62 protein-coding genes, 6 tRNA genes, 1 rRNA gene, 1 other RNA gene, 1 riboswitch and 2 other annotated features (1 of these 73 running past the window's edge) are annotated in these 57,671 nt (G+C 34.7%); of the genes, 5 read left to right on the top strand and 65 right to left on the bottom strand.

All coding sequences use genetic code 11. The features are described from left to right. The 6 genes from MWH25_RS03190 to MWH25_RS03165 all read right to left on the bottom strand — a co-directional run. Nucleotides 1–269 carry the 5' end (the start) of an N-acyl-D-amino-acid deacylase family protein gene (locus MWH25_RS03190; protein WP_248625725.1) on the bottom strand. 1,279 nt of this gene lie to the left of the window's left edge, so only the first 269 of its 1,548 coding nucleotides appear in the window; the start codon lies at nt 267–269; its stop codon lies beyond the left edge, outside the window. A gap of 129 nt (nt 270–398) precedes the next feature. Continuing rightward, a complete protein-coding gene (locus MWH25_RS03185; RefSeq protein ID WP_248625723.1) occupies nt 399–827 on the bottom strand; it encodes a MerR family transcriptional regulator in 429 nt (142 codons plus the stop codon). A 26-nt stretch (nt 828–853) separates the two neighbouring features. Continuing rightward, nucleotides 854–1,678: a pur operon repressor gene (gene purR / locus MWH25_RS03180; RefSeq protein WP_248625721.1), complete on the bottom strand. Its 825-nt coding sequence runs from the start codon at nt 1,676–1,678 to the stop codon at nt 854–856. Nucleotides 1,679–1,766: 88 nt separating this feature from the next. Beyond that, nucleotides 1,767–2,543, bottom strand: a complete 777-nt coding sequence (locus tag MWH25_RS03175; RefSeq protein ID WP_248625719.1) for a nucleotidyltransferase family protein — start codon at nt 2,541–2,543, stop codon at nt 1,767–1,769. A gap of 12 nt (nt 2,544–2,555) precedes the next feature. Beyond that, entirely contained in the window at nt 2,556–3,437 is an 882-nt protein-coding gene (gene ispE, locus MWH25_RS03170; RefSeq protein ID WP_248625716.1) for a 4-(cytidine 5'-diphospho)-2-C-methyl-D-erythritol kinase, read from the bottom strand. Nucleotides 3,438–3,636: 199 nt separating this feature from the next. Further along, complete coding sequence (locus tag MWH25_RS03165; RefSeq protein ID WP_248625714.1) at nt 3,637–4,866, bottom strand: hypothetical protein; 1,230 nt, start codon at nt 4,864–4,866, stop codon at nt 3,637–3,639. A 307-nt stretch (nt 4,867–5,173) separates the two neighbouring features. On the opposite strand from MWH25_RS03165, the gene MWH25_RS03160 reads away from it, so the two are divergent. After that, nucleotides 5,174–5,689, top strand: coding sequence for a L,D-transpeptidase family protein (locus MWH25_RS03160; protein ID WP_248625712.1), 516 nt, complete (start codon nt 5,174–5,176; stop codon nt 5,687–5,689). A gap of 121 nt (nt 5,690–5,810) precedes the next feature. Beyond that, nucleotides 5,811–7,484 carry a ribonuclease J gene (locus MWH25_RS03155; RefSeq protein ID WP_248625710.1) on the top strand — a complete coding sequence of 558 codons (1,674 nt, stop codon included), beginning with the start codon at nt 5,811–5,813 and terminating at the stop codon, nt 7,482–7,484. 301 nt (nt 7,485–7,785) lie between these two features. Here MWH25_RS03155 and MWH25_RS03150 read toward each other — a convergent pair whose 3' ends face one another. After that, nucleotides 7,786–9,393 carry a DUF3794 and LysM peptidoglycan-binding domain-containing protein gene (locus tag MWH25_RS03150; RefSeq protein ID WP_248625708.1) on the bottom strand — a complete coding sequence of 536 codons (1,608 nt, stop codon included), beginning with the start codon at nt 9,391–9,393 and terminating at the stop codon, nt 7,786–7,788. Nucleotides 9,394–9,648: 255 nt separating this feature from the next. Here MWH25_RS03150 and MWH25_RS03145 point away from each other — a divergent pair, with 255 nt between their 5' ends. After that, a complete protein-coding gene (locus MWH25_RS03145; RefSeq protein WP_248625706.1) occupies nt 9,649–10,053 on the top strand; it encodes a hypothetical protein in 405 nt (134 codons plus the stop codon). 23 nt (nt 10,054–10,076) lie between these two features. Here the strand turns inward: MWH25_RS03145 and MWH25_RS03140 are convergent, their stop codons facing one another. The 10 genes from MWH25_RS03140 to MWH25_RS03095 all read right to left on the bottom strand — a co-directional run bounded on the left by MWH25_RS03140 (nt 10,077) and on the right by MWH25_RS03095 (nt 17,762). Continuing rightward, nucleotides 10,077–10,466 carry a hypothetical protein gene (locus tag MWH25_RS03140; protein ID WP_248625704.1) on the bottom strand — a complete coding sequence of 130 codons (390 nt, stop codon included), beginning with the start codon at nt 10,464–10,466 and terminating at the stop codon, nt 10,077–10,079. Between the two features lie 462 nt (nt 10,467–10,928). Continuing rightward, on the bottom strand, nt 10,929–11,579 hold the full coding sequence (locus MWH25_RS03135) for a hypothetical protein (RefSeq protein WP_248625702.1): 651 nt from the start codon (nt 11,577–11,579) through the stop codon (nt 10,929–10,931). Between the two features lie 174 nt (nt 11,580–11,753). Further along, nucleotides 11,754–13,223, bottom strand: coding sequence for a hypothetical protein (locus MWH25_RS03130; protein WP_248625700.1), 1,470 nt, complete (start codon nt 13,221–13,223; stop codon nt 11,754–11,756). 203 nt (nt 13,224–13,426) lie between these two features. After that, complete coding sequence (locus tag MWH25_RS03125; RefSeq protein WP_248625698.1) at nt 13,427–15,283, bottom strand: COG1361 family protein; 1,857 nt, start codon at nt 15,281–15,283, stop codon at nt 13,427–13,429. After that, nucleotides 15,280–15,711, bottom strand: a complete 432-nt coding sequence (locus MWH25_RS03120) for an alpha-helical endospore appendage domain-containing protein (RefSeq protein ID WP_248625696.1) — start codon at nt 15,709–15,711, stop codon at nt 15,280–15,282. The genes MWH25_RS03125 and MWH25_RS03120 overlap by 4 nt, the downstream gene beginning before the upstream one ends. Before the next feature lie 220 nt (nt 15,712–15,931). Beyond that, nucleotides 15,932–16,249, bottom strand: a complete 318-nt coding sequence (locus MWH25_RS03115) for an alpha-helical endospore appendage domain-containing protein (RefSeq protein ID WP_248625694.1) — start codon at nt 16,247–16,249, stop codon at nt 15,932–15,934. Between the two features lie 130 nt (nt 16,250–16,379). After that, nucleotides 16,380–16,673 carry an alpha-helical endospore appendage domain-containing protein gene (locus MWH25_RS03110; RefSeq protein WP_248625692.1) on the bottom strand — a complete coding sequence of 98 codons (294 nt, stop codon included), beginning with the start codon at nt 16,671–16,673 and terminating at the stop codon, nt 16,380–16,382. A 169-nt stretch (nt 16,674–16,842) separates the two neighbouring features. Next, nucleotides 16,843–17,172, bottom strand: a complete 330-nt coding sequence (locus tag MWH25_RS03105; RefSeq protein WP_248625689.1) for an alpha-helical endospore appendage domain-containing protein — start codon at nt 17,170–17,172, stop codon at nt 16,843–16,845. 33 nt (nt 17,173–17,205) lie between these two features. Next, nucleotides 17,206–17,424, bottom strand: coding sequence for a hypothetical protein (locus MWH25_RS03100; protein ID WP_248625687.1), 219 nt, complete (start codon nt 17,422–17,424; stop codon nt 17,206–17,208). Between the two features lie 38 nt (nt 17,425–17,462). Next, the gene (locus tag MWH25_RS03095; RefSeq protein WP_248625685.1) at nt 17,463–17,762 is read right to left on the bottom strand and encodes an alpha-helical endospore appendage domain-containing protein; all 300 of its coding nucleotides are present in this window, start codon (nt 17,760–17,762) and stop codon (nt 17,463–17,465) included. Nucleotides 17,763–17,962: 200 nt separating this feature from the next. On the opposite strand from MWH25_RS03095, the gene MWH25_RS03090 reads away from it, so the two are divergent. Further along, entirely contained in the window at nt 17,963–18,430 is a 468-nt protein-coding gene (locus MWH25_RS03090) for a DUF3794 domain-containing protein (RefSeq protein WP_248625684.1), read from the top strand. A gap of 54 nt (nt 18,431–18,484) precedes the next feature. Here the strand turns inward: MWH25_RS03090 and MWH25_RS03085 are convergent, their stop codons facing one another. The 18 genes from MWH25_RS03085 to MWH25_RS03005 form a co-directional block, all read right to left on the bottom strand. Then, the gene (locus MWH25_RS03085) at nt 18,485–19,234 is read right to left on the bottom strand and encodes a hypothetical protein (protein WP_248625681.1); all 750 of its coding nucleotides are present in this window, start codon (nt 19,232–19,234) and stop codon (nt 18,485–18,487) included. Nucleotides 19,235–19,265: 31 nt separating this feature from the next. Continuing rightward, nucleotides 19,266–19,517, bottom strand: a complete 252-nt coding sequence (locus MWH25_RS03080) for a hypothetical protein (RefSeq protein ID WP_248625679.1) — start codon at nt 19,515–19,517, stop codon at nt 19,266–19,268. Nucleotides 19,518–19,680: 163 nt separating this feature from the next. Next, nucleotides 19,681–20,616 carry a hypothetical protein gene (locus tag MWH25_RS03075; protein WP_248625677.1) on the bottom strand — a complete coding sequence of 312 codons (936 nt, stop codon included), beginning with the start codon at nt 20,614–20,616 and terminating at the stop codon, nt 19,681–19,683. A 51-nt stretch (nt 20,617–20,667) separates the two neighbouring features. Further along, entirely contained in the window at nt 20,668–21,033 is a 366-nt protein-coding gene (locus MWH25_RS03070) for a hypothetical protein (RefSeq protein ID WP_248625675.1), read from the bottom strand. Nucleotides 21,034–21,197: 164 nt separating this feature from the next. Next, on the bottom strand, nt 21,198–21,443 hold the full coding sequence (locus MWH25_RS03065) for a hypothetical protein (protein WP_248625673.1): 246 nt from the start codon (nt 21,441–21,443) through the stop codon (nt 21,198–21,200). A gap of 110 nt (nt 21,444–21,553) precedes the next feature. Continuing rightward, on the bottom strand, nt 21,554–21,937 hold the full coding sequence (locus MWH25_RS03060) for a hypothetical protein (RefSeq protein ID WP_248625671.1): 384 nt from the start codon (nt 21,935–21,937) through the stop codon (nt 21,554–21,556). A 263-nt stretch (nt 21,938–22,200) separates the two neighbouring features. Further along, nucleotides 22,201–22,326, bottom strand: a complete 126-nt coding sequence (locus tag MWH25_RS12870; protein WP_282706871.1) for a hypothetical protein — start codon at nt 22,324–22,326, stop codon at nt 22,201–22,203. A 222-nt stretch (nt 22,327–22,548) separates the two neighbouring features. Beyond that, nucleotides 22,549–23,274, bottom strand: coding sequence for a CAP domain-containing protein (locus MWH25_RS03055; RefSeq protein WP_248625669.1), 726 nt, complete (start codon nt 23,272–23,274; stop codon nt 22,549–22,551). Between the two features lie 80 nt (nt 23,275–23,354). Next, a complete protein-coding gene (locus MWH25_RS03050; protein WP_248625667.1) occupies nt 23,355–24,368 on the bottom strand; it encodes a S1 family peptidase in 1,014 nt (337 codons plus the stop codon). Nucleotides 24,369–24,566: 198 nt separating this feature from the next. Next, the gene (locus tag MWH25_RS03045; RefSeq protein WP_248625665.1) at nt 24,567–24,833 is read right to left on the bottom strand and encodes a Veg family protein; all 267 of its coding nucleotides are present in this window, start codon (nt 24,831–24,833) and stop codon (nt 24,567–24,569) included. Between the two features lie 100 nt (nt 24,834–24,933). Next, nucleotides 24,934–25,788 carry a 16S rRNA (adenine(1518)-N(6)/adenine(1519)-N(6))-dimethyltransferase RsmA gene (gene rsmA / locus MWH25_RS03040; protein WP_248625663.1) on the bottom strand — a complete coding sequence of 285 codons (855 nt, stop codon included), beginning with the start codon at nt 25,786–25,788 and terminating at the stop codon, nt 24,934–24,936. Between the two features lie 10 nt (nt 25,789–25,798). Further along, nucleotides 25,799–26,332: a ribonuclease M5 gene (gene rnmV, locus MWH25_RS03035; protein WP_248625661.1), complete on the bottom strand. Its 534-nt coding sequence runs from the start codon at nt 26,330–26,332 to the stop codon at nt 25,799–25,801. Between the two features lie 11 nt (nt 26,333–26,343). Further along, nucleotides 26,344–26,955, bottom strand: coding sequence for a TatD family nuclease-associated radical SAM protein (locus tag MWH25_RS03030; protein ID WP_248625659.1), 612 nt, complete (start codon nt 26,953–26,955; stop codon nt 26,344–26,346). Between the two features lie 110 nt (nt 26,956–27,065). Further along, entirely contained in the window at nt 27,066–27,830 is a 765-nt protein-coding gene (locus MWH25_RS03025; RefSeq protein WP_248625657.1) for a TatD family hydrolase, read from the bottom strand. A gap of 8 nt (nt 27,831–27,838) precedes the next feature. Then, nucleotides 27,839–29,764, bottom strand: coding sequence for a methionine--tRNA ligase (gene metG / locus MWH25_RS03020; RefSeq protein WP_248625655.1), 1,926 nt, complete (start codon nt 29,762–29,764; stop codon nt 27,839–27,841). Nucleotides 29,765–29,864: 100 nt separating this feature from the next. Continuing rightward, nucleotides 29,865–30,075 (bottom strand) — a binding site (T-box leader). A 470-nt stretch (nt 30,076–30,545) separates the two neighbouring features. Then, a complete protein-coding gene (locus tag MWH25_RS03015; protein ID WP_248625653.1) occupies nt 30,546–31,799 on the bottom strand; it encodes a methyl-accepting chemotaxis protein in 1,254 nt (417 codons plus the stop codon). A 358-nt stretch (nt 31,800–32,157) separates the two neighbouring features. Next, complete coding sequence (locus tag MWH25_RS03010; RefSeq protein WP_248625651.1) at nt 32,158–34,002, bottom strand: ATP-binding protein; 1,845 nt, start codon at nt 34,000–34,002, stop codon at nt 32,158–32,160. A 12-nt stretch (nt 34,003–34,014) separates the two neighbouring features. Further along, nucleotides 34,015–35,079, bottom strand: coding sequence for a DNA double-strand break repair nuclease NurA (locus tag MWH25_RS03005; protein ID WP_248625649.1), 1,065 nt, complete (start codon nt 35,077–35,079; stop codon nt 34,015–34,017). Nucleotides 35,080–35,280: 201 nt separating this feature from the next. Between MWH25_RS03005 and MWH25_RS03000 the strand changes: the two genes are divergently transcribed. Continuing rightward, nucleotides 35,281–35,532, top strand: coding sequence for an AbrB/MazE/SpoVT family DNA-binding domain-containing protein (locus tag MWH25_RS03000; RefSeq protein WP_248625747.1), 252 nt, complete (start codon nt 35,281–35,283; stop codon nt 35,530–35,532). A 55-nt stretch (nt 35,533–35,587) separates the two neighbouring features. Here the strand turns inward: MWH25_RS03000 and rsmI are convergent, their stop codons facing one another. The 30 genes from rsmI to rrf form a co-directional block, all read right to left on the bottom strand. After that, nucleotides 35,588–36,442 (bottom strand): 16S rRNA (cytidine(1402)-2'-O)-methyltransferase, encoded by an 855-nt coding sequence (gene rsmI / locus MWH25_RS02995; protein WP_248625647.1) that lies wholly within the window; start codon nt 36,440–36,442, stop codon nt 35,588–35,590. Continuing rightward, complete coding sequence (locus MWH25_RS02990; RefSeq protein WP_248625645.1) at nt 36,435–36,689, bottom strand: GIY-YIG nuclease family protein; 255 nt, start codon at nt 36,687–36,689, stop codon at nt 36,435–36,437. The genes rsmI and MWH25_RS02990 overlap by 8 nt, the downstream gene beginning before the upstream one ends. Before the next feature lie 8 nt (nt 36,690–36,697). Then, nucleotides 36,698–37,450: a tRNA1(Val) (adenine(37)-N6)-methyltransferase gene (locus tag MWH25_RS02985; protein ID WP_248625643.1), complete on the bottom strand. Its 753-nt coding sequence runs from the start codon at nt 37,448–37,450 to the stop codon at nt 36,698–36,700. A 4-nt stretch (nt 37,451–37,454) separates the two neighbouring features. Continuing rightward, entirely contained in the window at nt 37,455–37,784 is a 330-nt protein-coding gene (locus tag MWH25_RS02980) for an initiation control protein YabA (protein WP_248625641.1), read from the bottom strand. A gap of 54 nt (nt 37,785–37,838) precedes the next feature. Beyond that, the gene (locus MWH25_RS02975) at nt 37,839–38,657 is read right to left on the bottom strand and encodes a PSP1 domain-containing protein (RefSeq protein WP_248625639.1); all 819 of its coding nucleotides are present in this window, start codon (nt 38,655–38,657) and stop codon (nt 37,839–37,841) included. A 6-nt stretch (nt 38,658–38,663) separates the two neighbouring features. Beyond that, nucleotides 38,664–39,650 carry a DNA polymerase III subunit delta' gene (gene holB / locus MWH25_RS02970; RefSeq protein ID WP_248625637.1) on the bottom strand — a complete coding sequence of 329 codons (987 nt, stop codon included), beginning with the start codon at nt 39,648–39,650 and terminating at the stop codon, nt 38,664–38,666. A gap of 18 nt (nt 39,651–39,668) precedes the next feature. Next, nucleotides 39,669–40,112 carry a YaaR family protein gene (locus MWH25_RS02965; RefSeq protein ID WP_248625635.1) on the bottom strand — a complete coding sequence of 148 codons (444 nt, stop codon included), beginning with the start codon at nt 40,110–40,112 and terminating at the stop codon, nt 39,669–39,671. 1 nt (nt 40,113) lies between these two features. After that, the gene (gene tmk / locus MWH25_RS02960; RefSeq protein ID WP_248625633.1) at nt 40,114–40,746 is read right to left on the bottom strand and encodes a dTMP kinase; all 633 of its coding nucleotides are present in this window, start codon (nt 40,744–40,746) and stop codon (nt 40,114–40,116) included. Nucleotides 40,747–41,054: 308 nt separating this feature from the next. Then, nucleotides 41,055–42,512: an IMP dehydrogenase gene (guaB, locus tag MWH25_RS02955; protein WP_248625630.1), complete on the bottom strand. Its 1,458-nt coding sequence runs from the start codon at nt 42,510–42,512 to the stop codon at nt 41,055–41,057. Between the two features lie 229 nt (nt 42,513–42,741). Then, nucleotides 42,742–42,843, bottom strand: a riboswitch (purine riboswitch). A gap of 484 nt (nt 42,844–43,327) precedes the next feature. Further along, complete coding sequence (locus tag MWH25_RS02950) at nt 43,328–44,248, bottom strand: thiamine pyrophosphate-dependent enzyme (RefSeq protein WP_248625628.1); 921 nt, start codon at nt 44,246–44,248, stop codon at nt 43,328–43,330. A gap of 12 nt (nt 44,249–44,260) precedes the next feature. After that, nucleotides 44,261–45,442: a transketolase C-terminal domain-containing protein gene (locus MWH25_RS02945; protein ID WP_248625626.1), complete on the bottom strand. Its 1,182-nt coding sequence runs from the start codon at nt 45,440–45,442 to the stop codon at nt 44,261–44,263. Between the two features lie 20 nt (nt 45,443–45,462). After that, nucleotides 45,463–45,747 (bottom strand): 4Fe-4S binding protein, encoded by a 285-nt coding sequence (locus tag MWH25_RS02940; RefSeq protein WP_248625624.1) that lies wholly within the window; start codon nt 45,745–45,747, stop codon nt 45,463–45,465. Then, entirely contained in the window at nt 45,747–46,319 is a 573-nt protein-coding gene (locus MWH25_RS02935) for a 2-oxoacid:acceptor oxidoreductase family protein (protein ID WP_248625622.1), read from the bottom strand. The genes MWH25_RS02940 and MWH25_RS02935 overlap by 1 nt, the downstream gene beginning before the upstream one ends. A 143-nt stretch (nt 46,320–46,462) precedes the next feature. Beyond that, nucleotides 46,463–46,681: a DUF2508 family protein gene (locus tag MWH25_RS02930; RefSeq protein ID WP_248625620.1), complete on the bottom strand. Its 219-nt coding sequence runs from the start codon at nt 46,679–46,681 to the stop codon at nt 46,463–46,465. A gap of 318 nt (nt 46,682–46,999) precedes the next feature. Continuing rightward, a complete protein-coding gene (gene recR / locus MWH25_RS02925; protein ID WP_248625618.1) occupies nt 47,000–47,599 on the bottom strand; it encodes a recombination mediator RecR in 600 nt (199 codons plus the stop codon). Between the two features lie 10 nt (nt 47,600–47,609). Beyond that, complete coding sequence (locus tag MWH25_RS02920) at nt 47,610–47,918, bottom strand: YbaB/EbfC family nucleoid-associated protein (RefSeq protein ID WP_248625616.1); 309 nt, start codon at nt 47,916–47,918, stop codon at nt 47,610–47,612. A gap of 43 nt (nt 47,919–47,961) precedes the next feature. Beyond that, a complete protein-coding gene (dnaX, locus tag MWH25_RS02915; RefSeq protein ID WP_248625614.1) occupies nt 47,962–49,629 on the bottom strand; it encodes a DNA polymerase III subunit gamma/tau in 1,668 nt (555 codons plus the stop codon). A gap of 135 nt (nt 49,630–49,764) precedes the next feature. After that, nucleotides 49,765–50,028: signal recognition particle sRNA large type (ffs, locus tag MWH25_RS02910), an RNA gene on the bottom strand. 93 nt (nt 50,029–50,121) lie between these two features. Further along, a tRNA-Ser gene (locus tag MWH25_RS02905) sits at nt 50,122–50,213 on the bottom strand. Nucleotides 50,214–50,236: 23 nt separating this feature from the next. Then, a complete protein-coding gene (tadA, locus tag MWH25_RS02900) occupies nt 50,237–50,692 on the bottom strand; it encodes a tRNA adenosine(34) deaminase TadA (protein ID WP_248625612.1) in 456 nt (151 codons plus the stop codon). Nucleotides 50,693–50,739: 47 nt separating this feature from the next. Further along, a tRNA-Arg gene (locus MWH25_RS02895) sits at nt 50,740–50,816 on the bottom strand. Between the two features lie 92 nt (nt 50,817–50,908). After that, nucleotides 50,909–51,002: transfer RNA gene (locus MWH25_RS02890), tRNA-Ser, on the bottom strand. A 28-nt stretch (nt 51,003–51,030) separates the two neighbouring features. After that, nucleotides 51,031–51,122 (bottom strand) — tRNA-Ser (locus MWH25_RS02885). A gap of 406 nt (nt 51,123–51,528) precedes the next feature. Then, nucleotides 51,529–51,622: transfer RNA gene (locus tag MWH25_RS02880), tRNA-Ser, on the bottom strand. A gap of 30 nt (nt 51,623–51,652) precedes the next feature. Continuing rightward, nucleotides 51,653–51,744, bottom strand: a tRNA-Ser gene (locus MWH25_RS02875). Nucleotides 51,745–51,845: 101 nt separating this feature from the next. Continuing rightward, nucleotides 51,846–53,129, bottom strand: a complete 1,284-nt coding sequence (gene serS / locus MWH25_RS02870; RefSeq protein WP_248625610.1) for a serine--tRNA ligase — start codon at nt 53,127–53,129, stop codon at nt 51,846–51,848. A 17-nt stretch (nt 53,130–53,146) separates the two neighbouring features. Then, on the bottom strand, nt 53,147–54,730 hold the full coding sequence (serA, locus tag MWH25_RS02865; RefSeq protein ID WP_248625608.1) for a phosphoglycerate dehydrogenase: 1,584 nt from the start codon (nt 54,728–54,730) through the stop codon (nt 53,147–53,149). Further along, nucleotides 54,730–55,896 (bottom strand): pyridoxal-phosphate-dependent aminotransferase family protein, encoded by a 1,167-nt coding sequence (locus MWH25_RS02860; RefSeq protein ID WP_248625606.1) that lies wholly within the window; start codon nt 55,894–55,896, stop codon nt 54,730–54,732. Before MWH25_RS02860 ends, serA begins: the two co-directional genes overlap by 1 nt. Before the next feature lie 48 nt (nt 55,897–55,944). Continuing rightward, nucleotides 55,945–56,165 (bottom strand) — a binding site (T-box leader). 57 nt (nt 56,166–56,222) lie between these two features. Then, nucleotides 56,223–57,122 (bottom strand): signal peptide peptidase SppA, encoded by a 900-nt coding sequence (sppA, locus tag MWH25_RS02855; protein ID WP_248625604.1) that lies wholly within the window; start codon nt 57,120–57,122, stop codon nt 56,223–56,225. Nucleotides 57,123–57,252: 130 nt separating this feature from the next. After that, a 5S ribosomal RNA gene (gene rrf, locus MWH25_RS02850) occupies nt 57,253–57,369 on the bottom strand. Nucleotides 57,370–57,671: the final 302 nt, after the last annotated feature.

Genomic DNA, 57,671 nt, shown 5'->3' with positions numbered 1-57,671 from the left:
GTTATCGAAGAACCACAATTTCCTGTGACTTCTGTAGTTATCCCTTGATAAATCTTACTGCTGGCTGATGGATTGACCAAGATTGATAATTCACCATGGGAATGAATGTCAATAAACCCAGGTGCTACAATTAAATTTTCGGCATCGATATATTTAGCAGCAGTATCATCAAATTTACCTATATCAACAATTTTATCCTGCTTGATAGCAATATCGGCCTGATACCTTGGTTGACCAGTTCCATCTACCACCACACCATCTTTTATCACTAAGTCAAATATATTACCACCTCATTAGATAAGAAAACTTCATAAACCACCATTTCACTAGCCAGTGTTTTTATGAAGCCTTCTATTCTGGTAGTATATCCTTATGCTTTTCTAATTAAAAATAAAACCCTACTCTTCTTCTTTTTTTTCTTGTTCCTTCTTTCTTTGATCCAATAACTCCATTAATTGGGCTCTGTTAGAAACAGGATATAATGAAGTCAACCCTCGCTGCCCTTGACTAAATTTAGTCAAGGGACGACTATTATAAATAGGAGTAGCTTCTTTTTCAACCTTTTTTTCTGTTTTCTTTTCTTTTTCTGTAACTGTTCCTAATTTTTCCTTAACCCCTGCTATATTCAATCCTATATCTAATAATTCTTTAATTTCATTTAATCTCTCTATATCATCTTGAGAATAAATTCTTTGATTTCCTTCAGTCCGTGCAGGCTTAATCAAATCAGATTCTTCATAATAACGAATCTGTCTACCAGTTAACCCAGTCATCTCTTTTACAACACCAATAGAATATAAAGGAGTACTCGAATCTACATCAGCCATAATTATTTATTCCTCCTTAATTTAAATTATTCTAAACCCAAGACCCAATCACTCGGCTTAACAACTATCTTTTCTTGCTGCTGATCTATCTCTTCTAGTACAACTAAAGAAGTATAGTCTTCAACCAATTTATCTTGAGGAGTAATAGTTTCAACTAATACTCCCATACCCAAAACATCAGCTTTAAACTCCTCCATCAAATCTAGCATCCCCTTAGCTGTTCCACCAGCTTTCATAAAGTCATCAATAATAATCACTCTAGAACCTTCTGGTAAAGCTTTTCTAGCTAAAGACATCGTCTTTATCTTCCTAGAAGAGCCAGTTAAATAATTGATACTGACTGCTGAACCCTCCGTAACCATACTATCTTTTCTGATATTAACTAATGGTAAATTTAAAGCCCTAGCAACCATTAAAGCAATTGGAATCCCTTTGGTCTCAATAGTAATTACATATTCAGCCTCTAATTCAGCAAATTTGGTTATGAAAATTTTCCCAACATCATTCATTAAACTGGGATTAAAGATGAGATCTGTCATATAAAGATACCCACCTGGTAAAATCCGTTCTGGATCGGAAAGTTGATTACATAACTCATTAACTACATCTTTTATATCATTAATCCCTTTATTAGGAATAAATCTAACTCCTCCTGCTGCACCAGGAATTGTTTCTATTTCACCCATCTTCTCTGCCGCAAAAACCCTTCTAACTATTGCTAAATCTTCACTGATAGTTGACTTTGCTGCATCAAAGCGTTCAGTAAAATAGTTTAAAGAGAGTAATTTATACGGATCCTCAACTAAAATTTTGGTTACAGCTACAATTCTTTCACTTCGCCGCATCTTCATTCTGAAATAATGACACTCCTTCCGAACGTTCTATTTTAAATAAAAGTTAATCTTCATTTTATCATTGATTACTTCCTTTGTAAATACTTCAGTTAATATTTGAACTCAAATCCTGGTAAAAATCTCGAGCCAAGACTAAATGCTCAGGGCGATCAATGTCAAATCCAATTTCTGGATAATCAGCTATTACTGCTTTACCTTGATAGCCTATTAATTTAGCAACCTCTTCTTCAATTAATTCTATCGAGAGCCTTCCCGTCAATAGTTTAACAATAAACTTAAAGCCTAATAAATAGGCTAACTTCCAAGGTTTCTTTCGCCAAGTCAAAATCTTAGCTAACAACTTTTCTAGCCTCAAAAGGATTGGCCCATTTACTAAAAAGATATTACCTCCTGTAAATCTCCCTTCCATTAACTTGAAATAAGTTCTGGTATTATCAGAAAAGAAGATTTGACTAGATTCTTGAGGAATAATTGGGTAATAAAAGGCTGCTTGATCGGCTTCACATTGGGCTAAAAAGGACTCAATTGCCTCTACTGTAATTAGTGGAATATCTGAGCTTAAAACTAAACTATAAGGCTTATCTGTCTGTCTTAATCCCAACTTAATATTCTCTAATAGTGTATTCTGATTAGTTGTAAATAGTTCTACATTATCTCCTAATTCTACGTTACCTTGGGCCAACTCAACAGGCCCCACTAAAATTATTCTATCTATCAATTCTACTTGTTGTAATGTGTTGACTACATAATCAACCATCGGTCGCTCATTAACCCTAATTAATGCTTCATAATTTTCTTTACTTACCTCAGCTAACTCCCCATTATTAACAGCTCCTGCTAACACAATAGCATCTAGCCCCATCATACTTCCTCCTTAATTAAATTGAATAGCCTGGTTTACTGTTTTAGCTACCATAATTTTATAATCAGCATTCAATTCTTCTTCTAATTCAGCCTTAGCTTGCTCTGCCCGCTCTTGCTCTGCCACAAATCCTAAAACTGTAGGTCCACTACCTGCCATCAAGGCTTTATCAGCCAACTGTTCCATTTTACTCTTTAATTTTGCAACTTCAGGATGGATATCTAACGTAACAGTCTCCAATACATTCGTTAAATTATCAATTATTAGATCAGTTTCCCCCACTCTTAATCCCGCTATAACTTTTGCCGTTTGAGGATGGCGTGTCACCTGATTTAATTTGAAATTCTGATAAATCATACCTGTAGAGACTTCCAAAGGTGGATTAACAATTACTAAATAAAGCTCTAAACTGGATGCTAGCTTCTCTAATTCAGTACCGATTCCAGTCGCTAATTGGGTACCTCCTTCTAAACAAAAAGGTACATCAGCTCCTAGCTTGGCCCCTCTGAGTATTAAGTCAGCCATCGATAAATCCAAGTCCCATAACCGATTAATAGCTACTAAGGTAGCAGCAGCATTAGTACTTCCTCCAGCTAAACCAGCTGCTACGGGAATCTGCTTATCAACCTTAACTTTAATCCCCCCACTCAAATCAAATTCGGTAAACAGCATCTGAGCAGCTTGATAGATCAAATTATCCTGATTAGTAGGTACTTGGGGATGATTTACCTCAATCTCAATTCCCTCTTTCACTTTCGTAAATCTTAATCGATCAGCTAGATCAACCGATTGCATAATCATCTCTACCTCATGATAACCATCTTCCCTTTTAGCTAAGACATCTAATGTTAAATTTATTTTAGCGTTAGCAGTTAGATCTAATTTGTTGGACATCTTCTTCACCTCTTGACTATATTGTTCTTATATTTATAATATTTAACCATTAAAAATTAAATTCCTGCCCTAGCATGATCAATTTACAATTCACAATTTACAATTGACAATTAAACCCTTAAAACCAAGCTACTTTAAGGCTTTTATAATTATAAATTGTACATTCTGTCAATTATCCATTGATCTGATGTCAATTGATCTAAAATAACGTAGTTGGCTCCATACTCTTGTTAATCCTCTTTTTTAATCCAGCTCGGAGCATAAAACTGGGTAATCCATAACTATAACCTGCAGCTATTGCAAATAGAGCTGACATTATCTTATTATCTGTAAAACCTTGATTAGCTATAATAGGTAATTCATCTTCTCCATCAAATAAAACTAAATTTCTATCTGTTAAATAAACTACTGGCTTAGCTTGAGCAATTCTTCTTTGAATAATCAAATTATCGGACTCTAAACTACAAAATAATAAATCTTGCCCTTCTAACTCCTCAATCAACCTGACTAACTGACTATCGTCAGCATTTAAAATGATCGTTCCTGCTTCTTTAACTTCTGTCAGCAACAAAGAATCGACCGTTAAATCTTCTGTTATTCCATTGATTAGTACAAGATCACTTGCTTGATAGATTAAACCATTCTGCTCAATCTCAGTTAGAGTCCTTGAAAAGACTGCTACTTCAACCTCTCGATCACTCAATATTCTCTTCACTCCCAAACTAAAGCTCGCTACATCTTTATTTTGCTTTAACTTGCTAGCTTCAATTCCTGACTCCTGTAAAATTGTAGTTAGAAAATCAATAGTCAAGTCCTGCTTATCCTGTTCTAGTATTGAAAAGATCGGAATCTGATCAGGGACCAACAAATCTATAATCTCCTGCCCAATTCGCTCACTATCTTGAATATAATCACTTAAGTCAATCTTAGAAGTAGGTTTGACTTCTATAATAACTGGCTCCATTTTTTCTGTTATTAGCAAGCCGATCTCAGCTATCTGCATTCCTAAAAAATCAGTTACCTTAATAGCTAAATCTCTATCTTGTAATGGAACCTTGGTTAGATCTATTCTTTTAGTATCATCTTCAGCTAAATCAGATTCTTTTTTGATCCCTGCTACCACTTTAGAATTGATTACTAATAAATTATAATATCTATCTCTAATCTGTTCCTCGAATAGTTCCTTAGAATCTGTTTTAAATTGTTGATGAACTGGAAATCCATGTTGCCTTAATAAATTTTCTACTCTGACTTTACCACCAATTAAACTTTCAGCTAAATAAGAGTTCCCTTCCGTAATCAACCCCTGGGTCAACTTTGCATACCTACCATATCCTAACTGAAAGAGGTTTTCTCCTCTGTCTAACTCCAACACTGGAACATCATTTTTATCTGCTGCTTTAATTATTACCTTACTGGCAAAATCCATCTTGCCTCCCTCCTTCCAAAAGTATTTTATCCAAAATTTAGAAATGTATTCTAGCATTTTAACCTTTCTTATTCCACTTGAATATAAATATAGTAGTCTAAATTTAAAATTGAGTAGCCACTAATCTACACAAATTAACACTGATAAAAGATTAATAATTAATATGAAAATCTAGATTTTATTAATAAAATTATCTGCTGATAACATTGCTTTTAAAGTCTAAAAACAAAGGTTTTTGTTTTTAAGTTTTTTAACTGTTAATTATCAATTGTAAATTGTCAATTGATTTTTAGAAAGGAGGGATTTGATGGCAAAAATTCTAATCATCTTAAACGAACGTAAGTTATATCTGCTTCAAGACAATCAGGTTACTAATAGTTTCCCTGTTGCAATTGGTAAACCAGCTACCCCGACTCCTCCAGGTAACTACAGAATCATTAACAAAATTAAAAATCCTTCTAATCCTGCCTTAGGAACTCGCTGGATGCAATTTACCACTCGGATGCATGGCATTCATGGTACCAATAACCCAGCTTCAATTGGTACAGCTGCTTCTTTAGGCTGTGTTAGAATGTATAATCATGATGCAGAGTACCTCTATAGCCAAGTAAAAGTTGGTACTCCAATTGAAATCAAACAACAGCAAACAAGAAATCCAGATAATCCAGATAACAACTTGACCTACTACACTGTTCAACCAGGTGATAGTCTATATCAGATTGCTAAAAAGTTCAATACAACTGTCCAAGAACTTGTTCGATTGAATAATCTTAGTAATCAGGATTTAATCTATCCGGGCCAAAGACTCAAAATCCCAAATTAATTTAACAATTATAACCCCCAAGTCTAAAGTGTAATTAATATCAGTTATTGTTTTCACCAATTACTAATTACTATAATAGAAAAACTAATTAAAGAAAATAATAAACTAGAGGTGAGCAAAGATGAAACAAAAAGAGATTTCAATTATTCCACTCGGTGGAAGAGAAGAAATCGGAAATAATATGATCTTAGTTGAATACAATGATCAAATTCTGGTCTTAGATTGTGGGGTTATGTTTCCTACCAAGCAAACACCAGGGGTAGATTTAATAATCCCTAATATGTCATATCTAATTGAAAATCAAGAACGGGCCAAGGCTGCATTGATCAGTCATGCTCATGAAGACCATATCGGCTCGATTCCTTTCTTACTACAGGAGATTGATCTACCAATCTATGGAACCAAATTCACTACCAAGATGATCGAAAAGAAACTAAAGGATAACCATGTTGACAAAACCGATCAGTTACAGACTATCAAACCAGGTCACACAATAGATTTAGATCCCTTTCAAATTGAATTTATCACGCTAACTCACAACATTCCAGGGGCAGCAGCTATCAGTATTAAAACACCACTAGGAACTATTCTTTATACGGGAGATTTTAAATTTGATCATAGTCCAATCAATGAAACAACCGACTTTAATAGTCTAACTAAGCTAGGTGCAGAAGGTGTTCTAGCTTTATTGTCAGATAGTACCAATGCGGAACAACAAGGTTATTCACTGTCAGAAAAAGCTGTCCAAGAGACTATTAACGACATCTTCTCTACAGTAAAGGGTCGCATTTTAATCAGTACTTTCTCTTCACAGCTCGACCGTATCCAACAGATTATTGATGCAGCCACCCAAACTGGACGGAAAATTGCCCTCTTGGGGCGGAGTATGCACGAAAATACTAAACTAGCTGTAAAATTAGATTACCTTGATCTACCAGAGAAACAACTGATCAATAGTCGAGAGAGCAGTAACTTTGCTGATGATGAACTTGTCCTATTGATGACCGGTAGTCAGGGTGAACCAATGGCTGCTTTAAGTAGGGTTGCTCGTAAGGAACATAAGCAGGTAAAGATCAAGCCTGGTGATACTGTAATCTTATCTGCTACTCCAATCCCAGGTAATGAAATAGCAGTCGGTAGTACAATCAATCAACTCTTTGCCCAAGGGGCCAAGGTGATTTATGGTAGAGACTTAAGCCTTCATGCTTCAGGACATGCTTACCAAGAAGAGTTAAAGATGATGCTTGATCTGATCAGACCTGAATATTTTATTCCTGTCCATGGCGAATATCGCCATCTCTATCATCATGCTCTGTTGGCCCAAGAAGTCGGTATCCCTAATGACCAGATCTTTATTACTAAGAATGGCTCTAGGTTAAATATCAACTCTGAAGAAGCCTATTTTTCTTCGGATTCTGTCCCTGCTGATAGAGTCTATATTGAAGGAGGAGGAGTTGGTGATCTAGATCAAAAATTATTGACTGAGCGTAATAATCTAGCAGAAAATGGATTAATGATCATAGCTTTATCCATCTCTGAACAATCAGGTGAGCTATTGCTCGATCCTAAGATTACTACTAAAGGGTTTAATTATTACCAGAATTCCAAAAAGTTTTTGACTGAAGTTAAGTCTCAATTAAAAAAGATTTTTAAGAAAGCATACCAAGAGGATAAAACCCATCTCGCTACCTTAAAAAAGAAGGTTAGAGAGTTTTTGAGTGCTTATGTTTATCAACAGACCAAACGCTCTCCGATAATCTTGCCGCTGATTATGAAGGTACCAAGCACCAATTGATATTAAGTGTCACTTTGCCACTTAATATCAGTTGACAGTGAACAGTTGACGGTTGACAGTTAAGAACATTAACATCTTAAAATCAAAAAGTATATAAACTTGTAGGCATAGAACTTTTCAGGAACTTTTTTTAGTTTTGAATTTTAACTGTAAACTGTAAACCGTAAACTGTCAACTCAATATTGTGGCACAAAAGTGCCACAATATTGTAATACAGCTACAAAAAAAATAAATCAAGCAAGGGAGATCTTTGATCTCCTCTACTTGATTCTTAGCATTACTCTCTATTTTTAACTAAATCTTAACCCAACGGTGGCTTTGGCGGTTCTTTAGGATCATCAATGATACACTTTGGAATGACTAGCTTTTGACCTACCTGCAGTTGATCAGGATTCACAATATCATTGGCATCAACAATCGCAGCTATTGTCGTTCTATAACGCTTAGCTATCTTATATAAGGTATCTCCAGGTTGAACTACATAAACAACTCGGGATGGTCTATCACAAACAGGTTCATCCACAACTGGAGAAACGACTACTATATCGGTTACAATCGTAAGTTGTCTGAAGTTAGTTACTTTAGCAAATTTAAGCAAGGTAGCAGTCAACTCTACTGTTCTAGGCCCTAAACGAGCAGCTCTAACTCGCTTAAGTCTAACATCAACATAACTGGACATTCCAACTTCGGCTCCAGGTATACCAACAAAATTAGTAAAGTCGAAATCATCCTTGAAGAAATGAACAGGTTGGTCCTCTAAATCTGCTACATACAAGACCTTCCCTTGAATTATTGCTTCAATAGCAACTCCTCCATCTTCTACTCGACCGGTTGGATCACGTAGCTGAGCATTTGCTTCTAGAACCCGTTCTATATCGGGCTTACCATTTGGAACAATCAGTTGCTCAGTAACTGTATCGGTAACTGTATCTTCTCCAACTACTTCTTCTACCCTAAGTAACTCCTCTTCTATTTCTACCTTATCACTTAAGACATCCGTTATAACCTTAATCTGTCGTGGTTCAGTTACCTTAACAAAGATTTCAATCAAAGCTTCTACTTCTACTACAGTACCTTCATTCCGTAACCTAAAATCAAAACGCTTCAAAATAACATCCACAAAGGCCGACATATCAGGGCTGACACCAGGTAGATCAACAACTTCAGAAAACTCAATTACTCCCTCAGCAAAGTGAACCGATTGATCTTCTTCTGTGGAAACATAGACAATACCACCTTCAAAGGTTCCGTCGATAATAACCCCGTCTTCAGTTATATCAACTTCAACTTCATCTACTAAATCGACATCAACTTTTAATACTCTCTCCACCGACGGTTTCTCAGGGGGAACATCAATCGTTCCTCTGACAATTATCTGTTCTAGCTCTTCAGCAATCACATTTTCTATTCGTAATAATTCCCTCTCAATTAACTCTTCCTTAATCCCCTTCACATCAGTAATAATAGTAATCTGGCGATAATCAGTCACCTTAGCAAACTTTCTAATTACAACAGTAACCTCTACTGTTCGTTCATCAACAAAATCATAACTGGCTCGAATAATATTAGCATCACCGAAAGCAGCCATTCCCTCTTCTGCTTCTGGAATATCTATAAAATTAGTAAATTCAATAGTTCCCTCAAAATAATGGACGGGCTGCTGAGGATCCTCTTCAGGAACATCTGCAACATAAATTACCCCTACATCAATTACCCCTTCTAAAATAACTCCTCCATCTTCTGCTTCTGTTGTAACAGTTCTGAGCGAAGTATCAACTTCTAAAATTCGCTCTATATCTGGTTTCTGATCAACAGGGATCTGTACCTCCCTGGTAATTGACTCTCTAACTGTATCTTCACCAATTACATATTCTACCCTGACCATTTCCTCTTTAAAATTAATTGCCATTATCTTCCTCCTTTCTGTTAGCTAACTAGTCTAGCTTTCATATATAATATATGCAACCAAATTTAAAATGTGCACAACTTTCTTTTTACAATTATTGGATAATCATTTTCCTACTCTTTGCATAAGTATATTATATAAGACTTAGTCTAAAGTTAAGTCTTAGTTTAAGTAATCCATTTAAAAACAGCCAGAATAAAAATTAGTGTTTTAATTGTGCATTGTCCATTGTGAATAATCAAAAAAGGAGGGAGTTTAATGCCATCGAATTATCCTGATCATATCTTACCTTATCCTTTAGTCCAATATATCCCTTTGACAGTACGAACCAGAGAATTTAATACAGGTTGGGCCAATAATTATAGACATCGATTATTTATTTTTGATAATCAGCAGCAAGCTCAAAAAAAATTAAACATGTATAATATCAGTTATCCTAAAGGCTTAAAATTTACCAATCAACTACTTTTATTATTTCTTAATGGTAGGGTTAAGGAAATATTTTACCGTGCTTACCATGCCCAAACAATTATTGAGCTGAATGAAGATAGCTATCACTTATTTACTATCCCTAAACAATACTTTTATAAAGACACTATCATCTTTAACCTCTTTTTAGCAGAAGGTACAAAAGTATTAAATGAAAGATATCAATTGAGCTAAATAGCTCAATTGATATCTCAATCTTATCCTAGATAAATCTCAGGGTTAGTATTAATCTCATCTCTACCTAATTCTTGATTGCCTAATGTAATTACGCCTTCTACTGTATCTTCAGTAAACTGTCCACTTTGAACTAATTTCTCAATATTAAATAAAGCAATAACCTCTTCTTGCTCCTTGTTATCTAGCTTTGAAGCAGAAACTCCTACCCCAGATACTGGTGCTCCCTTTTTAGAAACTCCAAAGAATTTTAGCTCATCTGCTTCCAAGTCATAATTATCGATTTTAACCGATAGATAGCCTGGAATCTGTTCTCTACTCATCTCAAATAAATAACCACATTCAATATCACTTTTATTACTAACAGTTAAGTTTCTTGGAGCTACTGAATTACTTTTTTTCAAGACCTTCATTATAACCCTCCTTAATCTATTAACCTTTATAATAATATTATTCTTTTAACTGAGGTAAAGTTAAACCTTTTGTGATTTTTTTACTTTCACTATATTCCTTTCTTCTTACTAGTCATTTTATGCAATTATCAAACTTGATATAATTATAATTTTGAAAAATTTAAAATATTAAAAGCTTCACTACTATTGATAACGAAGCTTTTGCTTCAATCATCTAACTTTTTAAATTTTAAACAAGATCTGGTGGGCCCGGAGGGTCAGAAAAAGGTATATTGGCAGCCCAGTAACCTGACATTCACTTCCCCCTTTCTAAATAAATATCTTTGACTATAGTAATATACAAAATATTTATTCTAGTCATTAAACCCACAATTCTTTTTAAATTAATACATAATATGTTAAATATTTCTTTTATGTGACAAACAAAAACCTAGAGGTACAATTCCTCTAGGTTTAAAAGCATTAACCGCTAAATTGGCAGGCCGGAAGTTGAAATTCTCCTTTAATCTTAATCAACTTCACATTAGGACATTCTGTTTCTGGCCCTTCTATCACTTCTGTCTCAGTTACATCTATTTTACCTTCAACATCCAGTGGATCGAAGCCAGCACAAGGATCATCCTTACATTCATCATCATCAACAACAGCACCTACAATATTATTTACGCAAACAGTATCAGTACAACAGATTGAAACCTGCTCATCTGCTTGACGTTCAGCTGGAACAGTAGGATTGATAATCCTACCACCTTTATCTCCTTCAACTGCATCTGAAATACTGATAATATATTCAATACAACCTACTATCTTGACTATGAATACATCTACATCAAGTGTGATTGATTTATCATTGACCTTAACTGTACATCCAACTGTATCCTTTTCTAAACAGCAAGTTAATTTATCTTCAACATTGAAAGCAAACTCATAATTTCTTCCATCATTTACCTCAACTATATCAAAATTTGCTGGCACCTCAATAAAGCAACAGAATTCAACTGTATCATCTATTGGAATCTCATTATTATTTGAACAGTCGTTATTTTGGGCGAGCAACCCCTCCTTAGCTATCTTTTCAATCTCTTCTTCATTCATTCCAGTTTCATCTACCATCTTGTCACCTCCTCTTTTAACTTAAATAATCACTTAATAATACAAACTCACAAATTTGGTCAACCTACTCTTTTCTAATAACATAAGTTAGTGATAAAATATTATTCAAGCTTATCTACTAACTAATATATTATGTTATAGAAAAAGAATCGTGACTCCCTTCAACTGCCTACTTTAACAGTCTCCAACAATTAAGTTACCATCATGATCTACCAGACCACTATCATGGGCCAACTCTTCTGGCTCGCCTTCCTTAGGCGTAATCTCCATTCTAAATTGATCTGCATCTGGCCCTTCTCCTCCATCTATAACTTCAAATCTAAATTCTACTTCACCAACAATATCATCTTCTCCAGGGATAGACTTAGTTGCTTGACCTTGACCAGTAATTACAATTTCATTAGGTTTGTGTGGTTTTGGCTTTTTTCTAAATGGATCAGGACACTCAATCTCAAACGTTTCTGGAAAAGTTTCTAATCTTAATCGAGTTCCCGCACGGGTAACTAAATAACTTAAGGAGCTATCTTCAATAACCCCACAGTCGGGACATACCCCTGGCGTTAGTAGCGGCACAGCTCTTCCTCCAAAGAATAGATCATCTTCATTAGTTACTTCTCCACTACCACCACCTCTTAAACTACATTCACATTCTCGATCAGGTGGAGGTGGTACATCATTAAATTGATGGGTTGGAAGTTGAAATTCCCCTTTAATCTTAATCAACTTCACATTAGGACATTCTGTTTCTGGCCCTTCTATCACTTCTGTCTCAGTCACATCTATTTTACCTTCAACATCCAGTGGATTAAAACCAGCACAAGGGTCATCATTACATTCATCATCACGAACAACAGCACCTACAATATTATTTACACAAACAGTATCAGTACAACAGATTGAAACCTCCTCATCTGCTTGACGTTCAGCTGGAACAGTAGGGTTGATAATCCTACCACCTTTATCCCCTTCAACTGCATCGGAAATACTGATAATATATTCAATACAACCTACTATCTTGACTATGAATACATCTACACCAAGTGTGATTGTTTTACAATTAACCTTAACTGTACATTCAACTGTATCCTTTTCTAAACAGCAAGTTAATTTGTCTTCAACATTGAAAGCAAATTCATAATTTCTTCCATCATTTATCTCAACTATATCAAAATTTGCTGGTACCTCGATAAAGCAACAAAATTCAACTGTATCATCTATTGGAATCTCATTATTATTTGAACAGTCGTTATTTTGGGCGAGCAACCCCTCCTTAGCTATCTTTTCAATCTCTTGTTTACTTATTCCACTTTCATCTACCATCTTGTCACCTCCTTTCTTAATTTTTTGATTATGATTCTTTAAATCAATCTTTTGTGATATAGGAACACCTTTATCTATTTCAGTTTTATTTTCTTTGACATCACCTCCTTCCATAGGACTTTGATTGGGGTAATTATGTAAATTTATAAAAAATTGATTATATACAATCTGATCATTCTTTATAGAATCAGTATCCACTTCTGTTCTAACTTGTTCTTTATTGCCAACAATCATTTCTTCTAAAAATTCTTTTAATTCTATTAAATCTTCCTGTTCTAGATTAAATAATTGGTTAATAATATTGAACAGGTTTATAAGATTCATCAACCTACTCCTTTCTAATGGAGATAAGTCAGTAAACAAAACATTATTTAAATTTGTTTGCTATTTATAATATGTTATTAAAGAAGATTTGTGATTCTCTTTTAGTCTACAGCAAATATTTAAAGGGAGCTTAGGCTCTTCTGCCTAAACCCCTTTTAACTCAATACCAAATATATTTTCAAATTAAAAGTAATTAAATAATTCTATGGTACATCTATTGTCTGAGACTCACCTAGAGCTAGACTAGGAAAAGTGGCAATTACTCCTAATACATCATCAACTATCTCTATATCGGTCAATGTTACATTACCTATATTAGTTACTATAAATCTAAATATCGGATCAACATCTGGTGGTAAGGTTGGCCCTGGAGGTGTATCTGCCTCAATAAATGTCTCTCCACCATCAACTGAAACTAGTTTTTGAATTTGAATAGCTGGTTCTACTTCAACTACACCAACGTAATGAGCTGGGTCATCATCGGTTACGGTGATATCCTCATAATCACCTGTTACTGTTGCAAGATTGCTTTGTTGACCTTCAGCCCAGGTACCTGTTACATGAACTGTAATCGATTCCCCTGGTTCTAATGTTGTTATTGGAATCGTAATCGGGCCTAGCACACTATCCGTTAATGTGACATTTTCTAGTGGCACATCTCCTATATTTCTTACAAAATATCTAAAGACTGGGTCTATTCCTTCTGGGATAGTTGGCCCTGGTGGAGTATCTGCATCTAAGAATGTTGTACCTCCGTCTGGTGATACAAACTTTTCTACGTCTATTACTGGATCTCCTACAACTTCTGGACATAGTGCACAGCGAACAAATCTAACATTATCAAAATCTATAAAAGGACTAATAAACTGACTGCAGCCTTGTGCATTATCAAAGTTTATTTCAGTATAATTATCTTGTTCATCACGATCCGTACCTACCGTTGGTATATCCTCGCCAATATATTGGCCTTCGTCCACTGGAGCAGGAAAATCATCGTCTGTTTCTGCATCTCCAATCGTATTAAGATCCCAAAATCCTACACCATTTATCACTAAATTATTTGCATCAAATACTTGATCTGAACTCCCATCAGGACTACCACCGAACTCTTCTTCTGGATGGGCCTTAACAAAGATTACGCTTAAGTCATCGGGACATTCTAGTCCTTCTCCAACCATAATAGAAGAGTTGCTCATGTTCATATTAGCTTCTCCACGTATGCGGAAAATAACTAGCTTCTCTTCCTCATCCGGATCACTATTCTTAATAATCCAATCAGAGTTATTAACCTCAAAATCTGTTCCATCATATTGGATATCGATTACGACAAATCCATCATCATTAATATCCATACCTGCTACATCATATACAAGCTTTCCTCCAGCAACTGTAGCAATAGAATTACGATTGATTACATCACGGGGATTTGCTGGATCTCCAGAATTGAAAAAGGCATCTCTCGGTAAATTTCTTATAAACTCTCTCCATTCGCGCAAATCATTAATTAACTGGGTATGATCGAATGGAGCCACCCAGCCTCTAGCTGGATCTGGTGAAGCATCTGACATTAAAACGCCTGATAAAGAATTTTCATCAAAATAATAAGAATTCTCTACATCATCTGCAGCTTCTTCCCATGTGGTAGCAAATCCTATATCTGCAAATACATTTATATCTTGGAGTGAATAAGTGCCTGTTGAACTAGTTACTGCGACATTACCAGTCCAATCCACGCCGCGAAAGAGCAAATTAGCATCGGGGAGGAAATGTGCTTCTTCATTAGAGTCCCACAGCCACCGATTTAGATTAGGATTTGTCGGTTCGCTTGGGTCAGGAAAAAACACACTACGAAGATTAGGACTAGATGGTGATGGATATGGTGGAGTAATGCTTGGGGTTATTGGTGATACAAAAGGATCTCCTGGATTTCCACCTGACAAAGTCTGACGGTTAGCTCCAATCTCTTGACTACTGCCGATGGTCACAGCTTCTCCTGCCTCTGATGGTCTCATCCCAATAATTAGCCATCTCATAATCTCTTCTACGGAAGGTCTAGTCATTGTACATTCACCTCCTCATTATTATTCTCTTCAACTACTTCAACATTATAATAAGCAGTAGCAGTATCTGTAACAGCTATATTATTAAAAAAACCTGTAGCAGTAACTGTATTAGTTTGCACTTCAATTGGTGGCTCAGGTGGTACTGGTGGCAAATCTTCTAAAAAATCCAAGACATCTTCTAGCTTAAACTGTAATAACATCTGCTTTTTAATTGGCATTCTCAACATTTTCATAACAGCTTCTTGCTGTTCAATTGCATCTTCAGGGTCAATATCTCCATCTTCCATCATCTGAGCTATTGCCTGTATCTTTTCACCTTCGGCATTCAAAATATGGGCCAACGCTGTCTCTTCTAATGCTATTGATTCTAATAAATCGATTAATGCTTCTTCCTGGGTTCTTTCTGGTATTTCCGGTGCCGACATTTAACATTCCTCCTTTCTAAAATATAATTTAAGACTCAACAACAACCATCAATCACAAATTCATTATACATATAATCTAAATGCTATTTTTTCACCCCACTTTATTCATTTCTACTTTATTATATCCCTTTTGTAAAAAATGTTAACAAGCTTCCAATATCATTATAATTTATTAAAGGGGCTTCTTAGCCCCTTTAATAATCTTTAAAGTATAATTTTCTTAATCGTTATCATTATCGTTATCATTATCGTTATTAAACTCTAACTCTTCTTTAAAATCTAAAACATCCTCTAACTTAAACTGTAATAACATCTGCTTTTTAATTGGCATTCTTAACATTCTCATGACAGCCTCTTGCTGTTCAATTGCATCTTCAGGATCAATATCTCCATCTTCCATCATTTGAGCTATTGCCTGAATCTTTTCTCCTTCAGCATTCAAAATATGGGCCAACGCTGTCTCTTCCAATGCAATTGATTCTAATAAATCAGTTAATGCCTCTTCCTGAGTTCTATCTGGTATTTCAGGTGCTGACATCTTGAAATCCTCCTTTTTCTTGAATTTGATATATAATATGTTTCAATTGGTTTTTTGTTACAAGTAAACATTTTAATTCTATTTCTAAATACTAAAAACCCCCTATTCTAAAAGAATAGGAGGCTATGTATTAGCTATTATCTAGTTCTAACTTTTCTTTAAACTCTAATACATCTTCTAACTTAAATTGCAATAACATCTGCTTTTTAATTGGAGTTCTCATCACTTTTGCTACACTCTTTTGAAGTTCAATTGCCTGAACTGGCCCTACAGTTCCATCTTCCATCATCCCAGCTATCGCTTGCACCTTTTCTGCTTCTGCATTCATAAAATGGGCCAATGCAGTCTCTTCTAATGCTATTGACTCCAATAAATCGGTTAAAGCTTCCTCCTGAGTTCTATCTGGTATTACTGGCTCTGACATCTCTACCCTCTCCCCTTTTTAAGTATTAAGCCTCAAATAAAATTAAAGCTCTATTTATTGATTCCATATATACTATGGTAAAAGATAGTTAAGCGTTACAACAATAAAAATCATCCTTTTCAGGATGATTTTGTAATCAATCATTCTATTTTTAATAGTCATAATCCTCTTAAAACTTGTCTTCACAGTCAGTCTTCTTCAGCTTACCACAATCATTCTTCAACTTATCTTTACTATCTTTCTTAAATTCTAAAATATCTTCTAGCTTAAATTGCAATAACATCTCTTTTTTTATAATATTCTTCATCACCTTAGAGATGCTCTTTTGAAATTCAATCATCTCTTGAGCAGTAACATTACAGTCCTTAGCAATCTTTTGAGCCTTTTCAGCCTCAGCATTTATCAGATGGGCCAACGCCGCCTCTTCTAATGCAACCGACTCCAATAGATCTATCAAAGCACCCTCTTGATCCCTTTTCGGTATTTTGGGCATTGACATTCTTTCTCGCCTCCATAAAGGATAATAATCTCTCTAAATTTGCTCTAAACAACTTTGCACCTCTTCTAGCAGAGACTGTAATAAATTCTTCAATCTCTTTCCATTCTTAATAATTGACTCAGTAACCTTTTGAAAATCTAAAGACTCTTCCTTGGAAAAATAATCGTTATGAATCAATTTCTTACTCTCTTTAAGTTCAACACTTAAAAAATTATCTAACACTGCTTCCAAGAAAACAATTGCTTCTATCAAATCCAGTACTCTATCTAATTCAATACTGCTTAAAGCAATTATATTATCATAATCACATCTTTTTTTTTACCCTTAAAACTACTCCCTGTTAATATTTCTTCTACTTTACACTGTAATAAAATCTGTAGCTTTACACTATCCTTCATAATAGCTAATACTTCATGTTGAAAGTTAATCATATCCTGAGGGGAAGATAATTCTTTCTCAGAGATTCTTTGAATTTTTTCCGTTTGAGAGTTAAAAAAATAGGCTAAAGAGCTTTCTTCAAGAGAAATTGACTCTAACCTCTCATTTAGTAGCTTTATTTCATCTTCTGTTGATATTTTAAAATCTGACATTATTCTTCCCCCTCTTGCATTAAACATATAGCAAGTATATCTAATTTTAATCTATTAACTCTTTATATAATTATGGAAAGCTACTAGCAGATATTACTTTTTTAAAACAACTAAATCTAGAACTAGTACTAACTCGTAGGAACAAAATCCCCAGTTGTGAATATAAATATATTAGAACAAAGTGAAAGGAGGTCTTTAGATTGGAAGATTTTAACGAAAAGGATAAGTTATATGAGTTAGTCACCATCGAAGAAGATCTGAAATGCTTACCATCCAATGCTGTTTGTAAAGAGATAATCAAAGAAAAAAGCCTAGTCATCCCCAAAGCAAAACCTGATATAGAACAATTAGCTAAAATACTGATCAGACCAAGTATTAGCTCCCATAAAATAATCAAGACCCCTCAAGGCCCTAAAGTAATAATCAAAGGCAAGATAACACAAAAGATATTTTACGTAGCTAATAAACCAGAACAGACAGTCCATGCTGCCAAATTTACTTTCCCTTTTTGTACTTTTATTAGATTACCCAAAAGAGTTAAAATTGAAGATATCAAAATCAAAATAGAAGATGTGATCGTCCAATTGACCACTAAAAGAAAAATTAATAAATGTGTTCTACTCTTCCTTGCTGTTATCCCTAAAAAGAGATGTTCTTCACCTTGTTGAGGAAAAATTTCACAGTCAAAGGAGGAGACTCTTCTTCTCCTTTACTAGTTTAATCTATTCTTCAAAATCAGTATAAAACTTCTCCGCTTTATTTATCTTCACTCCACTAGCCTGATTTTGATAGTCAAAACCTTGTGCTTGCTCATCTTCAACTTCCTCTGGATCATCTTCTAATTGCTTCTCTACTTGCTCAAAAGAAAATTGGTTTTGATAGTCATCATCAGTATAAGATTGCTTTTGCTGCTTTATCCTAGAACCCCCTCCTTGACTAATATCCTGATAACATTTAAAAGAATCGACCTTCCTCTTAATTGAAGCTATCTCTTCTATTTTAATATAAATCAACAGATTCTTATCAATTAAAGTAATAAATTCATCTGCTATATCACATAATACTCCCTTTAATTGACAGCAATCACCTCCTGTCATTACATTGACTACTAAAAACTCTCCTCTCTTCTCTTCAAGTCTTCTTTTTAAATTAATTAAATCTTTATCTTTTGGTTTTTTACATCTTTCTACTCTTGAGCTTGATTCTAACTCTTCAGCTTGAGAATTAACCTTAGTTTCATCTATAGTTTGAGCTTGATTCCTCTCTTCTTCCTTTCTTTTCTTTAATTTCTCTAATTGGATTACTAAAAAATCAATTAGTTCCTGTTCAGTCTCACTTAGAGAATTATCAACTTCATAATCACTGAGATTGTTCAATAAAAAATCTATCTCTTCTATAGTAAAACTGGAATTATTTATTGTCGAATTGGCAAATTGTGAAGAATCTAATACTTCCTCACTATACTCTTCCATGGTCATCCCCCTTTTTTTATAACTAATAACCTTAGTTAGAACAGTCACCATGACCTTGGTGTCTTTTAACTCCTTCAATTGGCCTTTTTATAGCTACGATAGCATCAAGAAAGATTTCAGTCTTTAAGTTATTATTAAGCAGTACCAAGAAATCTTTCTCAACACTACATACAATCCCTTTATGTTCACAACAGTTGGCCCCTGATTTAATTATAATCACAGTAAATTGACCTATTTGTCTTTTTATCTGCTCCTTAAAAGTAATTTTAGAATGATACCCCACTATTTCAACCCCCTGATCACTTCTCAATTTTTGAGCTTCTATTAAAATTTAATCTACTACTAAATAAAATATTACAAAATTGCTTTATCTCAAATTAAAAATTGAGCTAACTCCTAATAGAATTAGCTCAAATGGAATTAACCTATCAAATTTTAGCTCAAATTTATAAGACCTGAAGATTTGTTTGTTGCTCTAACTCATCATCTTCCTCCGCTTGAGAATCTTTTTCATCTTCCGCTTCTTCATCATCTTGCTCTTTCTTAGCTGCAGTACCAGCTTCCTCTTGATATTTCTCTGTTGCCGGAGAATTCTGCTCCTGTGTAGATAACTGATCATCTGAGTCCGATTTATCATCCTTCTTTCTCTTCTTCTTCGATTTTATCTTCTCTAAGGCTGCTATCTTCTTGATTGGAACCTTGATCAATCGATTACCATTAGCAAGTACGATTACAAAATCACTATAAATCTCAAATAAGGCCCCAATAATCTCACAACAGCTATCCCCAGTTATGATGATCAATTTAACAAAATCAAAGTTTTTAACATGCTTTTTTAATTCTGCTTTAAAGTCATGCCTGCTTCTAGAGCTTGAACTCTCTACTTTTTCCTTTTTGACTGCAATTAATTCGTCCCTTAATTCTTTAAGCTCTTCTTGTAGTTCTTTAAAATCACCTTGCTGATCATTTTCTTTAGTAATCGCTTGGTGTTTATCTTTTTTAACCTCTTCTAACTCTTTTTCTAACTTATGTATTTTATCTTTTAAATTATTTAACTCTCCTAGCTTCCTGATCTTGATCGCTTCATCTTCCATCTCCTGTCCTCCTTTCTCTTCTTTAAATTTATCAGCTAACTCCTCTTCCTCCGCAGTCGAAATCTCCTCTTTAAAGTCTGCTCTTTTAAGTGCCTGAGTAAGAAATTCCAATAATTGATCTGCATCCTTAGCACTAAGGTCAATATCTGCACTATCTACTTCAGAGAAGTCATTTAATGAAGGAGTAGAAGGATTTCTCGTTGGTTGGCCCTTATGCTCTAATAATTCAATCATTAGCCTTTCTAGTAACCCCTCTAAAAAATCTACATCTTTCAAATCATCTTCCACCCATTCTCCCCCCTTCCTAATTTGATTTTAAATACTCTTTCTAAAATAATTTTATATATCATGCCACCACTCATCATTATTATCACTCTTGCCAGTTTTATCATTATCGTCTTCTTCATCTTCACTTTCATAAGTTTTAACTTCATCAACTTCCTCAACTTCGTAAAGTTTATCAACACCTTCAACTTCATCAACTACAGTACAGATACAATCTATCCTAATATAAGTTCTAACACAGACATTATTACTTGTAATTAGCGTAATATACTCACCACTTACTATCTCACCTATACATCCAGTAAATCTACAGCAATTTTGACCTGATTTAATTATAACTGTTATTGGTTTATTCTTCTTTGCAAAACGCCTCAATACTTTCAAAAATTGTTCCTTCTTACCATGTTCAATCTCAACCACTATAACTCCCCCTTTCTTCATTCTGGCTAATCTATAATATGCCTCAGCTTTATAAATTGTTAAACCACAAACTTGCTATGTAACTCCAAAATAAATTAAGTTTAAAGTAGTTATTGGTCAGAGCAAGCTCCAACCAATAACCATTGATTTGATTTGTTAACTACTTAGCAACCACAGGTTTCATCAATCACAGCACAGATACAGTCGATTCTGATAAAGGTTCTATCACAGACATTATTAGGATTAATCAAAGTGATATATTCATCTCCTACTATCTCCCCTATACATCCAGTTAATTCACAGCAATTTCTTCCTGAGGTAATTATAATTGTAACTGGTTTATTCTTCTTAGCTAAGCGTCTTAACACACCTACAAAAGTCTTTCTTTTATGGCTTTGAGCTTCTGCCATCTTCATCCCTCCTTTCTTAACTTGAGTTATTACATTATATGATTTCTTTGTCATTATGTTAATAAAATCAAAAAAGACGACCGGAAACTTCCAGCCGCCCCTTTATTAGATTAATCCTCATCTTCTAAGCTTGTTGATCTCTTTTTTCTTCTTCTTCTTTTACCCTTATCGACCTCAGTTGGCTCGATTACTGCACAGATACAATCTGTTCTGATATATTTTCTGATACAGACATTATTACTAGCAATTAAGACAACAAACTCATCTGTTACTTCCCCTATACAACCTGTCAATTCACAACAGTTTGCTCCTGATCTAATTATGATAGTTACGGGCTTATTACATTTAGCTAAACGTTTCAAAACCTTTACAAAATCTTTCTTCTTAGGACGTCTCTTAGGAGGTCTACGTCTTTGCTGTTCAGTAGTCTCTTCTGCCATCGTTACCCCTCCTTTCTGTTTTTTAGTACTCTCAGCTAAATTTAAACCTATCACTACAGTACTTCGCAGATAACTAAGTTTCTCTGCACTCCCGTCTTGGTGTACAATTTACAATTTACAATTTACAATTGAGTTCAAAATCATAAAACCACAAACACTTAAACCATCAATAATTGCAAAGCATCCTAAGACTAAATACTCAGTCTTCCAATATTTCCTTTTAGCTGAGAGTACTCTTTTTATTACTATATTATATGCTCTACTTCTCTTTTTGTTAATTTAGATTAATTATCATTAGCTAGAGTCCACTGTTTATCTTAAAATAAACTGATATAAGAACGCTCAATCTCTTCTTTATCCAAATCTTTAGCGCCAACTTGGTCATCTCGTTCTAATTTTTGCTTCTCTTTTTGCTGGATTATTAAATAATAACTAACAATCATATATAAATATATGATTTTGCTCAGTACTACCACTAAAAAAAACAGTTGAATAATATAATTGTTCATTAATTACAATCATCCTTTCTACTAACTTTAATATATCTTATTAGAAATGATGTAAAATTGTTCCTTAAAAACGAGAATGTAGTTACCTTCCTAACTGTAGGTTAAGATCGAAAAAGGAACTGATTAAAAATCAGCTCCTTTTTATAAAGATATTTACTATTTTAAGTTTGCAAAAATCTGGGTATACATCTTACCATAACGCCCACCTTCAATAATTCCTATCCCAACATGGGTATAATCAGAGTGTAAGATATTCTCCCTATGTCCAGGACTATTCATCAACTCCTGATGGGCCAACTCTACTCGCGAAGCCCCTGCTAGATTCTCCCCAGCTATGTTATAACTGACATTTATTCTCTTCAGCATATCAAAAGGAGAACCGTAATTCGGAGAATTATGGCTAAAGTAGTCCTCATCGATCATATCCTGACTTTTGGCCCTAGCTACCTTGACCAACTTATAATCAACCTTCAACTCATTTAAACCTCTAGCTCTTCGCTCTTGGTTGACCAGCTCCAACATCTCTCTTTCGGTAGCAGTTATACTGGTTACTTCTATTTCAGTCCAATCAGACCCTCGAACTACTTGCTCTTCTTCTTCCTCTTCAGCAATTGGTTCTCTAGAGTTCTGCTCTGAACTATCCTGCTCAGCAGTATCCGAATCACTTGGCCCAGATTCACTAACCTCTTCATCATCTTGACCTACAAAGCGTTCAAAAAGAAAAAAACCTAGTAACCCCCGTAAAAAATTCCAAAAACCACTTCCCGAAGCTAACCCTAAACTACTAGTAGCTGCATAAGAAGTCTCCATTGTTATCATAAATACTGTAGGCATAATTAAAGCAAATATAAGTACCAAACTTACTAATTTTGTTGCTTTCATCTACCAGTCAGCCTCCTATTACCTTAGTTAGTTTAATTATACCATGACAACTTTTTAAAGATTAAGGTAACTTTTGGTAGTTAGTTTGGTTCAATAATTATATCTAAGGCTTCTAAGACATTATCAATTCTATTACAGATCGTACTCTTATCTGAACCAGCAAATAACAAACCTACAACTTTATTATCATCATTAATCACTACAGAACCACTATCTCCAGGCATAGAAAAAGGATCAGTTACTATCTGGTCTGTAAATACTGCCGATTCTGTATCCGATAATTGAACATTAATTGTCACACCAATCGCTTTGATTCTTGATTCTGTAACTCCAGTCGTTCTACCACTTTTTTTGACTCTCATATTTACTATAGGTTCAGCTGTCCCTTCTACTTCTCCCAAGCCCATAATCTCTGTTCCAATTAATTCAAGTGATTTAGGCTTAGCTACAGCTGCGTCAACCTTATTCTCTACTGTCAGAGGTTCCATCTGATAAGGAAACTTAAATAATCTACCAAATCCGTTCAACACTCTAGTAAGTCCCCGCAATAGAGGACAAGTTGAAGGTTGTTCATTATAGATCGGTATGAATCGCTCTAAGTGACCAATTACATCTTGCTCATCCTTCCCTCCATCATAACTTCCTGGTTGCAAAATAATATCCCCTTTTTCAGCTCGACCATCACTTCCATCTGTTATATTCGCTAAGACATGATTATTAGATAAGATCAATGGCTCGTTTGTCTTTTTATCTTTAACAACTATTCCAAAGGTTCCAGCTGTAATCTTATAATGTCCAACACTTACTCCAGGTTGAGCAGGTCTTAATTTAGTTGTTCTAACCTTATCAGAGCTCAATAACTCTACCTTGCCAACTTCGATAACATCAGTCTTCTGCTGCTCAATAGTCTGTGGTATGATATGATTTTTATTCAACTTATCTTTAGCCAGCTTGTTCTCCACTAAGATCACAATACACTCTTCATTACTTCTTCTACCATTAACCTCTTTATATCCACAGCCAACTCCTACTACATTTTCTAAGGCAAAAAGTTGAGACTTATATTTATCAATTACACTCTTAATCCTCTTCATCATCTCCCTCCTTTCAGCTACTATCAGTTTATTCAACTAACCAATTTTTGTGAAAGGAAGGGGAATAAAAAAATGACCTTCTGCCATACTCTAAAACTAAATCTAAGGTTAAGAAAACCATTAAAAATAAAAGTTATCCACAACCTCTGAAAAACATAATTTCCTTAATAGTAAAAAAAACTCCTCAACTGAGGAGTTTTAAATACTGATGCATCCAATCTTCATATTATTTTCTTTGATCTTGATCTCAACAGTTTCTGTCAATACATCGGCATAGCTATATGAAATACGGCGTGGAGTTTGATTATCGTCAACTTTGACAACAAATACGTTAGAGTATGTTTCTTCTAAGACTCCCTCTTTCTCCATAATCTTACGTCGCCCTTGATTAGCTTTTAAATGAACCTCTTTACCTACAAAAGAATCCAAATCACTCTTAATTTGATTTAAAATATTATTTGACATCTCTACCCACCCTTCTGAACTTCTCTTACTAATTATACCAAAAATAAAATAACAAGTCAAACAATTAATTATAACAAACTAAGACATAATTATCAACTATTTACTGATTCTCTTTCTTAAGTATGTAAAGTTGATTACTTAAGCTAGCAAATTCCTCTAAACTCAACTTTTCCCCTCTAATTCGTGAATCAATTCCCACCTCTTCTAAAGCCTGCTCAACTACCTCGCGACTTAAATTAATATTAGCTGCCTTGCTCAATGAATTTCTGATCATCTTCCTTCGCTGTTGAAAAGAAGCTCGTATTACTTTAAAGAAGAAATCTTCATCTATTACTTCAACCCTTGGTTGCTCTAATAACTTTAGCCCAATAACAGCTGATTCGACTTTAGGCTGTGGAATAAAGACGGAAGAAGGTACCTTAAATTGAATTTCAGCTTGAGTATAATACTGTACCCCAAAAGATAAAACACCATAACTCTTTTCTCCTGGCTGAGCTGCCATCCTTTCTGCTACTTCTTTCTGTACCATCACAAATATATCTGTTACATTAAAATCTTCCTCTAACAATCTCCTTAAAATTGGAGTCGTAATATAATATGGCAGGTTAGCAACTACTTTATAATCTCCTGCTGCTAATTGATCAAAATCAACCTTTAATGCATCCCCTTCAATAATCTTCACATTATCATAAGCAGCTAAATTCTCTTCTAAAATCGGAATCAATCTCTGATCTAACTCTACAGCAATCACCTGACCAGCAGACTGGGCCAACTTCTCCGTCAAAGCACCAATCCCCGGCCCAATCTCAATCACCGTCTCATCTTCACTTAACTCAGCTGCTTCCACTATTTGATCTAAAATACTAGTATCGACTAAAAAGTTCTGTCCCAAACCTTTCTTCAATCTTAGATTATGCTCTCTTAGTATCTCTCTCGTCTTCCTTGCAATTTCCATTAATTTCACCTCAATTAAATTTTTCTACAGCAACAATAAACTCTTCTCGACTGATCTGATAACTATTTAAACGTTGCAAAAACTGCTTACCATTAGCATACCCAATTCCTAACTCCTTACCGACCTTAGTTCGCAATTCCTTAGCTCCTGGCTGACCAATTAGACCGGTCATTACTAGATCATCCTTACTAAATTGCTCTTCCTCTTCTATATGTGTCACCTTCGCTTTAGCCAAAGCCTCTTTAATTACTTCTGGCTTAGCATTTTCAATCCCAATATCACCCGCCTGCCAAGCATCAGCTTGGGTCAAGTAAGCATCCTTACAACCAGCTACCTCTGCTTTAATCCTCTTGCGAATCAAATTACCAGCATGGTCAGGATCGGTAAAGATAATAACCCCTGTTCTCTGCTGGGCCAACTTAATTCTAGCCATTACCTCATCTGATAATGAAAACCCCTGCGTCACTATTATTTCTGCATCGACTGCTGCCTTAACCGCCGCCAAATCATCCCTACCTTCAACTACAATCACTTCTTTAATCATCTTTTTCTCCTTTAACTCTCTCTCTCATTTTCCGAAAAGCTCCTCACCCGAAACTCAACATCTAACTCCTCTGCTATCTCCCTTGCCGCAGCTATATCTACATCAGAGTGATCAACTACCGAGATGATAACTTTAGGAATAAACTGCTTCGACTCTTTGATGAACTCAATTATTGCTCTAAATGCCTCTGCTCCAAACTCTGATTGGCACAACTCCTGGTAAGATGAGGCAGTAGCAGTATTTAAGCTGATCGAAATAATATCAACCAATCCCTCTAACTTAGGGGCTACATTTTTCTGATGTATTAAATTTGCTTGACCATTAGTATTTAATCTGATCTTAACCTCAGGGTAGTTCTCCTTTAAAAACTTACTGCTTGCCACTAAAGCATCTACTCTGACCAACGGTTCCCCATAGCCACAATAGACTACCTCCTGATAATCTTCAATATCTTCCTCTTTTAGCTCAGCAATAATCTCCTCAACTGCCGGCTCCTGATCAAACCATAATTCATAGCCCCCAACCCCCGCCTGAAATCTTCTAATACAGAACTTACAGTCATTACTACATTGATTGGTCAAATTAAGATATAATCTATCCCCTATTTGATATGCTATCGTCATCTATATCCACTCCTATTTGAATTGACAATTTACAATATACGATTAAAATCAGTTCTCAATTATTAAATTAAGGTACTGGTCACTTAAGTAGCCAGTACCTTAATTAGCTATTAATAAATATTAAATAACTTCCTTGCATTAGCAGTTGTCTGTTGAGCAACTTCTTCTAAGCTAACTCCTTTTATCTCGGCAACCTTCTTTGCTACCTCTTTAACATAACTTGGTTCGTTGCGTTGGCCCCGATGAGGATCTGGAGTCAAATAAGGAGCATCAGTCTCTAATAAGATCTTATCTAAAGAGACCTTATCAACCACATCTCTTAACTTACTAGCATTATTAAAGGTAATTACTCCCCCAAAAGCAATATGAAAACCAAGCCGTAATACCTTCCGTGCTACATTAAAATCATAAGCATAACAGTGCATCACACCTTCTAAACCGCTTGCTTCCTCCTTTAAAATCTCTAACGTATCATCTTTAGCATCTCTACTATGAATCGCAACCGGTAAGCCAACCTCTCTAGCAACCTGTAACTGCTCTCTAAAGACTTCCTGTTGTATCTCACGAGGAGAATTATCATAATGATAATCAAGTCCTATCTCCCCAATAGCAATTACTTTTTCCTGCTGGGCCAACTCCTTCAACCTCTGATAATCATCAGCCGTTACCGTTTTAGCCTCATGAGGATGAACACCAACACTAGCATAGATAAAGTCATACTCTTTAGCCAATTCAACCGAATTCTCACTCGATTGCATATCAGCACCGACATTAATGATCGTACTGATTCCTTTCTCTTGTGCTCTAGCAATCACTTCTTGACGGTCTTTCTCAAAACGATCAAAATCCAAATGGGCATGAGTATCTATTAACATATTATCACCTACTTTACTTGAGCTCCAGCTGCTATATCACGCTCAACCGTTGTTATTGTCAAATCTCCTTCATCATTAGATGCTGCCAAGATCATTCCATTAGATTTAACTCCAAAGATAGTCGCTGGCTCAAGATTAGCAACCATTACAACCTTCTTACCAACTAACTCTTCTGGGTCATAATACTTAGAAATTCCTGCTACCACTTGTCGCTCTTCAGTACCTAAGTCAACCTGTACCTTAAGTAATTTATCACTACCTTCAATCTTTTCTGCTTCTAATACCTCTGCTACCCTCAAATCTAATTTACCAAACTGATCAAAATTAATATAATCTTCTTCTGCCATCTTATCTTCCTCCTCTTCAGCTTCCTCTTCCAATTGTTCATAATACTCTTCTAGATCGATTCTTGGAAAGAGTGGTTCACCACTATTGACCTCAGTTCCTGCTTCTAATTGCCCTTTAGCTAAAACATCATCCCAGCTCTGTTCTGTCAAATCCTTTGTAATTCCTAACTGCTCCCAAATTTTAGCTGGTGCTTGAGGCATGAAAGGTACTAATGCAATAGCAATCCTTCTTAAATTATCTAACAAATTATATAACACTGTTCCTAACTTATCATGCTTTGTTTCATCTTTAGCCAAAACCCAAGGCTCTGTCTGATCAATATACTTATTCGTCCGTCTAATCAAGACCCATAACTCTTCTAAGGAAGTACTGAACTGTAACTGCTCAATATTCTCTGCCACTGCTACTAACGAATCTTGAGCTACCTGCTCTAGATCCTGATCAAACTCTGTCTCTACTGTTGCAGCTGGAATCTGACTAGCAAAGTACTTATCGACCATTGCCACTGTTCGGTTCAATAAATTACCTAAATCATTAGCCAGATCCGCATTAATTCGCTGAATAAATGATTCTGTAGAGTAAGAACCATCAGAGCCAAAAGCAATCTCACGCAATAAGTAATAACGGACAGCATCAACCCCAAAATCATCAATCAGCTTGACTGGATCGATTACATTTCCCTTAGACTTAGACATCTTACCCCCTTCTACTAATAAGAAGCCATGTCCAAATACCTGCTTAGGTAATGGTAAATCAGCTGCCATCAAGATAGCGGGCCAAATCACTGTATGGAACCGTAAAATATCCTTACCAACTATATGGATATCAGCGGGCCAAAACTGATTAAACTTCTCCTCATCACGTCTAAAATCAATTCCTGTCAAATAGCTAGTTAAGGCATCAAACCAGACATAGATCACATGATCATCATCAACTGGAACTGGAATTCCCCAATCAAAGGTTGTCCGAGAGACACACAAATCCTCTAAGCCATCCTCAATAAAGTTGATCATCTCATTTCTCCGCTTAGCAGGTTGAATAAAGTCCGGATTCTCTTCAATAAAGTCTAATAACTGCTCTTCATACTTTGACATTTTAAAGAAGTAACTCTCTTCCTCCATCCATTCAACTTCTCGATTACAGTCCGGACAATTGTTATCTTCATCCAACTGCCTTTCCTTCCAGAAAGTTTCACATGGAGTACAATAATAGCCTTGGTACTTATCCTTATAAATATCTCCTTGATCATAAACCTTCTTAAAGATCTGTTGGACATCCAGCTTATGCTCTTCACTTGTAGTTCTGACAAACTCTGTATAATCGACCTCAAGCTTGGCCCATAGCTGTTTAAATGTATCTACTATTTCATCTACATACTCAAGTGGCTCTTGACCATGTTTAGCCGCTGTTTGAGCAATCTTCTGCCCATGCTCATCAGATCCAGTAATCAACTCTGTCTGATAACCTTGTAACTCTTTAAACTTAACAATCGTATCAGCTGCTGTAGTAGTATAAGTATGACCAATATGCAACTTATCATTCGGATAATAAATCGGTGTTGTAACATAAAAAGTCTTGTCACTCATTTTTTATTCTCAACTCCTTTTTTTATTTTTTTGCTTTTATGTTTTTAACTATTCATTATTCACTATTAAATATTAAATGTAAAAACCTCCCATCCCTAAAGTTAGGGACGAGAGGTTTCCATCGCGGTACCACCCTAATTGCTATAATAGCCACTCTCTAGCTAAATAACGGTAGCTAACCGTTCTAGCCTACTGAATTTCAACTAGTCAGCTCCAGGGTCATCTTCAGTACTCTCTTCATTCTGGTTCTCAGCTACCCCAGTTCTCTGTAAATGAATTGAAATACTTACTCTCCCCTTCATTGCTTTTATTCATTATTAACTTTTATCTATCAAGTGGAAAAGTCCCTTCGGGTTCTTTGAACCCTTCGTGATCGATAACTGCCCTAAAGACCTTGGGCACTTATCTTCTCTACTCCAAGGCCATCTTCAGTACTCTCCTCATTCTGGTTCTCAACTTCCCCAGTTCTCTGTAAATGAATTGAAATACTTACTCTCCCTTTCATTGCTTTTGTTCATTATCAATTTCATCTATCAAGTGGAGAAACCCCTCCGGGTTCTTCGAACCCTTCGTGATCGATAACTGCCCTAAAGACCTTGGGCACTTATCTTCTCTACTCTCCCCTTCATTGCCTTTGCTTACTATTAATTTTTATTACTTTTTATCTTTGATTTTAACTATCAATTATCAATTGTCAATTATAAACTGCTTTTATATATTATCATCCCAACCTACTTAAAAAATATACATCATCAAACTAGATTTGTCAAGGTAATTAGCTTTACTGATCATATAATTCAACCTCATCCGTTAACCCATTCAAATCATCGAGCATCTGATCCAACTGAGCCGCAATAGCCGCAGTCTGTTGAGCTTCAGCAGACTGTTCTTCACTGATTGCAGCAACCTCTTCTGCTGAAGCAGCAACCTCTTCAGTAAAGCTAGCCACTTCATCCATATTAGAAACAAGTTGTTCCAGCGTTGAATCCATGCTGTTGACCCTTCCTTTAATATTTACAAATACGTCATCTGCTTGGTTAATAATCTCCATTCCAGATTCAGCCTTAGTACGTCCATCTTTCATTACTTCCACAGTATTTTGAGAACGCTCTTTCATCTCCTTGATTAGCCCAACGATATCTTCAGCTGCTGTATTAGATTCAACTGCTAACTGTCTAATCTCCTCTGCCACTACTGCAAATCCTTGTCCATGCTCCCCTGCCCGTGCTGCTTCAATGCTAGCATTTAGGGCCAACAAATTAGTCTGCTCTGCTATATTAGTAATCACATCGACAAACTGACTGATCTCTTGGGTGAAATCATTTAATTGCTCTACTGTAGTAGCTGATTTAGTAATCCTTTGATTGACCTCTTGCATTGAATTTACAGCATTATTAATGATTTCAGTACCTTCATTAGCAGCCTGAGAAATATCCTTAATCGAAACTTGCTCTTCATCAGTCGTTGTTCCACCAATATTTTGCAGATCAGCTGCTAAATTTTGAACCAAACTAACTTGACGTTCTGAACTAGTTGCTACCTGTTGAATAGCAGCAGAAGCTTGTTCCGCCATCTCACCTGATTCATCAGATGCTGTAGATAAATCATCACTAATTTGACTGACCCTTTCTGTTGTACGATCAATTCGTTCCATCATCTGAGTCATATTGATCATCATCTGATTCAACTCCCGTTGCAAAAAGCCAATCTCATCACTCCGCTTGACATCTACAGTCTCAAGATCAAGATCACCTTCCCCCATCGCCTGTAGCATATTAGCCATCTGTTTAACCGGACCAATGATCAATCTATTAGTCAAATATACGATTACAACTGTTATTGTTATCGTATTCACAACTGTAGCAATATAAACAGAAAATTCCCCTTGATAAATATGTTGGTTAATCAGATTATTCAACCACTCTCCAATTACTGGGCCAACTAATAAAGCTAAGATCGTCCAGAATAAAAATTTAACCCGCAGACTGATCTTTAACCCATTTAAATTAACTAAATTGCTTATGTTTTTACTCAATTTAATCCCCCCTTTGATTAACTTTTCCTATCAATAATTATTCGCCAAAAAAAGAATAATCCCTTGTGAAAATTTTGTGAATTTAAATTAAAGCTTTACTGATATTTAGTGGCACTTTGCCACTAAATATCAGTGTACTGTTTACAGTTGATATGGTTTTCACGAAAGGTCTTGACAAAGACCTGTAGGGATGGTTGACAAAGGAAAACCATTAAAAACTTAAATCAAAATCACTCTAAACCTACGAACATAAGACATTTCAGAGGTCTTAATTTTTTAAGGTTTTGATCTTAACTGTAAACTGTTCACTGTACACTGTCAACTCAATTATGTGTCACTTTGTGACACATAATTGTAATTACCCCTTAACCTGATAACTCTTATCTCCTAAGAAAGAATCTTCAGCAACTATCAATCCTTCCTCAGCTAACAGATTCAATTTCTGACGTAACTGTTCAACATCTAACGTTACGCCTAACCGCTGATTAATCGCCTCTAATTTAAAAGCTATATTATTACCAGCAATCGGTAACTCATTAACAATCGCTTCATATAATAGCTCCAACTCAAGATTACTCTGCTCTTCTAATTCCTCAAAAGGATTTTTAGTATGAGGACTGGTCGTCTTAGCTACCCTAATCCTAATCGCTAAGGTTCTCCCAAAGATTGCTGAAGATACAAAAGCATCTCCAGAACGTAAATAAGGCAATCGCTTGGCTTCATCGGCTGTTAGATCTGTTTCTTGCTTAATCGTTTCAATATCAGTTGCCCTCACCGTTCTGAAGACAAACTTAGTATTCAATTGGGCTGTCACCGTCTCATCAAGTAAAGTCGGTCGCTGAGTCGCTAAAATTAAGAAAGTACCATACTTCCGTCCTTCTTGAGCAATCTCCTTGATAATCTTATTCGCTGGTGATTGATAGCCTTTCGGGGCAAAGTTATGAGCTTCATCGGTAGCTACTACGAAAGGAGGAAAATAGTCAGCCTCCTGGCAGCGGTATTGAGCATCCTTATAATCACGTCTTTTCCGATATAAAGTACCCAATGCATATGTAGCAAAGACCTGTAATAACCAGATTGGCCCTTGAATTACAACCAACTTCCTGCCTCTAACCCCCTCTTCTATCTGATCAATACTATGCCTAAATAATCCTTCTCTCTTTAACCGACCCAGTCTCCAAGCTAGACCACTGATTGAACTGGCTGGCAGATCACCAAATTCCCTCAATAAACCTAAATAATTATTGTATTCTTCTTTTTGATTCCCTGTGACAGCTCCATTCTTCAGATCACGTTCAATTCTATTTTGACCCAATCTCTGTGCCTCTTGTAAATCACCTAATCGCTGGTCAAAGGTCAATAAACTATCCCTTTTTAGATGTAACTTCTGAACAGCATTAATCATTGAATCACTCAAATCACTAGCAGCTGCTAATAAGTCAGTTAAATCTTTAGTTGATAATTCAGCAAAATTGACCCCTACATCTTGACCGATCTGATAGACTGCAAACTTATCATTAAAATCAACCTGTTCTTCTTTAGCTAAGGCAGAAAAAGGAGTAGCAAAATCCATTTCAAAATGGGGATCAAAAACAATCGTTGGTATTTCTAATTTCATTAACTCCTCTAAAATCACCCTCATTCCAAATGATTTACCTGAACCAGAACCGCCAATAATTCCAATATGAGGATATTTATGCATTGCCTTCAACTCAAAGTTAAATGGAATCCCTTGTTGTTCAATTACCTCTTCATCTTTCAATAAAGGAGCAATTCCCTTTAAGTTATCATCCATCCCTGCAGCCATCTCTTCTGTTCCTTTAATTACCCCTAAAACTAATCCTTCTTCAGGTTTTTCTTTGACCAATAAATCTTTAACCTCATCAAAACTAGGTACATCTACATCAACCCCAGTCTGAATCGGATAAGGAGCTTCTTCTAATAGCCTTACTTTGGCAATATTTATCTCATCCTCTGCTAAATTATAACCTATACTCTTTAAAGATTCAATCACTCCCTGATCAACGAAGCTTTTATCCATCGATAACGGAATATATCGATTATAAGATTGAGTCTCAACTACCTCCCCTAATGGATAATCCAACTCAGAATCAATTATCTTCAGCATCTCATTAATCCTAAACTTTCGCTTTTGAGAAGCAACATAGACCTGCTGTTGAGTCGTCAAACCTACTACCTGCATTAAATCACCACCTTAATAAATTCTATCTAAAGATTTAGCATGAAGTAATTTCTGCTTTAAACCGGGCTCTAAATAATTATCAATTAATAGTTCCATCATCTTATCAGTGATCCTTACTTCACCATCAACAATATCTAACCAAATTGGAATTCCTCTACCAGCTGCAGGAGTTAAAGATTGAACTAAAGCAGCAATCAAATCTATTTCCTGCTCTTGTTCCTTTAAAATATCAATTCCAATCACTCCTGGATCACGAGTTGTTCTTAAAAATGCTGAACTTAACGTCTCCCCTTTAAAACTATTAATCTCTTTTAATTTTATCATCTCTTCCATCTTTAGTAAACCAAATAATAACTCTCGATCATACATTTCTATCATCTTGTCAGGTAAATCATCTGCTAAATTTTTACTCAGATCATTCGTTCCGATCTCTTCTATAATTCCTACTAGGAAGACATCATTTTTCAGGGCCAACTCCACTAACTCCTGCCATTCCTCTTCAGCCTGCATCTGATATCTAATCAATGAACCATCCATCATAATCAATTTCGGGTTCCACTCTACGATACTCTCTTTAGCTACTAAGATCTCCAATGCAGCTAATAAAGAACTTTTAATCTTACCTGCCACTTCTTGGGGATAAACTATAGCATCCTTATTCTCCTGGGCCAAATTATCCTTATAAGTCTTTTTACGAATCTTTTCTCGATCTTCATCAAGCAAAGGGCTAAAAGCTTCATGCTTAATAATCCCCTCTTTATCTCTATCTGTACTCTTAGCTAAAGCTTGTAATAAAGTGATATAATGAGGATAATTCTTCCCTAGTGTATTGATCGAACCATCCACTCCTACAACCTCTTGCCCTGCTAGCCACTCTTCAATCTCTACCTCACTCATTTCGGTTAAGGTTACAAACTCACCTATCTTCTGAGCAATTAAATCCCTCAACTCTTCTTGCTCTAAATTTGTTTGATTTTGATACTTCTCTTTCAACTTCTGATTACAATCCTTTAATAATGATTTCAAACCAGATGTTATCTCAAACATATTATCACCAACCCTTATTTTTCTCTTCACAGTTAATGTTTTATTCCCTTCTTCTGTAAAAAGATTTTTTTATTGACTTTTTGAATAAATTTTAGTATAATTTATTTGGTTCTTTTGTCGAAAAAAGATTTATTAACCAAAATATCATTGTAGCTATTGACTTATATTGAAAAATATGTTATTATTTATCTAGACAATGTCGAATAACCAAATAAAAGAAATCGAGGAGGAATTGTAATGAAATCAACAGGAATTGTAAGGAAGGTAGACGAATTAGGACGAGTTGTAATCCCAATTGAATTAAGAAGGACGTTAAATATTGAAAATAAAGATGCTTTAGAAATTTATGTAGATCAAGAAAAGATCATCTTTAAAAAGTATGAACCTGCTTGTATCTTCTGTAATAATGCTGATAATATCACTAATTTCAAAGGCAAAAACATCTGTCCTGATTGTTTAGAAGAAATGTCAGAAACAGCTTAATTTTTTAATAACATACATAAGTAATAGAGGTGCATTGCTCATCAATGCACCTCTATTACTTATCAACTTTAATTTTAATCCCAATCTGATAAACCTCACTTTTAGGTAAATCACGCTCTTGAGCTACCCTCTTAATTGCTTCCTTCTTAGTTAAGCCTTCTTTCATTCTCTGTTTAAGGTGCTCTAAAATAGAGAGACCTTCCCAGTTAGGCCCTTGTAACTCTTGTTGTTTACCTTGTTTACCCTCTAAGACAAAAGAAATCTCTCCTTGTGGAGACTCTCTTTCAAACCTTTCTAATACTTCACTGACTAAACCACCGACCTTCTCTTCAAACTTCTTTGTCAACTCTCTACAGACTACTATCTGTCTATCCCCCAAAATTTCTAATATATCCTTTAATGTAGCTACTAAGCGATGAGGAGCTTCATAACAGACTATCGTTCTCTCTTCAGCCTTTAATCCTTCTAAATAGCTCTTTCGCTCCTTATTTTTACGTGGCAAGAAACCCTCAAAGACAAACCTATCAGTTGGTAAACCAGAAACAACTAAACTACTTGTCACAGCCGTTGGCCCGGGAATAGGAATTACCTGTATACTTTGTTTACGTAATAGTTTAATCAATTCATACCCTGGATCAGAAATTCCTGGCATCCCTGCATCAGAGACCAAGGCTATATTCACTCCATCCTTTAGCTTGCCCAATAATTGATTGCTTTTACTGATTGCATTATGTTCATGATAACTGGTTAATTTGGTCTTAATTTGATAATGATTCAATAACTTCTGCGTTCGCCGTGTATCCTCAGCAGCAATCAAATCAACCTCTTTTAGCGTATCTAAAGCTCGTAGAGTAATATCAGCTAAATTTCCAATTGGAGTTCCACAAACATATAAATTTCCATCACTCATCCAACTCCCCCTTAATCAACTTCAACTTCTGTTGTCGTGTCAACTGTTTAATAATGTATTCTCTTTTTTGAGCCTGACTACGCGTTGTATAATCTTCTGTATAGCATAATTTAACTGGTCCTCTGCCTCGAGTATACTTGGCCCCTTTTCCTTGATTATGCTCCTTAATTCTCCTGTTTACATCTGTTGTATACCCTGTATACAATGTATCATCACTGCATTGTACAATATAAACATAGTGTCCCATAAAATAATTTATCCATTCCCCTCCGGATAATAAATTTCTTTTATCTGCTCAGTATAGTCCCCCTCATTATTATAAATAATAAATGGTGATAAAACTTCGAGACCAACCCCTCCACCTTTACTGGCTTCTAATAAAAATAACTTTGCATTACGATCTTTTCGAGAGTAAATCAGTCTCATTCTTTTGGCTGCCAAATTATAATCAGCCAATAATGCTAATAACTCAGCTAAACGCTGAGTTCGATATACATAAGCTACTTTTCCTCCATATTTAACTAACTGACTACTCGCTTTAATCACATCTTCTAAGTTACATTTTAGCTCATGACGAGCCATCGCTACACTTGTCTCAGGATTTATTCTTCCGCCACCTTTCTTTAAATATGGTGGATTACTGACAATGTAATCAAAGCTTTCCCTTCCAAAAAATTCTACAGCTCTCTTTAAATCAAGTTCTCTAAACTCTAATTTATCTTCTAAATTATTATAAGTAACACTTCGTCTAGCCATATCAATCAATTCAGCCTGAATATCAATTCCATAAATCTGCTTAATTTTAAACTTCGCTTGTATTAAATGAGGGATAATCCCATTGCCTGTCCCTAAATCTAATACCAGATCATTCCCTTTAGGTTTAACAAAATTAGCCAGTAATACTGCATCTAGAGAGAAGCAAAAATAATTAGGGTTTTGAATCAACTCTAAATCATCAATTAATAGTTTGTCTAATCGCTCATCTGACTTGAGTTCAAGTTCTGTCATCCCCTTAATCTACCTCTACTTCTTCATCAGCTTCAAATAAACCCATACAAAATAAGCAATCTCCTTCTCTAGCTTCACCAAAATTAAGATGGCAGATATGAAAACCTTCTTTATAAAGTCGTGCTAAATTATCCTGACTAGCATCAGCTGACTTTCCTTCTTCTTCCTCTTTTTCCTTTTCAAATAATAACCCCTTTAAATTTTCATTCTCTTCTTTAAGGGTCTCATTCTCTTTGTAAATATCATAGACTGTATTTTTAACCTTTTGGAAATCATTAACCAACACCTGCAATTGCTCCTGAAAATGTGCTAATAAACTAATAATTTCTTTCACTACCAACCCCCCAAACTAATTTTTTACTATAATTATATTCACTAACAAATGACATTATTTGTCTTTTTTACACTCTTTTAACTCGATATCCGTAGCATCAACTTCAAATTCCTCATTATTCCTTAATTCTACCGTTACTGTTTCCTTAACAACATTTATATCTTTAACTCTACCTATTCCTATTTTAGTTTTAACTTTTTGACCTATATTAGGCAAATTCTTTTTAGTCTTCAAATAATTTTTAGCTTCATACCTTAAACAGCACATCAATCTACCACAAACTCCTGATATTTTACTAGGGTTTAATGATAAGTCCTGTTTTTTAGCCATTTTAATTGAAATTGGCTCAAAATTTCTTAAAAATGTTTTACAACACAGTTGCCTACCACAAGGACCTAACCCCCCTAACATCTTGGCTTCATCCCTGACTCCAATCTGTCTTAACTCTATTCTTGTTTTAAAGACAGCAGCTAAATCCTTAACCAATTCTCTAAAATCAACTCGCCCATCTGCTGTAAAATAAAATAATAACTTCTTTTTGTCAAGAGTATATTCAGAATCGATCAACTTCATTGGCAACCCATGTTTTTCAATCTTTTTTAAACAGATATCAAATGCTTCTTCTGCTTCCTTTTCATTCTCTTTTGCCTTTTGAATATCACTCAAGGTAGCTTTACGTATAATCGGTTTTAAAGGACTATTTAGTTTAGATTCATCTACCTCCTTAACATCCGTCACAACCTCTCCTAATTCAACCCCTCGAACCGTCTTCACAACTACTTGCTGACCAACATTTAGTTCACTCCGGTCATCATTTTTAAAATAATAAATCTTACCAGCTTTTTTAAAGATCACTCCAATTGCTTCTGCCATCTATCTTTACCTCCCTAACTTGCTTAATTTAAGCAACATCACTTCTAACGTTAACTGTAAATTAACATTATACTTCTTAATTACATTATTTGTATTTTGAACTATTCTTATTATTTCTTCTATCTCCTCTACACTATATCTTTCCGCTTCTTCAGTTAATTTATCTCGATAATCTGCATTAACCAAACTTTCAAGTTGGTTTAATTTAACCAATAATAAATCCCGATACCATAATAAAAAAAGCTCCAAAGTTTGACTTATCTTAGCTGCATATTCTAATAATCTTTCTGCACTCTCAAAAACTATCACTTGTTCTGAATTCTTTAACGATAGAATCAACTCTATCATTTCTTCTCTCTCTGCCAATCGCTCTTCGTCTTCTACTAACTGCACCGCAGTTTTATAACGACCAGCTGCTAAAGAAGTAATTAGTTGACTTTTTTCCATAGACAATTTATAGTTAGAAATCAACTCTTGCTTGATTAACTCATCTGGTAATAATCTAAATCTAACTAACTGGCATCTAGAAAGAATTGTTGGTAATATATTCTCTATACTATCAAGCACTAAAATTATTATAGCATATCTGGGCGGTTCTTCCAAAATCTTTAATAAACTATTGGCAGCCTCTAGATTTAAACAGTCAGCTTGGTGGATAAGATAAATTTTCCATCTGCTTTCATATGGTTTATATAAAATTTCCCTCTGTAACTGTCGAATTTGATCTATTTTAATCCATTTACCATCTGGCTTAATCTCTATAATATCTGGATGGTTCTGATTATCAGCTTTACGACAAGAAATACATTGATCACAAGCATCTGTATTTTTTTCCTGGCAATTAATTGCTTTAGCAAATTCAAAAGCAGCTATATCCTTGCCAACTCCTTGTTCCCCTAAAAAAAGATAAGCATGACTCAATCTATCACTTTCTAACTGTTTTCTTAAAATTGTAATAGCTAAGTTTTGTCCTATTACCTTATTAAAAGCCATCTCTGTTACTCTCCTTTATTATCTATAAAGATCTACTAATAAACCTCTCATTTCATCTAGTTTATCTAAAATTTCTAATTGGGCTGACTGATCATTAATAATCATCTCAGTCAATTCTTCTAAAGATTGATCAACTTTATTAACCAAATTATAAACCTTTCCTTGGATTGGACTATAATCTTCTTTAACTTGATACATCTTGCTTACAACTTCCTCAACAAAGCTACTGACCATCTTTTTATACTTTACAAACTCTTTAAATGTTCTATGCTGTGCTAATTTCTCTCCTTGCTGATCAATTAAGTCTAACAGTTGATCAAGCCTAGCTTTAGTTTCTTCTCCATGAACTTGCTTCAACTCTTCTAAAAAACTCTTCTTTACTGTAGTAGATTTTATCTTTTTATTCTCTTTCATTGACAAGACTGTATTCAACTCATGCTTTAGTTTGTTCTGAATCTTCATCTTATATCACCAGCTTATTAAGTGTAGATTTGATTTGAGCAAAGACCTCCGTTACAGAGGAACTAGCATTAATCAGTTCAATCCTCCGCTCAGATTCAGCTAAAGCTAGATAACCTTCCCTAACTAAATTATGAAAAGAGATCCTTTCTGCTTCCATCTTATCTCCTTTCAAATCAGATTGTGCAGTTACCTTTTTAGCTCGTTCTAAAGAAAAAACAGGATCAATATCTAATACCAAAGTCAAGTCAGGCTCTAAACCACTTGTAGCTATCTTATTTAATTTCTTAATCAAGTCAATATCAAAACCACGTGCATAGCCTTGATAAGCTACAGTAGCATCTATATAGCGATCACTAATCACAATTTTTCCTTCTTCCAAAGCTGGCTCAATTACTTCAGCTAGATGTTGAGCCCTATCAGCACAGTATAATAATAATTCAGCCTTAGACACTAATTGATCATACTCAGGATTTAATAATAACTCTCTGATCTTTTTTCCAATTTTTGTGTCACCAGGTTCATAGGTTGTCAGAACTTGATAACCTAATTCTATTAAATATTCTTCGATTAAATTTATTTGAGTTGATTTTCCTGAACCTTCTACTCCTTCTAAAGTTATAAAATATCCTCTCATCTTTTTCCTCCAACTAATTTAGGCTATTTTTATTATTCTTGAGAAAAGAACAAATTCCTCTATCTAGGTAGTTTTAAATCCTTTATTGATATAATGTGTCAGTGGCTGTGGCTGTGGTCTGTCAAAATCAAACCCTTTAACCCTTGTAAACATAGAATTTTGAACTTTAATTTTTTACTGACACGGATCCTACGAGTCTTACAAACCAAGACTCTCCGTGAAAACTATAAAGACCATATCTACTGACACTAACACATTATTGTACTAATAAATAAAACAGCCCTCTAGATTGAGGGCCGTTTCATTTATTAATCTATACTATAATTCGGTGCTTCTTTCGTTATTGTAACATCATGAGGATGGCTTTCTTTTAATCCCGCACCAGTAATCCTTACAAACTTACCATTCTTTCTTAAGTCTTCAATTGTTCCTGTTCCACAATAACCCATTCCTGAACGCAATCCACCTACCAGTTGATAAAGCGTCTCTGCTAACTCTCCTTTATATGGTACCATTCCTTCAATTCCTTCTGGAACTAACTTTTTATCATCTTCTTGAAAATAACGATCTTTACTTCCTTGTCTCATTGCTCCAATAGAACCCATTCCTCGATAAACCTTATAACTTCTTCCCTTATAAATCTCCTTCTCTCCTGGAGCTTCTTCAGTTCCTGCTAATAAGCTACCTAACATAACTGCCTTGGCCCCAGCTGCTAAAGCCTTAACTATCTCACCTGAATACTTAATTCCACCATCAGCAATCACAGCAGCTCCATATTCATCCGCTACCTTAGCACAATCATAAACTGCAGTAACTTGCGGTACTCCAACTCCTGCTACCACTCTAGTAGTACAAATAGATCCCGGACCAACACCTACCTTAACTACATCAGCCCCCGCTTCAATCAAATCCCGTGTTGCCTCTGCTGTTGCTACATTACCAGCAATAATATCTAATTCAGGATACTTTTCTCTAACCTTACTTACCATCTCAATTACACCTTGAGAATGGCCATGAGCTGTATCTATCACTAATATATCTACGCCTGCTTCCACTAAAGCTTTAATTCTTTTACCAGTTCCTTTAGCAATTCCTACAGCAGCGCCCACTAATAATCTCCCTTGACTGTCTTTAGCTGAGTTAGGATACTGTTCAGCCTTCTCAATATCCTTGATTGTAATTAAACCTTTCAAAACATTATTCTGATCAACTAAAGGCAACTTTTCAATCTTATGTTCTTGTAAGACATCTTTTGCTTCCTCTATACTTGTCCCTACTGGAGCAGTAACCAATTCTTCCTCAGTCATTACATTTTTGATTGGTTGTTCAAAATCATTCTCAAACCGTAAATCTCGATTAGTAATAATTCCTACCAATTTTTTATCTTCGTCTAAAATTGGAACACCAGAAATACGATACTTAGCCATTAGTGCTTCCGCTTTATACACTTTATCCTCAGGAGTTAAATAAAAAGGGTTTACAATAACTCCACTTTCTGAGCGTTTAACCTTATCCACTTCTTCTGCTTGTGCTTCAACGGACATATTTTTATGGATGATTCCTAATCCACCTTCTCTAGCTATAGCAATAGCTAGTCTAGCTTCCGTAACAGTATCCATTGCTGCACTCATAATTGGAATATTAAGCTTTATCTTATCAGTTAATTCACTACTCATACTTACCTCTTTAGGTAATACCTCAGAATGAGCTGGCTGCAATAAAATATCATCAAAAGTCAATCCTTCCTTTACAATCTTATCTTCCATCTTAAATAACCTCCTAAATATATTTTTCTCTTAATTTAAAAATAATATTATGATTTGCCCATAAAAACCATAGGGATATTTTGCTGTACTATATACAGTATGATGCAAAATGAATACATACTATATGTAGTATGTTTATAATTTTCTTCATGATTAATTAGAACTTTTTTGGGGCAACCATATTATAAAACCTAAGTATAGTTTAATTTAAACTATACTTAGGCCCAATAAAATTCTCACTATGATTCGTAGTCAAGTAGTTTACGGCTACTTGGTAGAAACTTTCGAGCCCTATTCTCGAAGGTATACGAATTAATCTATAAGTATATAAATAAATTCGTTTAATTTTTTATAAGTGTATCAGACTTAATTATAGCTGTCAAGTATTGAATTTAGTTTTCAAAAAATCAAGCTAATACTAGATAACTATTAGGTGTTATAATTAATTTAGGAAGTGTTTAATATGGTTCGCAAAAATATTGCAACTACATTAAATGAAAATTTATACAAAAAAAATAAAGATGTTGGCTATTCAATTAGACAAAAATGCTAATGATTTAATTGAAGAAGGTATGGAATATGTCATTGACAAGTATTTTAAAGAACAGTAATTTTAAATTCAATATTTAATTAAATTTAATTATACAATGGAGCATTAAATTTAAATTAAGGAGTATTCCCTTAATAAAATAATAAACAGGCAGCCCTAGCTAGGGCTGCCTGTTTATTATTTTATTTATTCTTACTCTTCACAACGATGTAGAATTATCTCTCTTCTTTAATTTACATTTTAAATTTCATGTCAAAAACTTATTTTAGAGCTCACCACAACGATTTAGAATTGTGTTCCACCTTTGATCTACATGCTCTTGAATCTCTTCAACTAAAGCTTCATTTTCCTCTTGGAATAAATGCTTAAATCTTCCTTGTGGCTCCAACCATTCTGTAATCGATTTTTTATTTTTAGGCTTATAATTTAATTTCCACTCACCATCTTCAATTTCATACAATGGCCAGAAACAAGTATCAGCAGCAATCTTAGTCAACTCAATTCCTTCTTCAGCTTTACTTCTCCAACCACGAGGACATGGTGCTAGAACATTAATAAATGCTGGCCCATCAACTTCAAAAGCTTTTTTAGCTTTTTTCATTAAATCTTGAGGCTTAAAAGGTGAAGCTTGAGCAACATATGGGATATTATGAGCAGCCATAATATCTGTTAATTCTTTTCTATACTGCTGCTTCCCTGGAATTACCTCTCCAGCAGGTGAAGTAGTAGTATTCGCCCCTTTTGGCGTAGCACTAGAACGCTGAATTCCAGTATTCATATAAGCTCCATTATCATAACAAAGATAAACCATATCATGGCCACGTTCCATAGCACCAGATAATGATTGGAAACCAATATCATAAGTACCTCCGTCACCACCAATGGCAATAAAATCAAAGTCTTCATCCATCTTACCTTGCTTCTTTAATGAACGATAAGCAGATTCAACCCCACTAATAGTCGCTCCAACATTTTCAAAAGCATTGTGGATAAAAGAATCTTCCCAAGCAGTATAAGGATAAATAGTAGTAGAAACTTCTAAACAACCTGTCGCACATCCTACAACAGCTGGATTGTCACTTGCTCTCATAACCAAACGTGCAACTGTTCCAGCCCCACATCCTGAACACAGTCTATGTCCACCAGTTAATCTTTCTTCCTTCTTAGCGGCTTCTTTTAATTTCATTAATCACACCTCCTATTCTCTTACACCAAGATAATTAATTGTCTGTTCTACATTACCAGTCTCAACAACTTGTTGTAAATCAGTAAAGACAGATTCTATCTCTCCAACTTTAATATCTCTTCCACCTAAACCGTAAATATAATTAGTTGCTTCTACATCAGCTTTAATATCATATAATGCTGCTTTAACATCAGCAAATACAGGTCCACCAGTAGTAGAGAATGTTTCAGCTCTATCTAAAATTGCAACAGCTTTAAGATCTTTCAATGCATCAGCAATCTCTTGAGCTGGGAATGGTCTATATAACCTGATCTTTAACAAACCAGCTTTAACACCTTGTTCCCTTAAATTATCTACTGCAGCTTTAGCTGTTCCAGTAGTAGAACCTAATGCTACTACTGCAATTTCTGCATCATCTAATTTATATTCCTCAAACAAACCATACTCACGACCAGATATTCCTTTATATTCTTCAGCAACTTTTAGCACAACATCTTTTACATTTTCAACAGCTACAGACTGTTGCATTTTGTGCTCAAAGTAAAAATCTTGTAAATCCAATGGTCCTACAGCAATTGGACTTTCAGAATTCAATAGGTAATTATCTGCGTGATATTCACCTACAAATTCTTCCACCTCATCATCAGCTAATATCTCTAAATTTTCTACTGCATGGCTAATAATAAAACCATCTAAATTAACCATACTAGGCAATCTCACATCTTCATGTTCAGAAATACGAACCGCTTGAATAGCATTATCATAAGCTTCTTGAGCATTTTCGGCAAAAAATTGAATCCAACCTGCATCACGAGCACCCATAGCATCACTGTGATCACAGTGGATATTAATCGGACCACTTAACGCACGATTTACTACTGGCATTACAATTGGTAATCTAGTACCAGAAGCAATATATAAAATCTCCCACATTAAAGCTAAACCATTAGCAGCTGTTGCTGTCATAGCTCGAGAACCTGCAGCAGAAGCACCAACAGTAGCACTCATTGCACTATGTTCACTTTCAACAGTAACGTACTCAGTATCTACATTACCATCAGCTACAAATTGAGAGAAAACTTGTACCATTGCAGTCTGTGGTGTAATTGGATATGCAGCAACAACATCAGGATTGATCTGTCGCATTGCTTGGGCCATAACTTCATTACCAGTTAAGGCTACTTGATTAGACATTTTTATTTCCCCCTTTCAAATTACTCTTTCTCCATTTCAATAGCATTTACTGGACATTCATAAGCACAAATCCCACAACCTTTACAGTGGTCATAGTCAATCTCTGCTTTAACATCTCCATCTTCTGATAATACAGAAGAATCAGGACAAAAAGCCCAGCATAAATGACAATTAATACATTCTTCTTTATCTAAAATTGGTCTTTCAGTTCTCCAGCCACCAGTTTTATAACTTTTAGCATTACCAACTTCAAGAATTAATCCACCTTTAGGAATATCCTTGTATCCATCACCTGGTTTAACCATTAATTTTTCACCTCCTGGTAAGCCCTTTCAATTGAAGCTAAATTACCTTCAACAACTTCAGGCTTATGAGCAAACTTCTTCTCAAACTCTTTTTTTATCTCTTCTAAAAATCCTTCATACGGAAGCAATCCTGTTGCCTTAATCAAAGCACCTAACATTGGTGTATTAGGAAATGGAGCACCAATCTCTTCAGTAGAGATTCCATAAGCATCTACTGCCCATACATCTCCATCAAACCCTAATTTCTCTTTCAACTCTGCTCCATCCTCTGTAGTATTAACAATGATTGTCCCATCTGCAGGAACACCATCTGTCACATCAACTACAGATAATAATGTTGGGTCTAAAACTGCTACAGTACTAGGCTCAGTTACCTGACAATGAACAGTGATTTTATCTTCACTAATTCTATTATAAGCTAATACTGGAGCACCCATCCTTTCAGGACCATACTCAGGAAATGCCTGAATATTTTTGCCTGTTTTAGCTGCAACCTTCCCTAATAAAATAGATGCTGTCTTTGAACCTTGACCACCTCTCCCATGCCAACGAATTTCTGTTAAGCTTGTCATCTATATTCCTCCTTTCATATTAAAAAATCAATTTGTTTCTTCTTTACCTATATTCTATAAGGTTAAGTCTAACTCCTTGTAAATAGCTTAAGTTTAAATTTTCAGAATATTTGTATTTTGTATTTTTTCATGCTCAATCTCAATTATTTGTCATTTTCTAATTGTTTTTTCTTCTTTTTTAACAAATAACTATATTTCTTTCTAGTAGCTTCTAATAAATAAATAGCATGATCTATTAAGTCAGGATCTGAAACAGAATTAAAATACCTCCTTGCTCTAGTAAGCTCTCTTTGAGCCTCCTCTAAATCTTGAGTTAATTCATCCTCTAAATTAGCAGAATTACCCACCCAATTAATATTCAATAGCTCTACTAATTTATTAATGTTGGTTATCCCCCTTTAAGTTATTTCTCTACTAGGATAACCAAGCTAATTAAAAAAAATTCATTATTAGCCTTTTAATTAACCACACTTATCAGATATTTAAATTAATAAATTCAGTTGTCAGCACTGACCATTTTTCTTAAATCATTAATTTCCATTTAATAATTATTACATGATATACTTAAATTTTAAAAATACGTATTTAGACACAATTATAATATTATTTTTATCCTTTGTCAAGTTGAAATAGAGAAAATTCAAACTTTTAAAACAAAATAAATAGCCACTGAATAGTGGCTATATTTCTTGTCTTCCTTCTAAAGCTTTAGACAAAGTAACTTCATCAGCATACTCTAAATCCCCACCTACTGGTAATCCATGAGCTATACGAGTCACCTTAATATTCAATGGCTTCAATAGCTTAGAAATATACATAGCTGTTGCTTGACCCTCTACATTAGGGTCGGTAGCTATAATAATTTCCTCTATAACATCATTTTCAATTCTATTCAGTAAATCATTAATTTTAATATCATCAGGCCCTAAACCATCTATTGGTGAAATAGCACCATGCAAAACATGATAAACACCACTGTACTCTCCAGTCTTTTCCATAGCAATAATGTCCTTTGCATTTTCAACTACACAAATTACCTCTTTATTTCTTTTACTATCTTTACAGATGTAACACGGATCATCTTGAGTCAGATTATGACAACTTGAGCAATAAGTCAATTTACCCTTAATCTTCAAGATTGATCCCCCTAATTGATCAACTTCACTTTTCTCCATATTTAATATGTAAAAAGCTAATCTTTGTGCAGTTTTAGGGCCAACTCCAGGTAATTTAGTTAATTGTCCAATTAGCTCAGCTAAGGGTTGTGGATAATATTTCATAACTTAATTCCTAGAATAACCCAGGAATATTCATACCACCAGTTAATTTACCCATCTCTTTAGAAGCTAAATCTTGAACTTCTCTCATCGCTTCATTGACAGCAGCTAAAATCAAATCTTCTAACATCTCTGTATCATCTGGATCTACTGCATCAGGATCAATTCTAATATCAATAATTTCTTGTTTACCATTAGCAACTACAGTTACAACTCCTCCTCCAGCAGAAGCTTCAATCGTCTTCTCAGCTAATTCATCCTGCACCTTAGCCATTTGCCCTTGCATCTTCTGAACCTGTTTCATCATTTTATTCATATCCATAAATATCAGCTCCTTAAAAATTTAATTAAGTTTATTAAGTTTATTAATCTACAGATTCAATCTGAACAACCTCACCATCAAAAACTTCAACTGCTTCTTTCACCAATTGATGTTGCATTATTTCTTCCTTACTATTCTCTTGATTACCTTTTGGCTTATTTCTAGAAAAAACAGACTTCACCTGCAAATCTATACCAAAAATCTTTTTAATAACCTTAGTTAAAATTTCTTTTTCTTGGTCTACAGAATCCTTGTGAAACTCATGTTCAAAAGCAATAATTAACTTATTATTCTCTAATTTAACAGGGGTTGCATCACGTAATAATGCCTGCAACCTCATCTTTTTTTTCTTCTTCAAATAATCTAAAATATCTTCCCAATTATTCTTAACTTCACTTAATGTCAATGAAGAATCAGTAACTGGTTCTTTATTTTCTTCTGGAAACGATTCACTATTGGAAGAGACAGTTGCTTTTGAAGTAGGTGTTTTAGATTTATTTACCTCTGCTTTAATATCAGGTTGTTTCAACTTATTGTCCATTGTTTTAACTTCTATTTGACCATTATTTATTCTCTCTTCTAAGCGTGAGATCCGTTCTAAAATTCCAACTAATGATCTATTCTCTTCAAATTTAATCAACTTGATGATTCCCATTTCCAATACAATTCGTGGTTGAGTTGTCTCTTTTAAATCGGATTCTATTTCATTTGCAATCTCAATTAACTGTAATAATTGAAATGTTTCTACATTTTTAGCTTGCTCTACTAAATTTAAATTTTTATCCGTCGTTAAATCTAATAATCGCTCATTACTTTCACACTCTTTAACCAACAACAAATTACGAAAATGATAAATCAAATCATTAACAAATCTCTTTATATCTTTGCCCTGATTAACTATCTGATTAACTAAATCCAGTGCTCTTTCCATTTGAACATCAAAAATTATTTCAGTTAATTCAAATAAAGCTTGATTACTTACTAATCCTAATACTGCTTCTAAATCATTAGTCGTAATCTCATCTCCACTATAAGAGATAGCTTGATCTAAAATACTGATTGCATCCCTCATACCTCCATCAGCATTACGAGCAATTAGTGATAAAACTTCATTATCAGCTTTAATTCCTTCTTGCTCACAGATATAGGACAATCTATCTTTAATGTCCGTAATCGAAAGCCTACTAAAATCAAATCTTTGGCACCTTGATAAAATAGTAGGTAGTAATTTATGAGGCTCTGTAGTAGCCAAAATAAAGAGCACATAACTCGGCGGTTCTTCTAAAGTCTTCAATAAAGCATTAAAAGCTTCTGTTGTTAACATATGTACTTCATCAATAATATATACTTTATAATTGCCTTTTAAAGGAGATGATCTTATCTTCTCCCTAATCTCTCTAATCTTATCAATTCCTCGATTAGAAGCGGCATCAATCTCTATCATGTCAACTGGATTATTATCCTTTATATTTAAGCATGATTCACATTGATTACATGGAGTAACCGTTGGCCCATCTTGGCAATTTAAAGCTTTAGTCAATATTTTAGCTGTACTAGTCTTTCCCGTTCCTCTTGGCCCGCAAAACAAATAAGCATGAGTTATTCTGTCAAATTGAATGGCATTTTTTAAGGTTTTTACAACACTTTTTTGACCAGCAATATCAGAAAAGGTATCAGGACGCCATTTACGATAAAGTGATAGATAGGTCATCTTATAATAACCTCCACTAAAATTATAAATACTTCTCATAATAACTTAAGCCATATAGCAATATAAAACAATTAAATTAGAAAAATATATACTAAGTTGACGTGCATGAAATATTTCTAAGTATAATATAAATGGCCGTGCATCTATTCTCACATACCTTTTCCAAGCGTTACTTAGACAGTTAGCTCGAACCAGGTACCCCTACGGCACACGAGGACATTTACTTACCGCTGCTTCCTTCCGGATCTGACGGAGTTCGTAAAGCCTCGTTGCGTAGGACCCAATCGTCAACACCACTTATCTAAGCCAGACCTTAAAAAAGATAAGCTTAAATAGACTTCAACCCCGCTATAGCGGATTGCGGGTTACAGGGCACCGCTACCACCCCGTTTAGCACGACCAAAATCTATATAAAGGCACTAAACCTTTATTACTATTTTGTTTTCACTAGTTTTGATTATATCAAAAAATAAAACTAAAATCAAATTTATATGGCGGAGAGGGAGGGATTTGAACCCTCGAAGGGCGTAAACCCTTACTCGCTTTCCAGGCGAGCTCCTTAAGCCAGACTCGGACACCTCTCCATGAGCTTAATATTGATTATTGGTTATTCTCTTAATTTCTTAAAAAATTCTTTCATTATTTGACTACATTCTTTTTCTAGAACACCAGTATTTACTTCTAATCTATGATTCAATCTTTCATCACTAACTATATTGAATAATGTTCCAGCAGCTCCAGCTTTAAGATCGTTGGCCCCGTAAACTAAATTGTCAATCCGAGCTTGAACTATTGCTCCAGCACACATAGGACATGGCTCAATAGTAACATATAGGCTAGATCCAGAAAGTCGCCAACCACCTAGACTAGTAGTCGCCTGACGAATAGCAAGCACTTCAGCATGTGCAGTTGGATCTTGCAAGCTCTCTTTTAAGTTATGAGCCTTAGCTATAATTTGATCATTCTTAACAATTATAGCAGCAATTGGAACCTCACCTTTTTGAAAAGCTTTTTCAGCTTCTTCTAAAGCTATCTTCATATAATATTCATCTTTATTATTCATGATTTAAAACAATTCACTCTTCTCTATTAATTATTAACCTTATTTAATGGCGCGCCCGGGAGGAGTCGAACCTCCAACCTCCTGATTCGTAGTCAGTTACTCTATCCAATTGAGCTACGGGCGCACAATATAAAAAAAGTTGATAGTTTACAATTGATAATTTACAGTTATAAATCAAAACCTTAACTTCAAACCCTCAACTATAAATTGTTTTATTGGCGGAGAGAGAGGGATTCGAACCCTCGCTAGAGCAATATGCCCTACTACAGGTTTAGCAAACCCGCCCCTTCAGCCACTTGGGTATCTCTCCATATTAATTATCAACTATAAATTGTTTTTGGCGGAGGGGGTGGGATTCGAACCCACGGTACGCGTGAACGCACAGCAGATTTCAAGTCTGCCACCATAAACCAGACTCGGACACCCCTCCATGTTGTTTTTAACGCAACTTTAATTATAACTTATTTATGCTCGTTTGTCAAGGGAAAATATTTTTTTATAAATTGCAAGTTGAAATTTGAATGCCCTCCCTGAACAACATTTATTATATTAGCACATACAAATAATTAAGTCAAATGATTTTAATTGGAAATTTTTTGCAATAAATAAAGCAATTTTTTTATCTATTTCACTCCATTTAAATATTTTCAACATAATTATATATTTCACAGATTAAATCAAAAATTTCATGTAAATTAAACTTAATCCTGATTATACTTTGAACTGTTTAAACTAGCAAATAATTAAACCAGTTCAGTTTTAATTCAATTTAATTTCTTCAATACAAAAAACATCCTCTAAGGGACGTTTGAAAGTTTATATAGATTAAATTAATTTGGCGGAGAGAGAGGGATTCGAACCCTCGCTAGAGCAATATGCCCTACTACAGGTTTAGCAAACCCGCCCCTTCAGCCACTTGGGTATCTCTCCATATTAATTATCAACTATAAATTGTTTTTTTGGCGGAGGGGGTGGGATTCGAACCCACGGTACGCGTGAACGCACAGCAGATTTCAAGTCTGCCACCATAAACCGGACTCGGACACCCCTCCACTTTTAACACAAGTACTATTATAATCAATTCATTATTAATTGTCAAGAATTTATCAAAAAAATTCAAGGTCAACCTATTCAGATTGACCTTTGAAAATAATTAATTATTTTCAATTCTTTCTAAACCATTCATATAAGGCTGCAAAACCTCAGGAATAGTTATACTCCCATCTTCATTTTGATAATTTTCAATAATAGCAGCCATTGTCCTACCAATCGCTAAACCAGAACCATTTAAAGTATGTACATAACGAGCATTTGCTTCTGGTTCAGGACGATATCTAATTTCTGCTCTTCTAGCTTGAAAATCCTCAAAATTACTACAAGAGGAAATTTCTCGATAAATATTATAACTAGGCAACCAAACTTCTAAATCATATTTTTTGGCAGCAGTAAAACCTAAATCACCGGTACACATATTCATAACTCGATAAGGTAGCTTTAATTTCTGCAAAATAGTTTCTGCATTTCTTACTAACTTCTTAAACTCTTCGTAAGAATTTTCTGGTTCTACAAACTTGACCATTTCAACCTTATTAAATTGATGTTGTCTAATAATACCTCTTGTATCTCGACCATGAGCGCCTGCCTCCGCTCTAAAACAAGCACTATATGCTACATGATAAATAGGTAAATCATCGATTGATAAAATCTGTTCTCTATACATATTGGTTACAGGAACTTCAGCAGTTGGAATTAAATAATAATCTGTTCCTTCAATTTTAAAAGCATCTTCTTCAAATTTAGGAAGTTGTCCTGTTCCCAACATACTATCTTTATGAACCATAAAAGGCGGAAAAACTTCTTTATACTCATGCTCGTTTAAATGAACATCCAGCATAAAGTTAACCAATGCTCTTTCAAGTTTGGCCCCTAATCCTTTCAAAAAAGTAAATCTAGCTCCTGACACTTTAGCACCTTTTTGAAAATCTAATATATCCAGTTCCGTACCCAAATCCCAATGTGCTTTAGGTTCAAAACTAAACTCTCTTATTTCTCCCCATTCACGAGTACAGATATTATCACTTTCATCCATTCCAATCGGAACATCTTGATGAGGAATATTAGGGATTTGTAACATAATTTCATTTAAACGCTCTTTATACTCTTTCAACTCATTGTCTAATTCCTTAATCTCATCTGCTACTTGGCCCATTTTCTGAATTATTTTTTCTGCTGCTTCATCTTTTCCTTCTCTTTTTAATTGACCTATTTTAGTAGATTCTTGGTTGCGAATCTGCTTTAGTCTTTCTACTTCTTGAATTAATTCCCTTCTCTTTTGATCTACTTCTGTAAATTCATCAATTGGAGCTTCAGTTCCTCGATCACTCAAAACTTTCTTAATTAAATCAATATTTTCTCTGACAAATCCTAAGTCTAACATTGACTTTCCCCCTCAAATTACAAAGTAAAAATACTAACATCTAACATTCCATCAATTTCAAGTATCTTTTCTTCTATTTTTTCGCCACCTTCTTGATCTATATTAAGTACCATAACTGCATCTCCACCAGCTTTATTACGCCCTAGTTGCATGCTGGCAATATTAATACCGTTTTCTCCCAATAAAGTACCTACTTTCCCTACTATTCCTGGTTGGTCTTGATGACTAGTCACTAATAATGAGCCTTCTGGAATTAAATCAATACCATAATTATCAATATTAACAATTCTTAAATCCTGCTCATCAAAAATAGTTCCTGAAATCCTTTTAGTCGTTCCATTATTCTTTATTTTTACAGTTATTAAACTGGAGTATTTATTGCTAGTTTCACTTCTAGATTCTATAATTTCAATTCCTCTTTCCCGAGCAATTAAACTAGCATTTACTAAATTAACATTTTCATTTAATATAGGATTTAATAACCCTTTCAATAGTGATGTAGTTACTGGCTCAATATCCTGTTTAGCTATATTGCCTTGGTAGATCACCTCAACTTGTTCAATTCTACCACCTATCCAACCTGAATAAAAACCACCTATCTTCTCTCCTAGTTTAATGTAAGGCTTAATCAAATTCATTTCTGTTGGTTTGATTACAGGAACATTTAAAGGAGTTCGAGGTAGTCTTTCTTCTAATAAAACATGTAATAATTGTTTAGCAGCATCAATAGAAACATTGTCCATTGCTTCCACTGTCGTACCTCCTAGATGCGGTGCTAAAATTACTTCTTCTAGCTCTAGTAAAGAATAATCTTCATTAATTGGTTCTTCTTCATGAACATCTAAAGCTGCTCCTGCTACTTTTCCACTCTTTATTGCTTCATATAAAGCAGCATGATCCACATTTTTTCCTCGGGCTACATTAATAACTCTAACTTGCTCCTTCATCTTTGAAAATTCTTCTTTACTCAAAATATGGTGCGTTTCTTCGGTTAATGGAGTATGTAAAGAAATAAAGTCCGATCTTTTTAAGAGTTCTTCAAAATCAACTAACTCCACCCCTAGCTTTTTTCCTCGTTTAGCTGGTATATAAGGATCATAAGCAATAACATTCATATTAAATGACTTAGCTCTTTTAGATACATTACCGCCTACTCGACCTAAACCGATAATTCCTAATGTTTTACTATTCAATTCAACCCCCATATATTTATTCCTATTCCATACAGCTTTTTGTAAAGCATTATGAGCTTGTGGAACATTACGAGATAGAGCTAACATTAAGGCCATAGTCTGTTCCGCTGCAGAAATAGTATTTTGACCAGGCGTATTCAATACTATAATTCCCTCTTTAGAAGCAGCATCAACATCAATGTTATCATACCCAGAACCAGCTCTAGCAATTACTTTCAAATTAGTTGCCCTCTTTAAAACTTCTTCATTTAAAGGGGTCATGCTTCGTAAAATAATCCCATCATATTTTTCAATCTCTTCTAACAACTCTTGATAAGTTAATTCTATATCATAAGTAACATCAATCCCTTTTTCTTCCAAATTACTAATTCCAACTTGTGAAATTCGATCGCTTACTAATACTTTCATTAATTACTCTCCTCCTCATAAAATACTTGCTGTGCTATTTTTATCCCACTACCTAATTCAATATCCAGTCCTTCGTCCTTTAAAACTAACTCAAGAGCTGAGATAGTAGATAAAATATCATTTCTGCTCACATTACCCATATGTCCTACTCTAAACACTTTCCCTTTTAATTCTCCTTTACTTCCGGTGATATACACATTATACTCCTCTAATAATCTCTGCTTTAGTATCTCAAATTTAATTTCAGATGGCAACTTTACAGCAGTTACCGTTTTAGAAGCAACTTTTTCCTCTACTAATAATTCTAATCCTAGTTCTTGCATAGCCCTTCTAAAAGCCATAGTTATAATTTTATGTCGCTTAAATACATTTTCTAATCCTTCACTCTTAATCTCTCTTAATGCATATCTTAAGGCTTTTAAATTAGTAATAGCAGGGGTTGAAGGGGTTTGATTTGGTCTTTCTACTAAAAATTTCTTGGCCCTTCTAAAATCCCAATAAAATTTAGGTAAGTCTGAATCCTCTGCTGCCTCTAATGCTCTAGGACTTACACTTACCAATGCTAATCCTGGTGGTGACATCAATGCTTTTTGGGAAGAGGTCACTACAACATCCGCTCTCCATTCATCAACTTTTAATTCAATCCCACCTAAAGAACTTACTGCATCAACCAATAATAATAAATTATACTTTTGAGCTAACTTTCCAAGAGACTGAGGATGATTAATCACCCCTGTAGAAGTTTCATTATGAGTCATTAAAATAGCTTTAAACTCTTGTTGAGTTGTTTCCTTTAATTGCTCTTCTACTTTACTTACATCTACTGGTGTACCCCACTCAAAATTAATTCTCTCTACTTCTACTCCATATCTCTCAGCAATAGTTGCATATCTTTCTCCAAATGCACCTGTACATAAAGCCAAAACTTTATCTCCTTGTGATAATGTATTGGCAATGGAAGCTTCTAAACCTCCAGTTCCTGAACAAGTTAAAATTAAAACATCATGCTCTGTTTGAAAAACATATTTCAAACCGTCAGTCACTTCATCAATTAACTCTTCACAGTCTTTAGTACGATGACCAATCATTTTCTGAGCTGAAGATAATAATGCTTGTCGTGGAACATCTGTTGGCCCAGGTAACATCATAGTTCTTTTATTCTTCATACTCTCTTTCTCCCTCCTCTAAAAATAAAATTCTCGCCTCTATTTTCTGCTAGAGGCGAGAATTTAGTTAGTATATATTAGAAATCCCGTGATACCACTCTAATTGGCATTAAAAGCCCACTCTTAGCAGATAACGGTTGCTAGCCCGTCTAGCTTATTTCACTAGCCACTCTGAGGTGGATTCAACCATAACTCTATATCAGTTTTCACCGACCACTGACTCTCTAGAAATAGATTTACAATTTACTTAACCTCTTCTTTGTGATTTTAAGATATACTTATTTTAATCTGCATTATATAATATTTAATCTAATAATGCAAGGATTTTAATTAAATTGATATTTAAAAGCTAGGTTATTATCTAAGCTAAGATGAGATATAAAGGAAGTAATAATAATATCTAATAATGATTGACGGTCATAATAAATTAATTCTGCTTCCCCCTCTATTTCTGCTAATCTTTCAAGTTCATCAACTGCATGATAAAAATTACCTAGTTGATCAACTAAATTAATTTCTTTGGCTTGATTACCAGTAAATATTCTACCATCAGCTAATTCCTCTACTTCTGTTCGAGATAACTCTCTTTCATTTACTATAACTTCAACAAATTGTTCATGAATTTCATCAACTAATTCTTGTAAAAAATTTTTTTCTTCTTCAGTCAAATCTCGATCTGGATTTCCAATATCTTTGTAATCTCCACTCTTGAAAGTTACATTTCTAACCCCAATTTTTTTATATAATTCTTTCATATCTTTAAATTGCATAATAACCCCGATACTGCCAGTAGTTGTTGCAGGGCTAGCAAAAATTTGATCAGCAGCAGTAGCAATATAATATCCCCCAGACGCAGCTACATCCTCCATAGCAACTACAACAGGGTTTCCAGTTTCAGATTTATATTCTATAATCTCTTGATAAATTGCTTCAGAAGCAGCAGAACTTCCTCCAGGACTATTCACTCTTAAAAGTAATCCTTTAACATTCTCATCTTCTCTTAATTGATTGATTTGTTCCATTATTCTTGCTGAGTTAGCTTGTCCAGAAAAACCAAACTGTCCACTACTAATCACTCCTGAAATATCGATTGCTACTAATTGATTAGGATGATCTTGTCTTCCTATCCTCCCACTAATTATAGAAAATATACTACTCAATAACACAACTACTACTAATAGTAACACAGTTATAACTCCTAAAATCACCTTAGTAGTTTTTGTCAAATTAATTCCCCCTAAAATTTCTCACTCCGTATATTAACTATTATGCTAAATAATTAGTAATTTAAAACTAAAAATAAAATAAAAAGACCTTTTACCGCAGTTAACTGCAATAAAAAGTCCTTTTTTAATATTCTGACAGTGACCTACGCTCCCACAAGGCTGCCCCTGCAGTACCATCGGCGCTGGAGGACTTAACTGCTGTGTTCGAAATGGAAACAGGTGTTGCCCCTCCGCCATTACCACCAGAATATTATTCATTTAATATTTAATATCTAATATGGAATAATTTAAATCTTTAAATTCAAATGTTTTTAACTTCAACTGTTAATTATTCAGTATTCAATATTAAATACTTTTTTAAGCTTGTCTCAATTCAACAATTAATATCTTAACATCTTCGTTCTTGTTTGTCAAGAACTTTTTTGAATTAATTTGCAAGCTTTTATACATTCAAAACTGCACAATAGATATACTAGATTAAGCCCTCGATCTATTAGTACCAGTCAGCTGAAGATGTTACCATCCTTATACCTCTGGCCTATCTACCTG

Source organism: Natroniella acetigena (assembly GCF_023227745.1).
GTDB lineage: Bacteria > Bacillota > Halanaerobiia > Halobacteroidales > Halobacteroidaceae > Natroniella > Natroniella acetigena.
Note: the sequence above shows the minus strand (reverse complement) of the source record. Positions and strands in the feature narration are given on the sequence as shown.

Coding starts and splice junctions, on each gene's coding strand:
- tmk (WP_248625633.1), bottom strand. CDS start 40,746: ATGAGAGGATATTTTATAACTTTAGAAGGAGTAGAAGGTTCAGGAAAA.
- MWH25_RS02975 (WP_248625639.1), bottom strand. CDS start 38,657: ATGGCAGAAGCAATTGGAGTGATCTTTAAAAAAGCTGGTAAGATTTAT.
- MWH25_RS02965 (WP_248625635.1), bottom strand. CDS start 40,112: ATGAAGATTCAGAACAAACTAAAGCATGAGTTGAATACAGTCTTGTCA.
- MWH25_RS03185 (WP_248625723.1), bottom strand. CDS start 827: ATGGCTGATGTAGATTCGAGTACTCCTTTATATTCTATTGGTGTTGTA.
- rsmI (WP_248625647.1), bottom strand. CDS start 36,442: ATGAGTGATGGAAATTTATATGTTTGTGGAACTCCAATTGGAAATTTA.
- MWH25_RS02860 (WP_248625606.1), bottom strand. CDS start 55,896: ATGAAGAATAAAAGAACTATGATGTTACCTGGGCCAACAGATGTTCCA.
- MWH25_RS03140 (WP_248625704.1), bottom strand. CDS start 10,466: ATGAAGGTCTTGAAAAAAAGTAATTCAGTAGCTCCAAGAAACTTAACT.
- serS (WP_248625610.1), bottom strand. CDS start 53,129: ATGTTAGACTTAGGATTTGTCAGAGAAAATATTGATTTAATTAAGAAA.
- rnmV (WP_248625661.1), bottom strand. CDS start 26,332: ATGATTAAAGAAGTGATTGTAGTTGAAGGTAGGGATGATTTGGCGGCG.
- purR (WP_248625721.1), bottom strand. CDS start 1,678: ATGAAGATGCGGCGAAGTGAAAGAATTGTAGCTGTAACCAAAATTTTA.
- MWH25_RS03165 (WP_248625714.1), bottom strand. CDS start 4,866: ATGGATTTTGCCAGTAAGGTAATAATTAAAGCAGCAGATAAAAATGAT.
- metG (WP_248625655.1), bottom strand. CDS start 29,764: ATGAGTGACAAGACTTTTTATGTTACAACACCGATTTATTATCCGAAT.
- MWH25_RS03025 (WP_248625657.1), bottom strand. CDS start 27,830: ATGTTAATAGATACTCATGCCCATTTGGATTTTGATCGTTTTGAGAAA.
- MWH25_RS02950 (WP_248625628.1), bottom strand. CDS start 44,248: ATGAAATTAAAAGAAGCCGCTAAGAAGGAAGAAAGATTAACTGGTGGA.
- MWH25_RS03110 (WP_248625692.1), bottom strand. CDS start 16,673: ATGTCAGAGCCAGTAATACCAGATAGAACTCAGGAGGAAGCTTTAACC.
- recR (WP_248625618.1), bottom strand. CDS start 47,599: ATGAAATATTATCCACAACCCTTAGCTGAGCTAATTGGACAATTAACT.
- MWH25_RS03105 (WP_248625689.1), bottom strand. CDS start 17,172: ATGTCAATGCCCAAAATACCGAAAAGGGATCAAGAGGGTGCTTTGATA.
- MWH25_RS02985 (WP_248625643.1), bottom strand. CDS start 37,450: ATGACAGAACTTGAACTCAAGTCAGATGAGCGATTAGACAAACTATTA.
- serA (WP_248625608.1), bottom strand. CDS start 54,730: ATGAAAGTATTAGTAAGCGATCGAATTTCACAAGTTGGAATTAGTAAT.
- MWH25_RS02945 (WP_248625626.1), bottom strand. CDS start 45,442: ATGTCTAATCAAGTAGCCTTAACTGGTAATGAAGTTATGGCCCAAGCA.
- MWH25_RS03115 (WP_248625694.1), bottom strand. CDS start 16,249: ATGTCAGCACCTGAAATACCAGATAGAACTCAGGAAGAGGCATTAACT.
- MWH25_RS02920 (WP_248625616.1), bottom strand. CDS start 47,918: ATGGATATGAATAAAATGATGAAACAGGTTCAGAAGATGCAAGGGCAA.
- MWH25_RS02940 (WP_248625624.1), bottom strand. CDS start 45,747: ATGGTTAAACCAGGTGATGGATACAAGGATATTCCTAAAGGTGGATTA.
- MWH25_RS03150 (WP_248625708.1), bottom strand. CDS start 9,393: ATGGCAATTAATTTTAAAGAGGAAATGGTCAGGGTAGAATATGTAATT.
- MWH25_RS02935 (WP_248625622.1), bottom strand. CDS start 46,319: ATGACAAGCTTAACAGAAATTCGTTGGCATGGGAGAGGTGGTCAAGGT.
- rsmA (WP_248625663.1), bottom strand. CDS start 25,788: ATGGAAATTGCAAGGAAGACGAGAGAGATACTAAGAGAGCATAATCTA.
- MWH25_RS03160 (WP_248625712.1), top strand. CDS start 5,174: ATGGCAAAAATTCTAATCATCTTAAACGAACGTAAGTTATATCTGCTT.
- MWH25_RS03095 (WP_248625685.1), bottom strand. CDS start 17,762: ATGTCAGATTTTAAAATATCAACAGAAGATGAAATAAAGCTACTAAAT.
- MWH25_RS03045 (WP_248625665.1), bottom strand. CDS start 24,833: ATGTCAAATAATATTTTAAATCAAATTAAGAGTGATTTGGATTCTTTT.
- MWH25_RS03010 (WP_248625651.1), bottom strand. CDS start 34,002: ATGCAGGTAGTAGGTTTGACGACTCAACAGCAGGTCTATGTTGCTTCT.
- MWH25_RS03125 (WP_248625698.1), bottom strand. CDS start 15,283: ATGACTAGACCTTCCGTAGAAGAGATTATGAGATGGCTAATTATTGGG.
- MWH25_RS03155 (WP_248625710.1), top strand. CDS start 5,811: ATGAAACAAAAAGAGATTTCAATTATTCCACTCGGTGGAAGAGAAGAA.
- MWH25_RS03085 (WP_248625681.1), bottom strand. CDS start 19,234: ATGGAAGAGTATAGTGAGGAAGTATTAGATTCTTCACAATTTGCCAAT.
- dnaX (WP_248625614.1), bottom strand. CDS start 49,629: ATGACCTATCTATCACTTTATCGTAAATGGCGTCCTGATACCTTTTCT.
- MWH25_RS03050 (WP_248625667.1), bottom strand. CDS start 24,368: ATGAAGAGGATTAAGAGTGTAATTGATAAATATAAGTCTCAACTTTTT.
- MWH25_RS03175 (WP_248625719.1), bottom strand. CDS start 2,543: ATGGGGCTAGATGCTATTGTGTTAGCAGGAGCTGTTAATAATGGGGAG.
- tadA (WP_248625612.1), bottom strand. CDS start 50,692: ATGAATAATAAAGATGAATATTATATGAAGATAGCTTTAGAAGAAGCT.
- guaB (WP_248625630.1), bottom strand. CDS start 42,512: ATGGAAGATAAGATTGTAAAGGAAGGATTGACTTTTGATGATATTTTA.
- MWH25_RS03030 (WP_248625659.1), bottom strand. CDS start 26,955: ATGACGATAGCATATCAAATAGGGGATAGATTATATCTTAATTTGACC.
- ispE (WP_248625716.1), bottom strand. CDS start 3,437: ATGTCCAACAAATTAGATCTAACTGCTAACGCTAAAATAAATTTAACA.
- holB (WP_248625637.1), bottom strand. CDS start 39,650: ATGGCTTTTAATAAGGTAATAGGACAAAACTTAGCTATTACAATTTTA.
- MWH25_RS03145 (WP_248625706.1), top strand. CDS start 9,649: ATGCCATCGAATTATCCTGATCATATCTTACCTTATCCTTTAGTCCAA.
- MWH25_RS03135 (WP_248625702.1), bottom strand. CDS start 11,579: ATGGTAGATGAAACTGGAATGAATGAAGAAGAGATTGAAAAGATAGCT.
- MWH25_RS03065 (WP_248625673.1), bottom strand. CDS start 21,443: ATGGCAGAAGCTCAAAGCCATAAAAGAAAGACTTTTGTAGGTGTGTTA.
- MWH25_RS03130 (WP_248625700.1), bottom strand. CDS start 13,223: ATGAATCTTATAAACCTGTTCAATATTATTAACCAATTATTTAATCTA.
- MWH25_RS12870 (WP_282706871.1), bottom strand. CDS start 22,326: ATGATTGTTAGTTATTATTTAATAATCCAGCAAAAAGAGAAGCAAAAA.
- MWH25_RS02990 (WP_248625645.1), bottom strand. CDS start 36,689: ATGGGACACTATGTTTATATTGTACAATGCAGTGATGATACATTGTAT.
- MWH25_RS03055 (WP_248625669.1), bottom strand. CDS start 23,274: ATGAAAGCAACAAAATTAGTAAGTTTGGTACTTATATTTGCTTTAATT.
- MWH25_RS03120 (WP_248625696.1), bottom strand. CDS start 15,711: ATGTCGGCACCGGAAATACCAGAAAGAACCCAGGAAGAAGCATTAATC.